General features: G+C 41.7%; 44 protein-coding genes and 1 pseudogene (1 of these 45 running past the window's edge). 11 read left to right on the top strand and 34 right to left on the bottom strand.

The genetic code is table 11. From position 1 onward, the window contains the following. Positions 1 to 888, bottom strand: partial view of a hypothetical protein gene (locus H6G97_RS19850; RefSeq protein ID WP_190942430.1) — the 5' portion only. 18 nt of this gene lie to the left of the window's left edge; 888 of the gene's 906 nt are visible here — the first part of the coding sequence; its start codon is at positions 886 to 888; its stop codon lies beyond the left edge, outside the window. A gap of 275 nt (positions 889 to 1,163) precedes the next feature. On the opposite strand from H6G97_RS19850, the gene H6G97_RS19845 reads away from it, so the two are divergent. After that, on the top strand, positions 1,164 to 1,955 hold the full coding sequence (locus tag H6G97_RS19845) for an SAM hydrolase/SAM-dependent halogenase family protein (protein WP_190942429.1): 792 nt from the start codon (positions 1,164 to 1,166) through the stop codon (positions 1,953 to 1,955). Positions 1,956 to 2,193: 238 nt separating this feature from the next. On the opposite strand, the gene H6G97_RS19840 is transcribed toward H6G97_RS19845, so the two are convergent. From H6G97_RS19840 to H6G97_RS19790, 11 genes are all read right to left on the bottom strand, one after another. After that, on the bottom strand, positions 2,194 to 2,856 hold the full coding sequence (locus H6G97_RS19840; protein ID WP_190942428.1) for a Na(+)/H(+) antiporter subunit B: 663 nt from the start codon (positions 2,854 to 2,856) through the stop codon (positions 2,194 to 2,196). 164 nt (positions 2,857 to 3,020) lie between these two features. Then, a complete protein-coding gene (gene iscB, locus H6G97_RS19835) occupies positions 3,021 to 4,304 on the bottom strand; it encodes an RNA-guided endonuclease IscB (RefSeq protein WP_190942427.1) in 1,284 nt (427 codons plus the stop codon). A gap of 237 nt (positions 4,305 to 4,541) precedes the next feature. Continuing rightward, positions 4,542 to 5,111, bottom strand: a complete 570-nt coding sequence (locus H6G97_RS19830) for a DUF4040 domain-containing protein (protein WP_190942426.1) — start codon at positions 5,109 to 5,111, stop codon at positions 4,542 to 4,544. After that, positions 5,104 to 5,382, bottom strand: coding sequence for a monovalent cation/H(+) antiporter subunit G (locus H6G97_RS19825; protein ID WP_190942425.1), 279 nt, complete (start codon positions 5,380 to 5,382; stop codon positions 5,104 to 5,106). The genes H6G97_RS19830 and H6G97_RS19825 overlap by 8 nt, the downstream gene beginning before the upstream one ends. Next, the gene (locus H6G97_RS19820) at positions 5,379 to 5,636 is read right to left on the bottom strand and encodes a hypothetical protein (RefSeq protein ID WP_190942424.1); all 258 of its coding nucleotides are present in this window, start codon (positions 5,634 to 5,636) and stop codon (positions 5,379 to 5,381) included. Before H6G97_RS19820 ends, H6G97_RS19825 begins: the two co-directional genes overlap by 4 nt. Continuing rightward, positions 5,633 to 6,022, bottom strand: coding sequence for a Na+/H+ antiporter subunit E (locus H6G97_RS19815; protein WP_190942423.1), 390 nt, complete (start codon positions 6,020 to 6,022; stop codon positions 5,633 to 5,635). The genes H6G97_RS19820 and H6G97_RS19815 overlap by 4 nt, the downstream gene beginning before the upstream one ends. Next, entirely contained in the window at positions 6,007 to 7,446 is a 1,440-nt protein-coding gene (locus tag H6G97_RS19810) for a cation:proton antiporter (protein WP_190942422.1), read from the bottom strand. The genes H6G97_RS19815 and H6G97_RS19810 overlap by 16 nt, the downstream gene beginning before the upstream one ends. After that, a complete protein-coding gene (locus H6G97_RS19805) occupies positions 7,443 to 7,778 on the bottom strand; it encodes a cation:proton antiporter subunit C (RefSeq protein ID WP_069073515.1) in 336 nt (111 codons plus the stop codon). The genes H6G97_RS19810 and H6G97_RS19805 overlap by 4 nt, the downstream gene beginning before the upstream one ends. 211 nt (positions 7,779 to 7,989) lie before the next feature. Next, on the bottom strand, positions 7,990 to 9,405 hold the full coding sequence (locus tag H6G97_RS19800) for a cation:proton antiporter (protein ID WP_190942421.1): 1,416 nt from the start codon (positions 9,403 to 9,405) through the stop codon (positions 7,990 to 7,992). Between the two features lie 82 nt (positions 9,406 to 9,487). After that, complete coding sequence (locus tag H6G97_RS19795) at positions 9,488 to 10,852, bottom strand: SulP family inorganic anion transporter (protein ID WP_190942420.1); 1,365 nt, start codon at positions 10,850 to 10,852, stop codon at positions 9,488 to 9,490. Positions 10,853 to 11,878: 1,026 nt separating this feature from the next. Beyond that, the gene (locus H6G97_RS19790) at positions 11,879 to 12,622 is read right to left on the bottom strand and encodes a response regulator transcription factor (RefSeq protein WP_118170349.1); all 744 of its coding nucleotides are present in this window, start codon (positions 12,620 to 12,622) and stop codon (positions 11,879 to 11,881) included. A gap of 155 nt (positions 12,623 to 12,777) precedes the next feature. On the opposite strand from H6G97_RS19790, the gene H6G97_RS19785 reads away from it, so the two are divergent. Beyond that, positions 12,778 to 13,842, top strand: coding sequence for a YheT family hydrolase (locus tag H6G97_RS19785; protein ID WP_190942419.1), 1,065 nt, complete (start codon positions 12,778 to 12,780; stop codon positions 13,840 to 13,842). 146 nt (positions 13,843 to 13,988) lie between these two features. Here H6G97_RS19785 and H6G97_RS19780 read toward each other — a convergent pair whose 3' ends face one another. Continuing rightward, a complete protein-coding gene (locus tag H6G97_RS19780; RefSeq protein WP_190912835.1) occupies positions 13,989 to 14,156 on the bottom strand; it encodes a hypothetical protein in 168 nt (55 codons plus the stop codon). A gap of 388 nt (positions 14,157 to 14,544) precedes the next feature. Between H6G97_RS19780 and hetI the strand changes: the two genes are divergently transcribed. Continuing rightward, positions 14,545 to 15,264, top strand: coding sequence for a 4'-phosphopantetheinyl transferase HetI (gene hetI, locus H6G97_RS19775; RefSeq protein ID WP_190942418.1), 720 nt, complete (start codon positions 14,545 to 14,547; stop codon positions 15,262 to 15,264). Positions 15,265 to 15,347: 83 nt separating this feature from the next. Here hetI and H6G97_RS19770 read toward each other — a convergent pair whose 3' ends face one another. The 7 genes and pseudogenes from H6G97_RS19770 to H6G97_RS52635 all read right to left on the bottom strand — a co-directional run bounded on the left by H6G97_RS19770 (position 15,348) and on the right by H6G97_RS52635 (position 33,263). Continuing rightward, the gene (locus H6G97_RS19770; protein WP_190942417.1) at positions 15,348 to 16,151 is read right to left on the bottom strand and encodes an SDR family NAD(P)-dependent oxidoreductase; all 804 of its coding nucleotides are present in this window, start codon (positions 16,149 to 16,151) and stop codon (positions 15,348 to 15,350) included. An 898-nt stretch (positions 16,152 to 17,049) separates the two neighbouring features. Then, positions 17,050 to 18,564, bottom strand: a complete 1,515-nt coding sequence (locus tag H6G97_RS19765; protein ID WP_190942416.1) for a thioester reductase domain-containing protein — start codon at positions 18,562 to 18,564, stop codon at positions 17,050 to 17,052. Positions 18,565 to 18,566: 2 nt separating this feature from the next. After that, positions 18,567 to 20,243 (bottom strand): PfaD family polyunsaturated fatty acid/polyketide biosynthesis protein, encoded by a 1,677-nt coding sequence (locus H6G97_RS19760; protein WP_190942415.1) that lies wholly within the window; start codon positions 20,241 to 20,243, stop codon positions 18,567 to 18,569. Positions 20,244 to 20,443: 200 nt separating this feature from the next. After that, the gene (locus H6G97_RS19755) at positions 20,444 to 25,216 is read right to left on the bottom strand and encodes a PfaB family protein (RefSeq protein ID WP_190942414.1); all 4,773 of its coding nucleotides are present in this window, start codon (positions 25,214 to 25,216) and stop codon (positions 20,444 to 20,446) included. A 231-nt stretch (positions 25,217 to 25,447) separates the two neighbouring features. Next, a complete protein-coding gene (locus H6G97_RS19750) occupies positions 25,448 to 27,175 on the bottom strand; it encodes an SDR family NAD(P)-dependent oxidoreductase (RefSeq protein WP_190942413.1) in 1,728 nt (575 codons plus the stop codon). Positions 27,176 to 27,320: 145 nt separating this feature from the next. Further along, on the bottom strand, positions 27,321 to 32,762 hold the full coding sequence (locus H6G97_RS19745; protein WP_190942412.1) for a type I polyketide synthase: 5,442 nt from the start codon (positions 32,760 to 32,762) through the stop codon (positions 27,321 to 27,323). Positions 32,763 to 32,985: 223 nt separating this feature from the next. Then, positions 32,986 to 33,263 (bottom strand): annotated as a pseudogene (locus tag H6G97_RS52635) (hypothetical protein). Between the two features lie 1,580 nt (positions 33,264 to 34,843). On the opposite strand from H6G97_RS52635, the gene H6G97_RS19740 reads away from it, so the two are divergent. The 7 genes from H6G97_RS19740 (at position 34,844) to H6G97_RS19710 (ending at position 43,357) form a co-directional block, all read left to right on the top strand. Continuing rightward, positions 34,844 to 36,052, top strand: coding sequence for an ABC exporter membrane fusion protein (locus H6G97_RS19740; protein ID WP_190942411.1), 1,209 nt, complete (start codon positions 34,844 to 34,846; stop codon positions 36,050 to 36,052). Positions 36,053 to 36,112: 60 nt separating this feature from the next. Beyond that, positions 36,113 to 37,291 carry an ABC transporter permease DevC gene (devC, locus tag H6G97_RS19735; protein WP_190942410.1) on the top strand — a complete coding sequence of 393 codons (1,179 nt, stop codon included), beginning with the start codon at positions 36,113 to 36,115 and terminating at the stop codon, positions 37,289 to 37,291. A gap of 200 nt (positions 37,292 to 37,491) precedes the next feature. Next, the gene (locus H6G97_RS19730) at positions 37,492 to 38,496 is read left to right on the top strand and encodes an NAD-dependent epimerase/dehydratase family protein (RefSeq protein ID WP_190942409.1); all 1,005 of its coding nucleotides are present in this window, start codon (positions 37,492 to 37,494) and stop codon (positions 38,494 to 38,496) included. A 231-nt stretch (positions 38,497 to 38,727) separates the two neighbouring features. Beyond that, the gene (locus H6G97_RS19725; protein ID WP_190942408.1) at positions 38,728 to 39,711 is read left to right on the top strand and encodes a glycosyltransferase family 2 protein; all 984 of its coding nucleotides are present in this window, start codon (positions 38,728 to 38,730) and stop codon (positions 39,709 to 39,711) included. A 78-nt stretch (positions 39,712 to 39,789) separates the two neighbouring features. Then, positions 39,790 to 40,257, top strand: coding sequence for a DUF2141 domain-containing protein (locus H6G97_RS19720; protein WP_190942407.1), 468 nt, complete (start codon positions 39,790 to 39,792; stop codon positions 40,255 to 40,257). 152 nt (positions 40,258 to 40,409) lie between these two features. Further along, a complete protein-coding gene (locus H6G97_RS19715; protein WP_190942406.1) occupies positions 40,410 to 41,669 on the top strand; it encodes a glycosyltransferase family 2 protein in 1,260 nt (419 codons plus the stop codon). 410 nt (positions 41,670 to 42,079) lie between these two features. Further along, positions 42,080 to 43,357, top strand: a complete 1,278-nt coding sequence (locus H6G97_RS19710) for a glycosyltransferase (protein WP_190942405.1) — start codon at positions 42,080 to 42,082, stop codon at positions 43,355 to 43,357. Here H6G97_RS19710 and H6G97_RS19705 read toward each other — a convergent pair. Next, entirely contained in the window at positions 43,297 to 43,572 is a 276-nt protein-coding gene (locus tag H6G97_RS19705) for a hypothetical protein (RefSeq protein ID WP_190942404.1), read from the bottom strand. The genes H6G97_RS19710 and H6G97_RS19705 overlap by 61 nt on opposite strands. A 110-nt stretch (positions 43,573 to 43,682) precedes the next feature. On the opposite strand from H6G97_RS19705, the gene H6G97_RS19700 reads away from it, so the two are divergent. After that, complete coding sequence (locus H6G97_RS19700) at positions 43,683 to 44,051, top strand: hypothetical protein (RefSeq protein WP_190942403.1); 369 nt, start codon at positions 43,683 to 43,685, stop codon at positions 44,049 to 44,051. A gap of 70 nt (positions 44,052 to 44,121) precedes the next feature. Here H6G97_RS19700 and H6G97_RS19695 read toward each other — a convergent pair whose 3' ends face one another. The 13 genes from H6G97_RS19695 to H6G97_RS55975 all read right to left on the bottom strand — a co-directional run. Beyond that, the gene (locus H6G97_RS19695) at positions 44,122 to 44,313 is read right to left on the bottom strand and encodes a hypothetical protein (RefSeq protein WP_242055003.1); all 192 of its coding nucleotides are present in this window, start codon (positions 44,311 to 44,313) and stop codon (positions 44,122 to 44,124) included. 33 nt (positions 44,314 to 44,346) lie between these two features. Then, positions 44,347 to 45,129, bottom strand: coding sequence for a superoxide dismutase (locus H6G97_RS19690; RefSeq protein WP_277883307.1), 783 nt, complete (start codon positions 45,127 to 45,129; stop codon positions 44,347 to 44,349). A 62-nt stretch (positions 45,130 to 45,191) separates the two neighbouring features. Beyond that, on the bottom strand, positions 45,192 to 45,545 hold the full coding sequence (locus H6G97_RS19685; RefSeq protein WP_190942402.1) for a phage holin family protein: 354 nt from the start codon (positions 45,543 to 45,545) through the stop codon (positions 45,192 to 45,194). Positions 45,546 to 45,572: 27 nt separating this feature from the next. Next, positions 45,573 to 46,004, bottom strand: a complete 432-nt coding sequence (locus H6G97_RS19680) for a hypothetical protein (RefSeq protein WP_190942401.1) — start codon at positions 46,002 to 46,004, stop codon at positions 45,573 to 45,575. A 488-nt stretch (positions 46,005 to 46,492) separates the two neighbouring features. Continuing rightward, the gene (locus H6G97_RS19675; RefSeq protein WP_190942400.1) at positions 46,493 to 47,017 is read right to left on the bottom strand and encodes a DUF2085 domain-containing protein; all 525 of its coding nucleotides are present in this window, start codon (positions 47,015 to 47,017) and stop codon (positions 46,493 to 46,495) included. Positions 47,018 to 47,085: 68 nt separating this feature from the next. Further along, positions 47,086 to 49,197, bottom strand: a complete 2,112-nt coding sequence (argZ, locus tag H6G97_RS19670) for a bifunctional arginine dihydrolase/ornithine cyclodeaminase (protein ID WP_190942399.1) — start codon at positions 49,195 to 49,197, stop codon at positions 47,086 to 47,088. A gap of 469 nt (positions 49,198 to 49,666) precedes the next feature. Then, a complete protein-coding gene (locus H6G97_RS19665) occupies positions 49,667 to 51,310 on the bottom strand; it encodes a DUF1565 domain-containing protein (protein ID WP_190942398.1) in 1,644 nt (547 codons plus the stop codon). 289 nt (positions 51,311 to 51,599) lie between these two features. Further along, positions 51,600 to 53,981: a phosphoketolase family protein gene (locus tag H6G97_RS19660; RefSeq protein WP_190942397.1), complete on the bottom strand. Its 2,382-nt coding sequence runs from the start codon at positions 53,979 to 53,981 to the stop codon at positions 51,600 to 51,602. 186 nt (positions 53,982 to 54,167) lie between these two features. Next, entirely contained in the window at positions 54,168 to 54,527 is a 360-nt protein-coding gene (locus tag H6G97_RS19655; protein ID WP_190942396.1) for a type II toxin-antitoxin system PemK/MazF family toxin, read from the bottom strand. Further along, a complete protein-coding gene (locus H6G97_RS19650) occupies positions 54,527 to 54,781 on the bottom strand; it encodes a hypothetical protein (RefSeq protein ID WP_190942395.1) in 255 nt (84 codons plus the stop codon). The genes H6G97_RS19655 and H6G97_RS19650 overlap by 1 nt, the downstream gene beginning before the upstream one ends. 119 nt (positions 54,782 to 54,900) lie before the next feature. Then, on the bottom strand, positions 54,901 to 55,629 hold the full coding sequence (gene rimM / locus H6G97_RS19645; protein ID WP_190942394.1) for a ribosome maturation factor RimM: 729 nt from the start codon (positions 55,627 to 55,629) through the stop codon (positions 54,901 to 54,903). A gap of 218 nt (positions 55,630 to 55,847) precedes the next feature. Further along, a complete protein-coding gene (locus H6G97_RS19640) occupies positions 55,848 to 57,131 on the bottom strand; it encodes a valine--pyruvate transaminase (RefSeq protein WP_190942393.1) in 1,284 nt (427 codons plus the stop codon). 185 nt (positions 57,132 to 57,316) lie between these two features. Then, positions 57,317 to 57,671 (bottom strand): transposase (locus H6G97_RS55975; RefSeq protein WP_190942392.1); only part of this gene is annotated, 355 nt, incomplete at its 5' end.

Raw genomic sequence — 57,671 nt, 5'->3', positions numbered from 1 at the left:
ATATGCTGGCTCAATTACCCTACCGCGCCGAATCAAGCGATCGCCTTTCAACAAAGCCGGAGTTAAAGTTACGTGATCTTTGGTATCGGGGTCGATACTCGGCTCAAAGTCAAAATAATTGCGATCGCTGTGCGGGTCATTTGGTCGGTAAATTTGAGCGTTAATTCCCTGAGACATTAAAATCTGTGGTAGAAGTTTTGCCAGTTCATAAGCCATTTGGGGTTTATCAAGTTTTGATGCGCCCATTAGCCTTTGCAGAAAATTCAATAACTCTGGCAGTTCTTCTATTGCTAAGTCGCCTTCATGTTTATTCCATTCTTCTACTCTAGCTACTGCTAGGTCGATAGTGTTGAGAGCATCGCCAAGATGATCTAAAAATACTTTGCTATCAACCCGAAGCAGAGGTTTAGGTAATTCCAATAGCTCTGAAGACATAGAATTTTGCTGGCTCTTTAACTCAAGTTGAAGCACAACTTCTACCCCTAGAAGTATAGAGGTTAGTAAGATAGCCATCCATGCGCCTGGGCTAGTTTTAGTTAAAGAGAACAACGAACCTAAGATGCCTATATAAATTAGCCCCTTTAGCAGTTTCAGGATTAATCTGCTGGAAAAAAGGTTTGTACTTGGGTTAGGAAATTGCTTTTGCTCTGTTGGAGCAATTTGAGAATAGTTAGCCGCAGCAAGAGCAGCGATGGACTGCCGCAGGGTATCTAGGAAAAAGGAAGCCAGACGAACTTGAGCCAAATTAAGCTTTTCAATGTAAATTCTTTCGAGATTATCAAGCCGATTCTGAACGAGTTTAACTATCTCCTCAATGTTGGTTGTGTTATCAATATCTGTCTGGAGTTGGTTGCGTTCTTCGCTAAAAAGTGACGTGATTGTTTTCATTGCGTTGACTAAAACTTTAACGTTATTAATAAAAGTTAAATGAGCAGACAACTGCTTATTTAAACCTGTAATCACATGATGACTGATGTAATTAATCTAAGTTGTGTAGTTCCAGTATTTTTAGCTGGAAAATTGCGCTCAATGTTATCTAGAAATCTTGCATATAGTTGAGATCACACGTAGACTGCTGATGAGGCTGGTTCACTAGAGCCTTTGAAGGCCAACTATTGTCTAACCATTGATTGCAAATTACACCCATTAAAAGGAGGAGCTGAATGTTTATCTGCGTTATTGCAGACTACGGTACAGGAGATCCGGCATTTACAGAAGTCACACAACGTCTGTTGATGGCTTCTCCCGATGCCCAAATTCATTTGCTTTCGGTTCCAGCATTCAGTACATTGGCAACAGGATTTTGGATTGCCCAACTAGGACTCAACCCAGGCCCTAGCGATCGCCTAATTTATCATAACTGTGCGCCTCGTCAGGATGATCCTGAAGCCCGTCGAGACAATGAAGGTGAAGGACTAACTTATGCCCTTTTATCCAATGGTGTAAAAGTAGTAGGTGTGAATGCAGGCTACACCCTCTCCTTTATCAAAGACTATACAAAGGAGTTGCGAGTGGTCAATGTTTCTCGTGGTGGTTCGCAGTTTCGCTCACGGGATGTATTTCCTCCGGCTGCGGCTGCCATTATGAATGAAGATTTTAGCGTTCTGGGAGATAGCCTGAAGAGTGAGCAAATCCCAGATGTTCCACCAGATCGAATTGCCTGGATTGATGGCTACGGTAACATCAAAACAACTATTGCGGCACATACACTTAACTTGGAACCTCAAACCAAGATCGTGATTCGGATTGGAGATGTAGTGAGTGATGCAGTGTATTCTGATGGCAGCTTCAAGGTGTCTGAAGGGACTTTAGCTTTTGCTCCTGGTAGTTCCGGTTGGTCAAGAGGCGATTCAGGAGAACCATTGCGCTTTTTAGAGCTATTTCTGAGAGGAGGGAGTGCTTGGGAACGCTTTGGTCGTCCCCGTGTGAATCAGCAAGTAACTCGAATTGCCTAATTTTGGATATAGCAGTCAAAGATAAGGTATAAAAAATAAATTCCTCTTTAACCTCTTTACTCTGTGTCCTCTGCGCCTCTGTGGTTCAAAAAATTATTTTAAACCACAGAGGTACAGAGAAGCCAGTGCGCCCTTGCGGTTCCCCGACTTGTACCCCTACGGGGAAGCAAGCTACGCTCTTAGCGTTCCCGCTCTTTAGCAACTGGCGCAGCGCTGAGAAAAAATCCTAAATTATCTTTTACAACAATCCCCGATAACGAATAAAAACCAAAATCACCGCCCACGACCCCAACGCAACTTTGACTGCAACTAGAATATTCAGCAAGGGGACAATCCCCCCACTCAAAAGTGCGCCCATTTCCCCATGCGGTAACTCCACTCCAGTCAGAGTTATAGCCGCCAGTACAATGAAAACAAGAACCGAAACCTTCTCCCATGTAGCGGCGTGATAGCGCTGGTAAATCCCTTGCATCCACTCTGGTGATGAGGTAATGGCAATCAACCCGATCGCAGTTCCACCTGCAACTCCAGCCGCAAAACCACCGCCAGGGCTGAGATGTCCCCGAATAGCTAGTTCGATACTTACCATCGCAGCAATAGTTGCTCCCAGACGCGCCAGCACAATGGATGGTTGATCTGTGAAACGATAAATCGCGCAGGATGGCTGTTCATTCGCCAGCAGAAAATTAACTCCCATGATCGCGATCGTAAATACCACCACCTCGAAGATCGTGTCATACAACCGATTCCTGAGAATGATCACTGTTACCGCATTGGGTATGCCACCATCTTTAACAATCGATTCAACGATCGAGAAATCCGGTACAACTGGCGCTGAATTCGGCAAGACGAGCATTTTTACAAACAGCGCTATCCCTGCTGCAATGTAGATCCATTTCATCTTAAACCTCCAGGAGACTCCCACCAAATCTGTACTCAGATTGGTGGCGGGAGGAATGGAGGGTTAATTGCGTTCGCGTAGCGTGCCGTAGGCAAACGTCCCTTGAATGATTTTGTGCGTTAGCTAAAACTTTGAGAGGGACAGTTGAGCAATTAATAAATCTTTTATTGTGCATAAGAGTAACCATCTTTTGCGTGAATGCGTTTACAAAACTTGTGCAAGATTCCTTGAATCAATCCGTTTTTGGTCGAGATATTGAAACTGCCTGATGAACGAATAGCTACTTTTCCAGCATAATTACCGATTTTTTTACCAGTGGCGACAGATGCTTTTACGATGTCACCTGTTTGAAAATTAAAATGTATTTTCTCTCTTGGTACATGACGGCTAGGAAAACCAAATTTGTCTGTCCGGCATGACTGTCTAGAACCATGCCCATTAGCTGTAATTAACAATGGCTTAACGGCTTTAACAATTAGTTTGGGTGTTGATTGACCAACACAAGTAGCATCTAGCCAATGAGTCTTTTCTAATTTCTGTTGACAGCGATTAAACTTTGTTAGACCTCCTGAGCCTGTTTCTACAGGTAGTTCTGTTTCTTTTAAAGCCCTAAATAATGCCCAACGAGTTGTATTTACTGCGGCGGCATCTGCCAAGGGTCTTTTAGCTTGCGCCAAGATTTTTGTTAATTTGGATGGGTCTTTTTTTAGGAAATCTTTAATATCTTTAGTTCCTTTTTTGGTGTTGCACTTTTCGCAACTTAAGGTGAGATTAGTAATTGAATTACTGCCTCCTCTGGCTCTTGGGTGAATGTGTTCTATCTGTAGTTGAACGTCTTTTATACCACAGTAAGCGCATTGTCTCCCCCATTTTTCTAATAAATATTCTCTGGTTTCGTAACCAGCTAAAGTTCCCTGTTGATATTCTTTTCCTTGAATTTTTGGGTTACGTATTAACTGCATATCAAAGCGTACTAATTCTTGGCTCATAGCCTCAATCGGTGCTAGTTTACGCAGTTTCTCAACCCAAGTTTTTATGTTATCAACCCGACTCTGTAAGCTTGGCGCTAACCATCCTTCTGGACGTGTTCTATTTAAAAATCTAGCTTGTCTGTAACGAGTTTTTCTAGCACGTCTACCACGTCTTAATTGTCGCCTAGATGTTAAAGCTTCTCTAATAGCAAAGCCGCGATGCTTTAATTCTGCTGCAAATACAACTACTCCAGTTGAATCGTTGACTAATGCAATTCCAGTTGTTTTGGCACCTGGGTCAAGCTTTAATCGTAGTGGCATTACTACTGAATCTGGGTACACTTCTTTGAGAATAATGGTAAACGGGAAGCGCCTATAAATCGCTGCTTTTTTGTTCCTTAATAACTGTCTAGCTTGTGCTGAGTGGATTGGGATCAATGGTCTTTTTTCGGTGTCTAAAACAAATACTTTGGACATTCCTGTCCCTCCTTTCGGGTAATGTTAGCCTGGACAATGATTTAAAGGCTTTTTATGCTAACAGCACTGACTCAAACCCAATGACTCTGTTTAACTGTTAACCTTAGAGCTACAAACTGGCTGCGTATTTGTAGGTAAGATGACCTAAAAATCGGAGTGATTTAACACGCTTTTCGGGTAAACTCTGGGCTTTTAAAGTCCCCACCATATTGCTCTTAGCAATTGGTGGTGGGTAGTTTACTTATGCTTCTCCCCTTCAGCTGGTGTACTTACATAACTCAGGATTGTCGCTGGTGATGTAAGTTCAGTTTGCATAATCTCATAGATGCGTTTCACCCTAATGGCGGTGTGATAAAACTGTTTTTCGTCCTCACTAGTTGCGTGGTTTTGTTCTCGTCTGACACAAGTTGCATGGACTTCTTTATCCATCAGCGCCCGTTCCAAAGCTTGGGTATTTGGGTAGGGAACCAGTTCTAGACGCATCTGGCGTTTACGAAAAATTGTGCGTAAGTCATCCATCAGTTGCCCAAAATGCTGTTCGTCATCTGCCTCGTCTTTGACTAAGCCAAGACGCATCACCAGGGATGAACGCACTGCCACCGCGTAAAGGGTAATTGCCAGCATAGTACCCACCAAGGCTTCGGTCAAGGCAACATCTGGCGCTCCTAAAACCGCATATACCAGTGCCGACACTGCTCCTAATATTCCACGGATGACCAGCGCATGGTAGGGATTGACCTGAAATACCACCATACACCCAGCCAACGGCAATAGGGCAATGATGATATAGAGATAGCTATCATTCATAGTTTCCCTCGCTACTAGAACAGTAAGCCAATACATACCCCAGCACTGTATTCCAGATGGCTAAGGAGATGAGAGCGAGGATGAGCAGCGGCCATTCACTGGGTATCTTTAAGAGCAGCCCGATGATGATACTCATCGAGCCAAGGGTGTCTGCAACCGAAAGACTATGGAGTTTGAATAATAGCGATCGCTTGCCCAGCAGAGGAAAGGTTCCCCAAAACCAGAAGAAAAATCCTAAGCCTATGCATATATAACTGAAAAAGTCAATCATACTTCATTCATTCGTTTGATAACATGAGCCAGCAACATTAAGCCAGCATTTCCTACACTTAGGATGATGACCCCGACAACACCAATCATCCAATCATCACGCAAGACGGATACCACCAGAATCATGATTGAAGTTTTGGTGGCAGCACTGGCAAATGCGAGCATTTTTTGCCAAATATCATCATCTTGCCATGCCTCATACATGGGGATGAGCATTGCTAGAATCATTGCAATCAATACCAGATTCAGGATCATACTTTTCTCCTCCGTCGCACCCAATGTACTTCGTACCAGCCTGCTTCGTGGTATTTCAAAACAATGGTTTTTGGCGTAAAGGTAATTAGGAATATATCTAGGAATACAAGCCCTGGTGTACGTCCTGGTTTAACTTGTTCCATCGTTATCTCTTCGTATTTATGTGGGCGGAGGATGATTTGAAATGCCTCCATATACGCCTGCGGAATCGCCACTATAATTTCACCCAGTACACGCAGCCAATCTTTTAATGATTCCCTTGCTGTTTTACCACCCGGCAATAGAAGTGCGATGCTGATGCCAATGATGATATTCGCCACACTGAAATCGGCAGTGAGCAAAAACCAGATAGTCAGTCGCAATATTAGATTTAAATACCCAACCATGCAAATCCCTTCCAGAACAATAGGATTAAAATCAGACTCATGACACCGATCAAATGGTCAAATTGTTCAAGGACACGCGGCAGCTTGAGTACTGAATGTTTAAAAATTAGTAAATATGCCAACCATCCAATGCCGATGGTTGCGAGAGGTTTAATAATATTCGCAACGGTGTACGCTTCGTAATACGCAATGTTAGCTAGGAACAGCCCACCGACTAACAGAATTATGGCTGCCCAGAAACCAGGCTTTACCTCTGCTTTTCCCCCACGCGGTAGAAATATGAATTTGGCAAAGGATATTGCTGTTCCAAGGGCGGCAATATTCATAGCGATCGCTTGCCAAGGCAGCAAATTCTTCGTTGTCAACACCTTCGCCCCAAAGCCGGACAATAAGGGAAAACCAGATATCGAGAAGCTGGCTATAACTAAGGCGATCCAGATTGGGGTAGCGATCGCTTGATGTTGTAGTTCCTTGAAATTGCGACTCGGTAAAGCCCCGGCAATTAGAAAAAGCGCCGATTTAACCAGTCCGTGCGTCAGTGCATAAAAACCACCCACGGACGGCGCAGCGAGAATAAAGCCCAACTGCGAAATCGTGTGAAACGCTAGCATCCGCTTGGTATCTTTTTCAAAGACTGCATAGAAAACTCCCAAAAGCGCTGTCCCAACTCCAAAGGTTCTTACTATCGGATCAACCTCTGCTACCATCAGCGCACACCGCACTAATGGATAGACACCAGCTTTTACCACAACTCCCGACAGCATCGCCGACACTGGCGTTTCCGATTCGGAGTGAGTCAATGGCAACCATAATCCTGATACAAAAACTCCTCCTTTTGTCAAGAGTCCCAAAAAAATCAGGGCAAGGGCTTCTGGAGGTGCTACGCGCAAACCTTCAAAACTAAAGGAATGATGCGCCTGATATACCAACACCGCGCCAACCAGATAAAAAAGCATTGCCACGTTGCTGATAAACAGATAGCGTAAGCCAACCCAAATCGAGCGGTCAGTTCGGGGATAGGCAATCAACAGAAACGCAGCAATACCACTCACCTCTAACGCCACGTATAAACTGATCAAATCCGAACAGACAAACGCGGCATTGACACTGCCATGCAAAATGATCAGTTGTGCATAAAAAAAAGCTGTCTTATTGCTGTGCCAACAGTAGAGGATGACTGCTGCCGTCACCAGCGCATTAGTTAATATAAAGTAGCCGCTTAATTGATCGACTGTTAAAATAACGCCAAAATTATCTAGTAACTGTAGTGTCAGTGGCGACTGAGTGACAAATAGCTGCAAGGCATATCCTGCTGAAGCAAAAGCCACGCACAGAGCGAGATATTTGTCAACTTTTGGGAGCAGATAAATGACAAAGCCCAAAAAAAACGGTAGTGCAACCCATGCGATGGTAATGCTATTCATGGCGTGTTATTCTTCTCGATTTCGTTGCTTTCCAAAGTCGGATTATCTCGTGCCAACTTCATAACGCCGACCAGCATTAACGCCTGAATCGAAAATCCGATCACAATCGCCGTCAATATAACCGCCTGGGGAACCGGGTCGGCGTATCTGATATTTTTGACGTTGGAAATAATTGGTGTGAACAAGCCATTTCGTGATGCAATCAGCACGTAATAGGCGATAACCCCGGTACTCATGACATCCATAGAGATGATCTTCATAACGAGGTTCTTTTTAAGGATGATGCCGAAAAATCCGCAAAATATTGTTGCGAATATGCACGCTTCTAACACGGAAATTGCCTGTTGGATAAGGATTGAAAAAGAGGAAAAGGGGCAGGGAGCAGGGAGCAGGGGGGATAGAACAGAATTGGGATTTGAAATTTCGGCTGCGCTCAGTGACCACTTCACCTGTAGCTTGCTTCCCCGCAGGGGTAATAGAACCACTAGTAGAGAAGGAGTTATTTCCCCCTGCTCCCTGCTCCCTGCCTCTTTATTTGCGGCGCTAGCCTATTACATTGGCTTTCTCTAAAGATTCTTTTTCTTCTGGTGATTGTTTGAATGCAAACCGCAATAAAGGCGGTGCTAAGAAGGTTGTCAAAATCACCATAATAATGATCGCAGCTTGCAATGGTTTATCAAGGGTACCACTAGCTGCACCAATGGCGGCAAACACTAACCCAACTTCGCCACGCGGAATCATCCCCACACCAACTGCTAACCGATTAATTCCAGGTTGACCAAAAACCGCCCAACCTGTGACAACTTTACCGATAATTGCGATCGCAATTAAGAAGGTAGCAATAATTAATCCTTCTCGATTTCCTGGAACTAAAGGATTAAGAACGCTTAAATCAACTTTCGCGCCAACTGTCACAAAGAAAACTGGTACTAGGATATCAGCAATCGGTTTAACCTGCTCATCTAGCTCTTTGCGTTTATCGGTTTCATCCAAAACTAAGCCAGCCGCAAATGCGCCTAAGATAGCTTCTAAATGAATGGCGCTACCCAGAAAAGCCATGAAAAAGGCAAAGATAAATGCTGGGATAATTAAGTTGCCTCGCGTTTGCAATTTCTCAGCAATGGCAACAAAACTCTGATTGAAATATTTACCGAGGAGAATCGAGCCAATAAGAAAAACTGTAGCACTGACAATCAGATAAATGACGTTGAAAATATCAACCTCACCAGTTTTGGCAAGACTCGCCACTACTGCCAACACGATGATACCTAAAATGTCATCAATGACGGCTGCACCGACAATAATTTGACCTTCACGAGATTTTAACTGTCCAATTTCTGACAAAACTTTTGAGGTAATCCCAATACTCGTAGCGGTGAGGGCTGCACCTGCAAAAATCGCTGGAATTACTGGTGCATGAAACAATAAAATCAGCCCCGCCGTACCAGCTGCAAAAGGAACAGCTACCCCAACACAAGCAACAATTGTTGCTTGATAACCGACTTTCTGTAATTCTTTTAAGTCTGATTCTAAACCTATTTCAAATAACAGAATGATCACACCTAGTTCGGCAAGCACAGAAACAACTTCGCTCTGGCTTTGAAAAATTGATGTGACGGCATCAGGACTGAGGTTATTAATGAATTGCAGGATAGTCATGATAATGGAGTCGCTACCAGCCGCTCCACTGTCGGGAAACACTACCAAATGGAGAGCAGAAGCACCCACAAGCACCCCACCAACTAATTCTCCTAATACAGGGGGCAAGTCCATCATTCTAAATAATTCGCCACCAATTTTACTAGCCAGATAAATGACTACTAAACTTAGCAATACTCCAGTCAGCACAATAGGAGCATATTCTGCCTCGTTAGTTGTTGCTAGTAAAGGAGACTGGAAACCTACGGTGAGGAAATTTAACCCGGTAAATGAATTAACTATTGGTTCTGAAAAAATCATGTTTTTGCTTGTGTTTCTGATTCATTTTGGAGCCAATTAAAAAATGTAATTCGTAATTCATAATCTAATTACGAATTACAAATTACGAATAGGTGTCAGTGTAGTTACTAACGCCAGAAGTATTAGCATCAGTTGCATGAGGATTAACTAAAGCAACCGCTTGTTTGAGCGCATCTACACGATCTACAAACATATAATGCTCTGGTACAAACCTCGAAATGCCAAACTTGTCTAAACGCTTTTTGACTTTGCTAGTTGCACCAACAACTAACACATGACGACCTTGTTCACTAGCATCTTTGATAGCGTTTTCAATTGCCAAAGAAGCAGTCACTTTCAGCGACACTTTATGAGCGCGTTTTAGGAAGCTCCAGTCAAGAATGTCAATCCCCACTTTCAGAGCAATACCAGCCAATACCGCCATTGGGATAGGTTGAGTAACACGCGCAGCCCACAAAACTACAATTAACAAAATTAACGCACGAGTTAAACCAGATACTGCTGTACTAGCACCAGTTTGGATATTGACTACCGTTCCCATCGTGGCACCAGCACCAGGTAGCCCACCACACAAACCAGATACCAAGTTACCGATACCTTGACCAATCAATTCTTTGTCAGATTTGTGTTCAGTACGAGTCAAACTATCTGCAATTACAGCCGTCAATAAAGTATCAATACAACCCAACATCCCCAACATTGCTCCATCAACAATCATCACTGTGATTTGAGATGCACTAAAGGTAGGGATTTGTAATGTGGGCAGTCCTACGGGAATTTCACCGATTCGTCTGATATCTACACCGCCGAAGATGGTTAGAGAAACTATAGTTCCGACAATTAAAGCGACGAGTTGCGGGGGAATAATGCGCTTGATTTTGGATGGCATGAAGAAAATAATTGCCAGCGTTAGCAAGCCCAAAGCTGTTTCGGCAGGATTAATCTTAGTTAATAACAGAGGCAGATTTTGTACCATCCCCAGTACGCCACCTTTAGGATTTGCCTGTCCGACAAAAGGAGCAATCTGCAAAATAATCAGGATTACCCCAATCCCAGACATAAAGCCAGAAATCACACTGTAAGGCATGAGGGTAATGTATTTACCCAACTTAAATATCCCAAAGAAAATTTGGAATACTCCCGCTAGCATGACTACGGTAAATGACATTGCCAAGCCGTTTTCGGGGTTGGCTGCTGTCATGGAACCGACAATTGCAGTCATGACTACGGTCATTGGGCCGGTTGGCTCAGAAATGAGGGTTGGTGTCCCACCAAATAAGGCTGCGAAAAAGCCAACGCAAACTGCACCATAAAGCCCAGCTACAGGCCCAGCACCGGAAGCGACACCGAATGCCAGCGCTAAAGGTAACGAAACGATCGCAGCAGTTACACCACCCAATAAATCGCCTCGTAAGTTTCTAAAGTTGATCGTATTAGTCAATGACATACTGGGGCTTTGGTTACAAAAAATACAAAATAAATTTGGGTTTCTCAAAATTGCCAGCTACCTCCAGTAAGTTTTAAGTTTTATTGCCATGAAAAATTAGACAAAGAAAACTTTAATCCTTTGCAAAGCAGCTGGCTATAATGCCTTTTTAAATGGCGAGTCGCTAAATACGAATCTCCAATACGGAAGGCTTAGGCCAAAGACGGTTCAAAAATTTGAGTAGAAAATCTTACAAAAATTGCAAGTTTTGTTTATCGCCAATTTTTATTGGGATCAATAATAGCTTACAGCTTTATATGTCAATCTTGCTTATTCACAAGCCTCAATATTAAATAAATATTAAATTGCTTTCATAGATAAAAGGCTATGCTCGTTGACTAATTTTTGATTGCACTAATCAATACGATATGTAAAGTTTATATTAATTATTATTGCAAAAGTTTTTTGACCAAAAATCAAACGCAGAGCAAATGACTTCAGGCATGGGGATACGTTGATTTGCACTTTTAAGCATTCTCAATATCGCTTAATGGGACTAGTTAAAGCTGTTCGCAAACGGCATAGGGATAATGCCAAAAGGTCACTTGACATTTGGGAACCAGCCTTAACTTGACACCTATGGCAAGATGCCCACCCCACAAGAGATTCATTTTTTTGAGGATGCAAATTACAAAGATTCTTAGCTTATCAGCGCTCAGGCTTAAAGAATAGTTGAATAGTTGGTTTGAATGTGTAGAGTGTTTTTGCCAGAACCGTTTATTGAAAGTTCCTTCGTGGACTTCTTGAAAATCATTAGCATAACGGTATGAGGAGTATGAAAACTGGTGCAAATATCGCAGTTTTGATAAACCCTATTAAAACCGTTAAAATAATTTACCTGTCAATTACATTTGTAGAGACGTTGCATTACAACATCTCTACACAGTAGTAAATTCCACCAATAACCTTAACTAAGCGGTAAAGAACAAGAGTTTCTGAGAGTTCTTGCCTAAGTAATGGCAAAGTTTAAAGAAATTTAGCATGATTTCATTCAACGACTGTTACTGAAGCTCCTTCATTTGCTGGAGGTACACCGGGTAATTCCAGACAGTATCCAGCACCATATACTGTCTTTATATAGCGGGGGTGGCGGGGATCTGGTTCTAGCTTGGTTCTCAAGTGGCGGATATGGACTCGAATCGTTTCTATGTCATCATCAGGATCGTAGCCCCAAACTTCTCTGAGGATTTCGCTAGGAGAAACCGTTTGACCGTGGCGTTGCAATAAGCAGTGAAGTAACTCAAATTCCAAGTGAGTCAATTTCACCGTCTCATTAAACCATATCGCCTCAAATCTTTCGGGAACGAGGGTGAGTGAGCCATAGTTGAGAATTTCACTATGCTTTGCGGCTTGGGGAATGCGGTCAGTCCGCCGCAAAAGTGCCCGCACCCGCGCTAGCAGTTCTTCAACTTCAAAAGGCTTGGTGAGGTAGTCATCTGCGCCAGCATTGAAGCCTTCCACCTTGTCCTGAGTTTGGCTCAAAGCCGTCAACATTAACACGGGAATCTCAGAGGTGCGATCGTCGCGGCGCAGCCGTTGGCAAACGGTAAACCCATCTACTCTGGGCAACATTAAATCGAGCATGATCAAGTCTGGTTGCAGCTGGAGAGCCAGCGCTTGACCTTTGATGCCGTCTTCAGCTTGACTAACATCGTAGCCAGCCATTTCCAAGTTGACGGCAACTAGTTCTGAAATCGCTGGGTCATCGTCTATGACAAGAATCCTCGGCATTCTTAAAAATTATTACTACTTATTAAGGATAATTAACAACCTTTGATAGATACAAAGATTTTTGAATCAATTCTAAAAAAGCTTTAAATCTTACATAAATATTAAGATTAAATGACTGTGAAATCAAGACTCAATTACATGAAATCTTATAGTCTATGATGTGTTATACTCCGCCCTACAATCCGTCTTGGTTTTTACAAAACGGTCTAATGATGACTGTATACACTGCTTTGTGGGGAAAACGTCACTGGCAAAGTACTACTAAAGACCCAGAACCGTCTTATCACGAGAAAATCTTTGTTGGTGGCCAAGGTGTGCCAATTTTTGGCTTGGTTGCCATCCCGGAAAATGCTCATAGCACGATTATCGGTACTTATGGCATTACTGGAGAGCTAGAGACGGAATGGTTTTTGAGAGTGCTAGGACGTAAGGCTTACGCTCAAGGATACGCGATAGTGTTATTTGATTGGCGGGCCCACGGCAAAACGGCCGAATTGTCGCCAACTCTAACTTCTGATGGTTTGTATGAGGGGGAGGATTTTGTTCGCATCGCTGCTGCTGCTAAGGCAATGGGATGTCCTGGAAAATTTTGGTTTACAGGGTATTCTTTAGGAGGGCAATTGGCACTCTGGGCCGTGAAGGTAGCTGGTGAGGTGATTAGGGAGTATGAAGATTTAGGATTAGAAGATAGCGATATTGGCGGTAGTATGGTGATTTGTCCGAGTTTGGATTCGGAGCGATCGCTATCTTATCTAGTTACAAAACCCTTCGGCAGATATTTGGAAGCGGGGATTGCCCAGAATTTAAAAAAACTGGCATGGCGAATCCATGATGCTCATCCGGGAAGCATTGATCCAGCAGCCATTGAACGAGCGAACAGTATTTGGGGTTTTGACAATGAACTAGTAATTAACCGACTAGGTTTTTCTTCTGTAGAGGCATATTACCAAGCTAGTAGTGCTTTACAAATCTTGCCGCAAATCTCAAAACCGACTTTGATTTTATATGCTGCCGATGACCCACTTTTTGACCCGGCTATCATACCAGAATTAGAAGAAGCGTGCGATCGCAATTCTGCAATAGATTTGTTTCTTACTCAGTACGGCGGTCATGTTGGCTACTTGAGTAGTAAAAAGTGCCAACGCCAAATACAAGACCCTGACCCTTGGTGGGCATGGAATCGGGTTTTACAATGGTTAGAGGAAAAGCGAAGAGAGTAGTAGACGAGACAATATTTTAGCTGCTAGGTTACTCAACGGATGCAATCGTCTTGTTTGGAAGCCTAAAAGAGTGAACAAACTAGCTTGTTTTCACTACTTTTCCTAAATAAACTATTGCAATAGAGAGGATGGCATTGACCCAGAAGCTACCACAATATTATTGGTAAACCAGCGATAACAGAAGCAACACCTGTCCAGAGTGTAAAGCGCTCAACATCTACTTCATCTAAAGCAACGCTCATTTCCTTAATTGCTAATAGCAGCGCTGTCAGTAGCAGCACAAAGAAGGCAAGGTACTCCAAATTAATAATCATTCATTCTCACTATGCTTTGCAAAAAAGTAGTTCTAATAGATTTTTAACAAGCTTTGGCAAGATTTTTTTGTTTCAGATTTAACAATTTGCCAAAAAAAATACACTTGCAGACATTCCTCGTAATTACTTGGGTAAAACTGTATAGCTAATGTTTTAGCCAAAATAAAATTTCCTGTTCTCTACCAAAGGTTTTAATATATTCTCTTTCACAGGATTTAAACTTGAGTTAATAATCGTACATCTAAAGTAATAAAAATGGCACGTATATCACGTATATGTAGAGTAATAAATCAGCATATTAGCCAGGAAAAGCAATCTTTTAACTTTTGACTTTTGACTTCCGCCTTGCGGTACTAGTAGAGTAAAACTCCCTTGACTTTTTGACTCAATGACCGCTTCTAATCATATTTGGCTACCTGCACCAACAGATTTAACTTCGCTACCGGATGAGATTCATGTCTGGCGCATAGACCTTGACCAACCAGAACCACAACTGCAAAACTTAGCAGCAACCCTTTCTGGCGACGAAATGGCTCGTGCTGAACGATTCTATTTTCAGGAACATCGGCAGCGTTTCATCGCTGGCCGCGGTATTCTCCGAACTATATTAGGCCGCTATTTGGATATCCAGCCCTTACAAGTGCAGTTTAATTATCAACACCGTGGTAAACCAGTATTAGCAGATACATTTGCCGATACTGGACTGGCGTTTAACTTGTCTCACTCCCAAGGGTTGGGTTTGTGTGCGGTGAATTGCACTAGGGAAATTGGTGTAGACCTAGAATATATTCGTCCGATGTCTGATTTAGAAGCTCTTGCCAAACGGTTCTTTTTACCGGGAGAATATGAGATGTTGCGATCGCTATCTCACAACCAACAGCAAGAAGTATTTTTCCGTTACTGGACTTGTAAGGAAGCTTATTTAAAAGCAACTGGAGACGGACTAGCTCAGTTAGAGCAAATTGAAGTGTCGCTCACTCCCACAGAACCAGCCAAGTTACAGATAACTGAAGACTGGAGTCTTTTTGAACTAGTACCTGCTAACAATTATGTTGCTGCTGTTGCTATAGCAAATTGTGGCTGGAACTTAAAATGCTGGCAGTACTGATGTTGACTAAGCTCATCTCCTGGGTGAAACAAGAGAGATATTGCGGACAAATGACCAATGACAAATGACTAATGACAACCAGCTTACTTATCTTCCTGCATATTTCTCACAATTCTTGTCACCAGCTTTCTAGGTACAAATCTGACGCTTTTTGCCAGTAGTTTATTCATAAAACCAGGAATGACAATGGTTTTGCCCTTCATTAAGCCGTGAAAACCAATTTCGGCTACTGTTTGTGCATCCATCATCCTCTTACCCTTGAGCAACTTAGAGTCAGCCATCCCAGTTCTTTCATGAAAGCCAGATTCTGTTGAACCTGGACAAAGAACTGTCACAGTGACACCTGTACCTTCTAATTCATTAGCGATCGCTTCTGAAAAAGATAAGATATAAGCTTTGGTAGCAAAATAAACCGCCATCAAAGGGCCTGGTTGAAAAGCAGCAGCCGAGGCAACATTTAATATTTTACCTTCACCTTGCTTTACCATGTGCTTCACGAATAGCTTAGTTAAATGGGTGAGACACACCAAATTTACTTGTAGCATTTCCAGTTCAGTAGCTAGGTCTGTTTCGTGAAATAATCCATAGATACCAAATCCAGCATTATTTACTAGCACATCAACATTAATATTGGCGAGTTGCAACTCCGTGAAAATTTCTTCAGGAGCAGTTGATATAGATAAATCCTTAACAATAGTTTTGACAAAAATTCCAAATTTTTTTTGGAATTTAGCTGCAATTTCTACTAGCTTTGGACCGTTTCTGTCTACTAAGACCAGATTGTAATCATGAGCAGCAAAAATACGTGCTAATTCGTAGCCAATTCCACCAGCTGCCCCAGTAATAAGAGCAGTTTGTTTGCTCTGATCTTGATGTGTTGTGTTCATGTAAGAATATTGGTGAATTCAACTTGATGAAGCTGTATTGCATTTACAGTGGTTCTCGTTCTACAATTAAGTACGCGTAATATCTGAACCGACAAGAAATGTCTTGAGTTATTACCCTTTCAAATGCTTGTATGATGCATTGGATAGATGTAGCAGTCCAAACGTAAATTTAGGACTTATGCATCGAACTAGTTGGGCATTAAAGAAGTTCGGTTATTTCAGACTGCTAGCGCTAGTTTTTGATTACTTACAAAAGCAAGCGGGTAAAATTAAAGTTTTATGCCCGATAGTAACCATTCTATCCTCGATTGCTTTTGTCAAGAGATGAATACTAAAAATCTACATGATTGAGCATACACCAACAGGGCAATTATATTGCCGCTATTGGTGTATGAGTTGTTGGCTGGCATCTTAAATATTGGCTGTTCAGTAGTACTGAGTCCTAAAGAACATAAACTAAACAAAATTGTTTTGTAGTGTGTTAGGGCTTCTGTAACGTAGTGAAAATATCTGGAATGGTGCGTTACGTTAGTTATGTTACTAACGCTTAGAGATCCTCCTAAATCCCCCTTATTTAAGGGTGACTTTGAGTTTCTTCCTTATACCCCCCTTTTAAGAGCAGGGCTGTTTGATTCCCTAAAGAGCTTTAAAAATCAAGGGTTCTAGCAATTAAAAATTGGTTATTTTGTTACCAGCGTGCCGATAAAATAAACTATTTTACTGATATTTAAGTGATTAAATGTTCATCTCATCGTCACGCTTACTTACAATTTTCTCGCTAACCGTCTTGACAAATCGTGTTTGAGAATGAAACAGCCCTGTTTTTTAAGGGGGAATCAATAAGTATCTAAAATCACAGCTAAACACTTTTCAGACATCTTACGCTAGCTGTAAATTACTAAGCGAGATTTAAGAAACCACTTTGAATTAAGTAGGCGGTATAAGTCATAAACAATTGAGAATCAATTGGAGGACAAGCGATAGAACTACCTGCCAATGCATGAAGAGTATCTTGGCAGCTAATATGGGGTCTTCTAGCTTGTAAATACAAATCAGGAATAGTCAATTGTTCATCAGACCAACGTTCCAACAAAAATGGTCGCAGAGTGTACAAAGGATTATCCGCAGAAGTCACATTATTGATTAACTCAGATTGCCATTTTTCATAAGGAATCATTTCAACTGAATAACCAAAAGAGCGTATCCACTCAACTAGCATTTTCAAAGCAGCAGGTTGGGGATGTTGTAAATTGAAAGCCTTACCTATGGATTCTTTCTGGCGTGATAGATAAACGATCGCTTTACTTACATAGTCTACAGGTGACATATCCAACATATAATCTACATCAGGGAAATATCCCATTTGTAGACAGCCCTTGGTCATCAAGTTGATAAAGTCATGTGTGTTACAAATGCCTGTTTTGCTATCACCAGAAATCAGTGGCGGTCTGTGGATAGTTACAGGAAGTCCACGGTCACGAGCAATTTTTACTAACTTTTCAGCTACCCATTTTGTTTGAGAGTAACCAAGATAAATACCTTCCCAATGATTGAATTCATCCTGTTCTTTAACAACCTTACCAGCATAAGCCGTGGATTCAAAAACAGCAACGCTAGAAACGTAATGTACAGGCTTGACTTTAATTTGACAAGCCAATCTCAAAATTTCTTGAGTGCCTAAAACATTGGCTGCTTTCAATGCTGAGTATGGAAAAACATAATTCAACAAAGCACCACTATGATATATAGTATCAATATTGGTAGCTAAAGTTTGAAACTGTTCAGAGCCAACACCTAACAATGGCAAAGATAAATCGCCGACAATCGGAATAATTCTGGAGTTAAATTCTTCCTGCCAAATTGCATACTGTTCCAGATTCTTTTGGAGTTTGCTTTTGCCTTCTTCGGCATTAGTAGCACGCACTAAGCAATAGATATCCGCATTAGTTTCTTGTAGCAATTCCCGGATGATAAAAGCTCCTAAAAAGCCTGTTCCTCCAGTTAAAAAGATGTTCTTGGGCTCACCCACAAGCACATTAGATGCAGCACCGGGATGGATTGTGGGGTCAAGAACAGCCTCAGCACCTAAATCTAGAACAGAGGGTGCAGCATTGGCATTAGAGGCTACTACCTTTGTATCTTGAACTGGCGAACCTTCTTGCACTTCTTCAGCTAAACGCTGTGAAAGAGCTTCAATATTTGGGTAATGCCACAGAAGCAATGGAGATGGTTGAAATCCTAGCAACTTTTCTAAGTTACTTACTAGAATCATTGCTTGGGCTGAATCCAACCCATAGTTTTCTAAATGTTCTTTGACATCTATTTCATCAGTTGCTACTCCTAGCAATTTAGCTAAGTTAGATACCAAAAATATTTGAATATCGTCTGCTGTGAAAGACTGTTTTATAGTCATTTTTAAATCTCCAACAATGATGTAGAACGAACAGGGTGATACTGACTGTAATAATCGGAAGCTTGCAGCCCTTGAATTTTCAAATTTTGGACACGGTACAAAAAGGCTGCACCAGTCATAATTTGATTAGCAACATCAACTACACCACGATTATTTGGTTCAGACAGGTAAGAACCACGTACCCAGTCATTGAAACCGCCCATTGCCGGGCCACACCAAATTTGATAATCGACTTCTCTACCTTTTTCACCAGAACTAGACCAGCGAGAAGATAATCCTAGATACCAACGGAAAATCAATGCCATTTTCAGTTTAGGATTATTAACTGCTTTCCCAAGTTTCTCAGGATTCTTTTGAGACAAATAAGCCGCAGTTCCTTCCCATACTTCGGCAATAGTTTTGCGAAAAACTTGTTTTTCTAATTTCTCTCTTTCTGCCAAAGGAATCTCTTCAATGGAATCATAAGCGCGATAGAGTTCAAATAATTTCTGCGCTCGCATGGGGAACATTGTACCCCGTTTGAGAACTTGCAATTTGACTCCCATTTCAAACATATCTGCTGCTGGGGCCATAATCATATCAGCCATTTCAGCTTGAGCTAGTAACTTTTTGGTATGTTCACAAGCCCCAGATTCAACACATGATTGATTAATGGAACCGGTCATTACATAAGCAGCGCCCATCATAAAGGCTGCTAATGCTGATTGTGGTGTCCCAATTCCCCCTGCAACGCCAATTCTAATGGGTGTTTGGTAATGATATTTTGCTTGAATTTCATCCCGTAAGGCAATAATAGAAGGTAACACACAAACTAAGGGACGGTTATCTGTATGACCTCCAGAATCAGCTTCGACGGTAATATCATCAGCCATCGGAACTTTGGCTGCAAGGGTTGCTTGTAACTCAGTAATTAATCCTTGCTCAAGGAGTTCTTTGACTATTCTGGCTGGTGCTGGTTGCAGAAATTTAGTCGCAACTTCTCGGCGAGAAATTTTGGCAATGATTTTATTTTTGATTTTAATTTGATTGGCGCTATTCAATCCCAATCCAGCAACACGGTAATAAACAATGTTGGGAGTCAAGTCGAGAAATGCAGATGCTTCTACTGTTCTCACTTGATATTTGAGGTATAAATCCACAGCCCGGCGTTCAATCGCAGGTTCATTAGGGCTATGAATTAAATTAAATGCATAAGGCCCTTGAGGTAAAACTTCTTGAATGCGATTTATGGCTGCTTCCAAACGTTCTGGAGTTAAGCCACCTGCACCAAAGGAACTCAAAATTTGCTCTTTTCCGAGTGCAATGACCATTTCTTCGGAAGCAATTCCGCCAGCCATTGCGCCGGTAACGTAGGCATATTTCACTCCATAAGAGGAGAGGAAATTGGGATCTCCAAATTGTTGAATGCGGATTGGGGCTGCAAATGTTAGCAGTTCTACTTGTGCTGTTGTGCCATTATCACCAGGGGATAAATAACCCTCATTAGTGACACAGATTTTTCCGGCAACTTTCACGATGTAGCAGGGTTTATCTAATACCATCAATTTATCTTTGATGGTTTCTTTCTCGAAAGATACAGTTTCTAAAGAACCTTTCCAAACCTGGTTTTTGTTATAAGACCAGGAGGAGAAGTTAAGGCCATTATCGTGTTTACTTAGTACCGTATCTACGGTTGTCACGGTAGTTATCCCTCGGATTACAAACAATGGATGATATGAAGGGTGTGGACTCTGTTAACGAACCGCAGAGGCGCAGAGGGCACAGAGTAAGAGAGTAATACCAATTCTCTGGGAGATGCACGTAATAATTTTTAAACGAACCGCGAAGGACGCAAAGGGCGCGAAGGAAGAGAAAGTTTAGAGAGAATTGGTATGAGATATTAAGATTCGTCGTTAAGCAAGTTTTGGGCGCAAGCTAGTTGCAATTGAATGATTTCGCTCATTTGCTGACTGTAATCTTGTCTAGCTTGTAAGAAGGCTGTGTGTGCTTTAGTTATCTTTGAATTATTAGCATTGAGCTTTTGATACTGGGTCTTATTTAAATCGAACATACTGATGATGCTACTAATTTTTTGAGTTCTGACGGGTGGAAAAGAAACAGGAATTGGCTGTCTAATCGCGCTTGACTCAGAAGATTGTAATTGTTCTCTCGGTTCAAAAACGTTATCAATGATATTTTTCGGTTTTACTTCTTCTGGCTGAGGCAAGATGTTAGAGGAATAATTTTCTTCTTGGGTTATGTGGTTGGAAGTGTTAAGAAAATCTGTGATTTCAGATTTTTGGAGATTAGGTATGTTTGGATGCTGTATTTTGAAGCGTTCGCCCTTGGCGTTGGCGAAGCGATCGCTCCTAAGATCCCCAGCGAAATCTTCAACAAGTTTGCGATTTTCATCACTCAAAATTGTAGCTGCGATCGCTTTCCCACCCAAGGTAACTGTTCTCAATGTTACTTTACTTGAATTAGCGGTTTCTTGGGCTTTGCTGTACAACGGTGATAAATCCACGTTCACCTGATGACTGAGTAGTTTTGCTAATGCTTTGACCATTGAAGCATGGTCATCCATTCCCCTACGATTTAGAGAGACTGTGATATGTTCTTTGTTTCCGAGGATTTTATCAATCCATCGTGAACAAACACTACCTGCGCCTGCTTCTAGGAATATTTTCACACCATCATTGTAGACACGATTAACTAACTGCGGAAAATCAAGTTCTTGGCACAATCCTTTGGCAATGTTGTGAGCAATGGTATCTCTTTCGAGTGCAACTGGTTGATAATCGGCGGCAGAATAAAACACAATCCCAGGAAGATTTTGTGATGGTAAGCTGTTTACCTTCTTGATTTCCTCGAACTGCGATCGCATCGCTTCACAATGTATCACATGGTCGAAGGGAGCGGGGAAAGAGTTGCAACCTAGAGTTTTAATCACTCGCTTACACGCTGCATCTTCACCAGCAATTAATACTTCTTCTGGTGTGTTGATTTGAGTTAAGTAGACGCGATTTTCATGTTTTAGGCATTCTCTAACTTGCGATGGAGTAGCCATGAGAACATAAGTATTCCAAAAATTGTTGTTTGGTGAATCTGTTAATCCCCAATATTCACGCACAGCATTTTTCGGCCCAGATAACTTATCGCCAAATAAAGGTGATGAGTTTAAGGTATTACTTCCACCCTCAAAATCACTCCAAACCCCTTGGGCAACCATCATGCTAGTTTCACCCAAGCTATACCCAAAAACGCATTGCGGCTTGACTTGAAAATCATCTCGAAAAATTGCTGTCATGTATCTAGCAAAGGCAATTTCACTTTCAAACATTGCTAGCGAATCATCTAACAACTGCTTTTCGAGTGTTTCTAGTTGCCTGGTTGTCAATTTAGGTAAGCTTCTGGGATAAACTAGCTTTTCAACATCGGCAGCCCGGTTGTAAAGATTGTTACTTTTTAAATCCTCGAATACTTTCGGAAATAACCGGAATACGGTACGACCAATGCCGATATAAGAATTGACTGCTGCGGGATAAACATAAGCAACTGCTCCAGTTTTACCCAATGGTTTTGCTGTGAAATAACTACCTATTGGTGTTTGCCAATCTGTGCCTTTCTCAAAAGCATTATTTACACCTTTACGAGCAGATTCAATTTCTTTGAGTAGTTCTTTGGTGTTACGTCCTGCAATTGATAAGACGTATTTTGCATCAGATTGCTGCTCAAAGGTAGCAAATGTTTGGCTGGCGGTAGCTGATAAAGAAGAACTAGCTTCAATGGATTTTTGAAGATGGTTTAGGATATCGGGTATAGTGGAGCGATCGCTAACTGCGAGGGGAAACAGATGAAAAGGCATTTGCAGCAAATATCTATTATCACGCTCCTCTTGGCTGGGTTCCTCCGATAAGATTAAATGGGCGTAACTGCCATCTATACCCATGCTATTAATTGCTGCTATTCTGCGTGTGCCGCCTTTATCGACAAACCAAGGTCTTGATTCCATTGCCACATAGAAGGGACTACCTTCCCATACTTGCGGTGTTTTGACACCAGACCATTTTGGTGTGGCGGGAATATACCTGTAATAAAGACAGAGAGCGGTTTTGATTAAGCTAGCAATTCCCGATGCTGTATAGGTGTGACCGATATTAGCTTTGACGCTGCCTAATGCACAATGCAAACCATTGCCCACTTTCGGATAAGCTTGCAGTAAACCTGTGATTTCGGCTTCATCCTCCTGGGGAATGCCACTACCGAAGACTTCCACATAGTTAACTTCTGTGGGTTGAATCTCCGCCATCTCGAAAGCTTGTTTGCAGACATTGCTGATAGCTGAAGCATCAGGTTTTACCAAAGCGTCACTCAAAGTAGAATTACCTTGTGCAAAACTCATGGCATCAATTACTGCATAGATGCGTTCATTGTCTTCTTTAGCAGCTTCGTAGCGCTTGAGGACGACAGCACCAGCGCCTTCGCCAACCGTCCAGCCATTAGCTTGTTGGTCATAACCCAACGTATTGACACCTGTATTAATCGGTGCAAATTGGCTACGGAATAAGACATTTTCCACACCACCTGCTAAATCTACTGCACCAACAACCACCGCGTCTACTTCTCCGGTAGCGAGTAGCATTTGGGCAACTTCCAACGCCTTGAGGGCAGAATTTTCGCCAGCGCTGACGGTGAATGCAGGGCCAGTAAAATTCCACAAAGCCGAAATCCGACTCGCCATGATGTTGGCGATGTGACTCACATATTCGCCGATTTCTACTGGTTGATGAATACTATCTTTAACAATGGTTTCCAGTTGGGAAAGCTGTTCGGCAGGTAGAGAAATTCCTTGGTTGAGTAAGCCATCCTTAACTTGCCAAGACAAATTCCATCTTTGCTGTAGCTGATGCACAGAGAATTCTGTCTCGGCGGCAACAATTACAGCCACATTGCTACCCTCCTGTAGTTTCGCATCTTTCACGGCGCGATCGCTAACCTTCAGAAGCAACAATTGTTGTGGGTTTAGCTTCTCGATTTCATTTGGTGGGATTTTGCACGATAAAGTATCGATTTCAAAATCCCTGATATATGCCCCTACTGGTGCTTTACCATCTGTTAAACCGTACTCTTTCAGGACACTTTCTTGATTTTCTATACCGTGCCATCTTTGAGGCGGTAGAGAAGTAAAATGCTGTGTTCCATCATAAATGCTGCGTTCAAAAGCATCTAAACCATTGCAATTACCAAAAAAGGCATCCATGCCAACAATGGCAACTTTGGTAGGTGGAACAGGTGGAGTTGATTCAACTGATTCTGCTGTAGTTCCTTGTTCTAAAATCAGATGAGAATTAGTGCCACCAAAACCGAAAGCGCTAATAGCTGCCCGTTTGATTGATGCGTTATTATTAGGCCATGCCGTAGCTGTTCTAACAATTTTATCGGCGGAAATTGTACCTTTTTCTGACGTTAAAGGTTCAGAAACGTTCATGGTTGCTGGAATTACACCATGAGACATACTCAAAATCACTTTAGTCAAGCCAACCATGCCAGCAGCAGTTAACAAGTGGCCAGTATTTGCCTTTGCAGAACCAACCAGAGGCGCAGCTTGATTTTGACCAAAGAATGTTTCGATAGAATTGAATTCGGTTGTATCTCCTAGTAATGTGCCGGTGGCGTGACACTCTAGATAATCGATAGTTTTGGGACTAACTTTTGCCTCGTTATAGGCTCGTTCAAAAGCTAGGACTTGTCCTTTCGGATTTGGACTGAGTAAATGTTTACCTTTGCCATCATTTGAGAGTCCATTACCGCAGATAGTAGCGAGAATATTGTCGCCATCTCTGAGAGCATCATAATATCTTTTCAGCATCACCATCCCAACACCATCGGCGGGGATTAGCCCTCTAGAGGATTTATCTAAGGGGCGGCTAATGCCGTTTTCTGCATACCCTTGAACACCGGAAAATAACATCCGCACAAATAGCGAATCTGCACAACTGATGGCTCCAGCTAACATGACATCAGCTTTGTGTGACCATAAGTAATGAGATGCTAATTTAATTGCATAAAATGATGAGGAGCAAGCAGCATCCAGACATAAATTAATCTGGGATAGAGATAAAGCTTGAGCTACGATAGATGCTGGTAAACCAGATATCATTGCATTGTATAAAGACGCTTTGGTCGCACTTGGGACAGCTAAATCAAAGCTTTCATATTGCAAAAGTTCTCTGACAGCAGGATTAATAGCTTGCTGGTAAATTGGAGAGAATAATTGATTAGATAATTTTGTTGGGAATGACAAATTACCTAAAATTACGCCGCATTTTGCCAGAACAGTTTGATTACCCCAATAACCACTTTGTTCAATTGCTTGTTTAGCGGCATACAATGACCATTTGAAGGTGTTATCTAAACCAGCAACAAATTCTGATGGTAGATTGTATTCAGATGGATTAAACTGGAAGTTGCGGATATACCCGCCTTTAAGGGAATAAGTTTTGTCTGGTGTACCTTTAACTGGATTGTGAAAGATTGTCGGATCTACTCCGATTTCTTCGACGGTTGCAGAGGATGTCGAATCTTTTTGATTAACGATGTTTTGCCAGTATTCTTCAGGATTCTTTGCATCGGGGAATAGGCATGATAATGCGATGATGGCTATTTTTTCCACGATTTATATGCTCCGAGTTTGGGTATTTAGCAAGAGATAATTAAAAGGCAGGATTTACGCTGTTCCCCAAACTTTGAACGAGGCAAGTTATAGCAATCCTATCTGAGTTGTGAAAATTACTTTTTTTAATCGAACCACAGAGGCGCAGAGAGCGCAGAGAGAAGAATAAAGAGAGATTTTTACAACTGATTTAGGACTGCTATATGGATGTTGATTGGTAAAGGAAGATTATTAGCTTCTGAGCATTTTCATTGACCAAATAATGGCATGAGCGCCAAGCATTCGTGAATAGATTTTTCCCTGACGGTCGTGTATGATGAAGTTTGCGATCGCACTACTTGGTGTCTTAGATAGTACTTCACACGAAACGTAAAAAGTTTCCTTATGTGGTATCATCGCAAATTGTTCAAATTTTTCTACTTTTCCAGGTAAACAACCTTCTTCATGAAAGTGTTGTGTCCAAACCCATAAGGCGTGCATACTCAAGTCTGTTGTATAAGGATTGACCCATTGCACGGGGAATTGTCCTTGTTGTTGGGGGCTGAGTTCTGGCCACAGACATTCTGTAGTGATTTTTTCAGGACTGATGTTTAAAACTCTTTTAATTTCTTGAAAACCGGGGCCGTGAAATAATGTAGCCCCACCATTTTGGTAAAAAGCTTTTCCTGTAGCGGTGATGATATTATCTTCTTCGAGATTGAGAGATTCATAAGTGGGTAAATCTGGGATTTGTCGCTGGAGATTGAGTTGAGCGCTAAAATGAAAATGGATTCTTCCTTCTGGGTTTTTACTTGAAATTCTGGCTTTAAGTTCGATTCTTTCAAGATTAACTTTAGAAATCTCTTCTATTTCTAAAATATGTTCTTTTGCTAATGTTTCATTGAAAGTAATCCCCTTTAAAACTTTAAAATCTTGGTAATTAAACAATCTGTAACCGGGATATAATTGTTCACAAGCATTAATAATCCAGGTCATTGCACAAGTTGCTGGTAAAACTGGAGAACCAGCAATAGTATGATCGTGCAAAAATGGATTAGCCTCTAATGTCATTTGGCGACGAATACGATAAGTTCGTAATTCTGAATCTAACTCCGCCGCCAGTGGAACTAGTGGACTACCAATAACAACTTGTGAGGTTGCATGATTGGTATTATCCATTTCTTTAACGAGCATTTGTGCCCCGACTGCAATCGGAATTATATCAATTTTTCGCTCTTGAAAAATCTTCTTTAATTCTGCTGTTACCATTCCACTATCCCAAGCGCCCCAGTTGATAGCGACTACATGACATGAGGGATAACTTTGCTTAAATATATGCGCTGATTTGTTCAGAATTTCATTTGCGATCGCATAATCAGATTGTCCGGGATTTCCGTAAAAGCCTGTTACGGAAGAAAACAAAACTAAATGCTGAAGTTGATTAGGGTTGACGCAAGTTAGCAGGTTTTCTAAACCTTGAACTTTAGCGGTGTAAACTTTTTCAAAATCCTCTTCTGTTTTCTTTTCAATTAACTTATCAGCTAAGTTTCCAGCGCCGTGGATGATTCCGGTAATTGGGCCGAGATGTTGCACAGCAGTGGCAAGTTTTTCTTGTAAAGCTTGCGTATCCGTGACATCGATGCTGATATATTCTGCTTTAGCTCCGGTTTTTTCAATTGCTGCTAGAGTCTTTTTAATTTCGCGGCTGGAGGTAATTTTGTTATATATTTTTTGCACATTCATGGGTGTGGGCTTCTCTCCTTGAGAAAGAAGATTTTCCATGATACATTTTTTCAATGCGGAGTCATCAGAATTTTGAGCATAATCTGGCTCCGTTTCTAATAGTTCGGAGCGACCGAGGAGGATGAATTTGCAGGGTTGCTGTTGAGCTAATCTGATAGTACACTCAGCCGTAATCCCTTTTGCACCGCCGCTCACGACAAAGACAGATGATGGACTAAGCTGGGCTGTTTGTGTCATAAATCCTCTGATATTAATTCGTAATTCGTAATTCGTAATTCGTAATTAAGACAAGTTGTTTTCTATCTCTTTCTCTGTGTCCTCTGCGCCTCTGCGGTTTTTTTTTAACGAACCACGGAGACGCGGAGAGCGCAGAGGGAGGAGATTAATCGGCGATAATGGTGACTCGTCCTTGTGAGCCGTAGCCAACTTCACTTATATAAAGGTTGGGGTCGTGAAGTTCGGCGATGATGTTTTGTACTGACTGTTTAGCGTCAAGTCTGGGGCTTAGGTCGATCGCACGAGTAAATACTTTTGGCCATTCCCATCTCAGAGTTTTGCTTAATCCAAATAAACCAGCGCCGATCGCACCAAAGTTAACTTTGTACTCTAAGCCGAAGGCTCCATCAAGATGAGCAACTGTGCAGAAACAACTACGTCCATGTTTTGCAGCTTCGTTGAGGGAGGGTTTGAGGTGTTTCGCCATCAAAAATACGTGCTTGACGATCGCCTTTTCTGATTCGTTATAAGAAATACTTCCGGTGTGATTTCCTACAAACATTGGATGTAGATGGATGAAAGCCCCAATCGTTCCGCAGTGAGATGCGATCGCTTGCAATTGTTGTTGCAGATGTTCTTCACTCAAGTTTGCTAAGGTGACGCGGGTTATTCCTGTGGGTAAGGGCGCTTGTTGGGCAATAAGCGATTGGGGGAAGCTAATAACTACTACTTTCCAGCCTTTCTCGATTAGGGATTCAGTTAATTTATAAGTGGTGAGGGAACCATCATCGGTGATTAAACCGATGTGTCCCTCTGGTAAGGTGAAATCCAAATAATCGGGCTGTGGTAAGCTTCTGAGTTTGACCGGATGGCGCTGGATAGTATGCTCTAATTCCGGTGGTTGTTGGACAAACTCAGGTTCAGACTTTTTTTTTTCACCTCCAGCCAACTGCTGTAGGTAATCAACTATTTGACTGATGGTGCGGAGGTCGCCGAGTTCTTCGATATTTGGCTTGGGTAAGTTGGGGTACATTTCTTGCATCGCCCCTAAGATTTCTACCCGTTTAATCGAGTCAATCCCTAAGTCGGCTTCCATGTCCATTTCCAGTTCCAGCATCTCGACTGGATAACCGGTTTTATCACTGGTGATGGCTAACAGGGTTTCACCTAAGTTTGCAAATTCATCACTTGTAGAGGGAGCAGCTTCTGGTTCTGGGTTGAATGCGACAACTACACTTGGTTCCGGTGCAATGACTACCTCAACTACTGGTGCAGTCTCTACTGGAATCTCGGTTGCTTGTTGTATTTCGTGAACTGCAATTTCTACAGAAACACTTCTGGAAGCGTGAGATTGCAGATACTCTACAACTTGACCGATGGTGCGTTTTTCTGACAGTTCTTCTAAATTGGGCTTGGGTAGGTTGGGGTACATCTCTTGTAGCGCCCCTAAGATTTCCACCCGTTTGATGGAATCAATTCCTAAATCAGCCTCCATGTCCATGTCCATTTCCAGCATTTCGACTGGGTAGCCGGTCTTGTCGCTGGTGATGGCTAAGAGGTTTTTATCCAAGTCAACAATATCGATGGTTGCGCCAGATACAGGTGCAGCAGTTGTGGGTGCTGGTTCTGGGGTGAATGCAACAACTTCCTCGACTGGAGGTGAGCTAATTTTGACTACAACTTCAGGTTGGGGTTCTACTACTGGGATAGGTGGCGCGACTACAGGCTCTACTGTCTCGACAGTGGCGAAATGGGGAGTAGGAAGTGGGGAATAGGAAGTTTCAACTACAGGCTCTACCACTTGGGGAGTGGGCGGGAGAAGTTCTTGGGTAACATTTAAGCCGTTTTTAGCTACAGGCTCAGTTACAGGCAAAGGTTGGCTTTCTACTATCTTGGTAGTAGGAGGTACTGGTGCGTCAGTAACAGTTGTTTCTGTTGTGAATGGAGTGAAATTGCTGAGTTTCTCTGTTAGTTGGGTTGCTCCCTCACCAGAGATGATTTGAGAATATTCTTGCTGTATGAGTTGGAAAAAGCTCTTAGTATATTCCAGTTGCTCTTGAAGATATTGCTCATGGATGCGTAGGGTTTCACCTTGTTGGGAATGAAACTGCATCATGCTGCGTTCTAAGCTTTCCATGACAACTAGCTTCATTTTGGCAGTTTCGGCTGTTGATTTACTTTCACTCAACAAGGAATTCTGCTGCTGCATCAGTTGGAAAAACGCTTTGGCGTATTCCATTTGATGGTTGAGATAAGTACCGTGAACTTGTAAATTCTCGGCTTGATTTTCCTGGAACTGTGTCAGGAGATATTCTAAACTTGCTAAAAGTTGTTCGTAATTTGTAAGTTTTTCTGGTGTTGGTTGCATCTTAGATTCCTGGACTGGTTGTGACAGGGTAACAGGATTCATCTGTTGCTCTGGCTGGGTGATGATATTAGCGGTCACACCGTTCATTGCTGGGGTAAGTTTTTTATGTCCGTTAGTCTCTATCACTGCTACAGGTGGAGTTACACCAGGGCTGCTAAATAAAGGAGCCGCAGTTTCAGAAGATTCGGGAGTTGGTAATGTGACTTTATGTCCATCCTGCAAAGCTAAAGCGAAGGCATTTTTCGTTTTTTCGGATCTGTAGTTTATGCCGTTTAAACGGACATTTAATGTCTTCTTCGTCTCAATTGGGGGGATAGTTTGGGGAAGTTGGTAAGGATCGAGGTTATTCAAAGCCAAACCAATTACCCGCAACTGCACAACTGCTTCCCGCAAAGAGCGATCGCTATTCTTTTGAGTGCTGGGGTTCAAAGATACGGTGATGTGTGGGCGATCGCCAAGGATATCTTTGACTAAGTTGGTGAGAATTCTCCTTGGGCCAAATTCCACAAAGCAAGTACCACCCGCCGCATAGATATTTTCAATTTCCTGCTTGAACAGCACTGAGTTAGAAAGGTGGCTTTCGAGGATTTTTTGAATACCTTGGGCTTCTTTGGGATACTGCTTACTGGTAACGTTGCTGTATACAGGGATTTTGGGACTTTGGAATTTGACAGACTTGGTGGCGATCGCAAAGGATTTCTGAGCAAAGGCAATTAGCGGTGTATGGAAAGCTGCTGATACAGGTAACAATACAGCTGTATATCCTTTCTCGTGTAAAGCGTCTTTGATTCTCGCTATTTCTGCGGTAGGCCCAGCCAAGACAAATTGAGTCGGAGAATTTTGATTAGCGATCGCAACTTGGGGAAAATGTCTCAGCACTGCTTCCACTTTGCTGATGTCTTCTTTGACAGCCAACATACTTCCCGCATCATGATCTGGATCTTCGGGTGCAGCCATTGCTTGACCTCTAGCTTTCACTAAGAACAAGTAATCTTCTGTACTCAAAACCCCCGCAGCCCATAGTGCTGTTAATTCACCAAAGCTGTGACCGGCAACAAAATCTGACTTAAATCCAGCTTGTTGCAGGATGCTGTACATCCCTGCACTCAACACCCCGATGGCTGGTTGAGCGTATTCTGTACGTTGCAAGGCAGCAATTTGGACATTTTTTTCTGCCTCTCCAAACACAGGATGAGGAAAAACGATTTCTGACAACGGCTGCAAATTATCTTTGAGCAACAGGCTATCCATATAGCCATGAAGACGACGCATCAAAGGAAAATTCATCACCAGTTCGCGTCCCATCTCCAGGTATTGCGAACCTTGACCAGAAAATAGAGAGACAACTTTTCCGCCCAACTCCATACCAGAGGAGCGGTAATAAATCCCTTGGGGATGCTCCCAAGATGCTGCTGTTCCTTTGTGTTTCAGCCATTCAATGCTAGTTTGTAATAGCTTACAAGCTTCTTCCAGATTCTCAGCTACAAACCCAAATCTGGCAGCAGAGAGGGGAATTTGTTGTGATTTGCACTCATTGACTAATTGTGCATAGTGTGTGTTTGCTTCAGGCGATACTCCTCCGGAGTCACTTCGTGAACGCAACTTACCTAAAATCTCTTCCGACTTGCTCAACAATTGGTCTACTGTAGGAGCAAACAACAGCACTTCACTAGCATCAGTGTGTAATCGGTAAGCGGCGTTTTGGTCGGCTTCATATTCTTCCAAGACAACGTGATAGTTAGTGCCACCAAAGCCGAAAGAACTTACACCTGCGCGTCTTGGTGCTTCCCCTTCTGGACGAATCCAAGGTCTGGTTTGAGTATTCAAATAAAAGGATGAATTTTTAATGTTGAGTTTGGGGTTTGGCTCGGTAATGTTAATTGTGGGCGGTAATACTTTGTGATGTAAAGCCAAAGCAGTCTTAATCAAACTCGCCGCACCCGCAGCCGCTTTTGTGTGTCCGATTTGTGATTTCACACTACCCAAAGCGATGTGCTGCTTTTTGTCATCATGTACATCAAAGAAGTCTTTTAAAGAACCGAATTCTGTCGGATCTCCAGCCATTGTCCCAGTGCCATGTGCTTCCATCAAACCAACAGTAGCGGGAGAGAAGCCGGCATCTTCATAAGCGCGTTCTAAGGCTTTAACTTGACCTTCTTTGCGGGGAGCATAAATGCTCTTGTAACGCCCATCGCTGGAAGTACCAATACCTTTAATTACGGCATATATTTTATCGTTGTCCCGTTCAGCATCTTCCAACCGTTTAAGAACAAGCATGGCGATACCTTCACCCAACATCATCCCATCAGATTTAGCATCGAAAGGTTTGACATTTTCGCTAGGAGTAACCGCCGGTGTTTTGCTGAACGAGATGTAAGCCATGATGGTGTTATCGGTATCAACACCACCAGTCAGCATCATGTCAGAACGATGCTCAACTAGTTCGCTAATTGCCATTTTTAAAGCACCAAAGGAACTAGCGCAAGCGGCATCAACTACGCAATTCATTCCGCCAAAATTTAGACGATTGGCAATTCTACCCGCGACGACGTTAGCTAACATTCCAGGGAAAGCGTTCTCATCCCACTTCACGTAAGCGCTTTTGATTTTATCAACGATTTTTTGGGTATCTTCGTCAGATAAACCACTGCTTTTGAGAACTTTTTCCCAAATTGGATATTCCAATCTGGCAGAAAGTGGCATTCCTAACTGCTTGGCCATAGCCACGCCTAAGATTACCCCAACCATCTCGCGGTTAAACTCACGTTTCTCGCCATAGCCAGCATCTTCCATCGCCTCTTTCGCAACTAATAAACTTAATAGTTGCGATACATCTGTGACTTCCAAAATGCTGGGTGGTATGCCGAATTCCATCGGGTTAAAATCTACTTCTGGAAGAAACCCACCTCTTTTACAATAGGTTTTATCTTCAGTCGTTCTGGGATTCGGATCGTAATAATCCTCGACGCTCCAGTGAGTGGAAGGAACATCAGTAATACAGTCAATTTTATTTACTATATTTTGCCAGTATTCCCGCAGATTTCTGGCTTGAGGCAATAGAGAAGCCATCCCAACGATGGCGATAGGATTGTGTTGTAATTGTCTGTTAATTCTGTTGATTGACACTGATTTATCTGATTTCATTTTTTTTCCTTCGATAGACTTAATTACAGCCTGTTCACAATTATTTATCAGGCTCTCTAACTCCGTTAATGCAGTATCAATTGAATAAGCAGACATAGGGCATAGTGAGTACTGTGGATTGTGTAGTTACAGTAATTTCTGTTGCCTACTAATAATCAAAAACTCTTGTTTTGTAAGCAGTTAGCTATTTTATCTTTGCTAAATGCTTGTTTCCAAATCGACACCACACGATACATACTGCCAGGATAAAGCTTTATGTTTCCAGGCGACTTTGGCACACTGCGTAGGCGTAGCCCGTCGTAGACATCGCGAAAAAATCTTATCCAACGCTAGACTCTTTAAATTGTGGCAATAGGTCAATGACGTTGTTAAAACTGGTAAAATAGTCTTGGAGTGTAATAGCTGCTTGACCAGTAAATTTAATCCATTCGTAATGGTAAAGATTTTGAGTAATGGTATCCTACTGGAGCGATGGAAGCTGAGGAGTAGCTAAGAGAACAGAAACGTTTTTTCATCCGAAATTGTTTGATTACCTAGTCTAACCACAGCATCATAAATGTTGTTAATGACAACGTTCTGTATCTTGATCAATGCCATAGCCAATTTCAGCATCCGGGATAATATATTTTATGGGATCTAACCCAGTCAAGTTGACAAGTTCGTTACAGAAAACACACCACCTTTAATCCGACTTTATGTAATTTTTGCAATTAATTAAACGATCAAAAGGTGATGTGTGAGCAGTTATTTTTAGTTAGTTTTAATTTTAAAATTTAAACTAAATAACTAGTTTGCTTAACTGCTTTTAAGCATTGAATTAATAAAAACAATAACATACTTTATATAAACTAAATCATTTCTTTAAAGTTATTTTATAAAGAAACCTCCACGATTGCTGATGTGAATTTTGAATAGAATTCAGCCTAATAGTATAATTTGTGACCATATAAATGTGTGATATATTTTGTTATCTACGGGTTAGCCAAAAACTTGTGCTGAATTAAGTTAACAATGTAAATCTGTTGTCTAGTAAGTAACAATTCAATGAATACAAAGATTAATTTGAATAACCATAAGTATGTTTTCTTATAGAAGCATGATAATTAAGCCAAAGTTGTTGCTCATTTTTAAATATAAATCGAGTTGAAAATCAAAGCAGTTATTTATAAAGCAAATGTTAATTTTTAGAATGTTGCTTAATAAACATAATCATCATTGCATTAGTGGTTATAACCCTCAAATACACAGGCAAAACCTATCAGACTAGGTTCAACAAGGGGCTTAAAACTAGGTAAATAGGTAAATTTCTGTCAAAAGAGGAAAAGGGGCAGGGAGCAGGGGGGGAATCCCCATAAATAAATTCAGTTGCTCTGAAACCCTTATGGTATAGGAATTATGAATCCTCTCTCTGCCTCTTCGGTCACACTCGTGTATTTTTAGATGTGTATTAGACTTCTTGCATAAGTCGGGAAAAGGTTCTGTATTGTCCCCTTCCCCTTTAACCTTTTCCCCCCTCTTGCAAAAAGCACTTTTGCAAGAGATCTATTGTCATAACCCACCAAAGGTATCGCTTCATGCCTTTAATTAGTAGGAGCAAAACAGATAATAATGTCTAATAGTACACAACCTTGCTAGCAATAATCTGTTAGTAATAACAAATCTACTTAATAACGAACTATCTCTTGGTATTCAATTAGCAGATAAAGGATTAGTGATAATAAAATTTCTTCCTATCTCTAATCTTAAAATGATGAAATATTTTAGTGAGAGAATCAGAATTTATGGAAAGAAACCTACTTGACAAATTACAATTTGATTGTCATACTCGATAACAAGTTTATCCAAATTTTGAATTCATTTTAACTAGCGCTTCCTTGTTATTGAGAGTTAAGTTTTCTGGTTAGCGCTATTGTATTTTACGCTACGGGATTAAATGTCAAAATAGGATATAACTTAGGAAGCTTTGAAGTAACACCACCATTGATTTTCACGCCACAATAGTGAGTTTGGGCGGCAAAAGCGTACAACAATTCATATAAAACCAATTTAGATGCATCCACTTTATTTAGGTAAAAATCCTAGAGTAAAAGTCCTCTTGGGAATTTGCGGATGAGTCTATTCTAATCTACTAAATATAACCAGGCTATCCCGTAAAAAAGCAGAATTGGAATGGAAATATGGCAGTAAATAAAGAAAGTCGATTATTCACAAAACCCGTAAGGCGATCGCAAGTAATTTTAGCAGCTTCTCTAACTTTAGCGGCTGGATTAATCACTTTCTATAGTTTGGCCCCGTTTTGGTCTAAACCAAAAGTTGTGACATCGACAGCAACTCCTCCAAAAGCTGCTGCTCCTGCAAAAGTTGCTGTAACTGCCTTGGGACGTTTGGAGCCAGAAGGTGAAGTCACTTCTTTGACTGCTCCCGCTTCTAATAATGGGGTGCGGGTAGAAAGACTGTTAGTGAAAGAAGGAGATGCGGTTAAAGCAGGACAAGTACTGGCGTATCTAGAAAACTATGGTCGTTCTAGAACCTCATTGCAACAGGCTTTAGACCAGTTGCAAGTTGCCAAAGCTAAACTAGCGCAGGTTAAATCTGGAGCTAAAACCGGAGATATCGAAGCTCAAAAGGCAGCGATCGCCCGTTTAGAACCACAATATAAAGGAGATATTGCCACACAACAGGCGGCAATTGACCGTATCCAGGCGGAAGTAGACAATGCTCAAGCTGAAAATAATCGCTATCAGCAATTATATAGACAAGGTGCGATCGCGGCTTCTGTAGCAGATACCAAAGCTTTGCAACTCAAGACTACACAACAGCAGCTAACAGAAGCTCAAGCCACCCTCAAGCGAACTCAAGACACATTCCAAGAACAACTCAAGCAAGCACAAGCACAACTCACCAGTATTAGCGAAGTGCGTAGTGTAGATGTTCAGGTTGCTCAAACCGAAGTCAACAGTGCCACAACTTCTGTTCAACAAGCAAAAGCCGATTTGGATTTAAGTTATATAAAATCTCCCATAAATGGCAAAATTTTAAAAAGTCACGCCAAAACTGGAGAAGTAATTAGCACCAATAGAGGATTTGCTGAAATAGGTAAGACATCTCAAATGTATGTGATTGCAGAGGTGTATCAAACCGATGTTCAAAAAGTGCGTGTAGGACAAAAAGCCACAATTAACAGCCCTGCATTTACTGGAACATTAAAAGGAATTGTGAAAGAGATTGGTTGGCAAGTTGATAAACAAAGCATCTTCAGCATTAACCCTGGTTCAGATACAGACCGCAGAATAATTGAAGTAAAAATCTCTATAGATAATCCCGCAGATAGTGAGCGGGTAGCTCGTTTAACTAACTTACAAGTGGATGTCGCCATTCAGATTTAGTCATTAGTCATTAGTCATTCATAAATGACAAATGACAAATAACAACTAATAAATAAATCCATGAATTTCAAAATTCCTTTAGGATGGCTACAGCTAGCCCAGCAAAAAGTTCGTTTACTAGTAGCTGTAGCCGGGATTGGTTTTATTGTGCTGCTAATGTTTGTGCAACTTGGTTTCCAAGATGCCCTCTATTCCAGTGCAACTGCCGTGCATCAGAATCTCAAAGGAGATTTATTTTTAGTTAGTTCGCAATATAAATCTTTGACCTCAAATCAAAGTTTTTCGCGGACTCGTTTGTACCAGTCTTTGGGGTTTGATGGTGTAGAGTCAGTTAGCCCCATGTATTTGCAATTTGCCAAACTTAAAAATCCGGCAACTGGTGAGAAATATTCAATATACGTTATTGGTTTCGATCCAGGTAGACCTGTGATGAACATCCCAGAAGTTGAGAAAAATATAGATAAACTCAAAACTCCTGATGTGATGCTTTTTGACCGGGGTTCTCGCCCAGAGTTTGGCCCAATAGCTGAAAAATTTAATGCGGGGGAGACTGCACAGACAATTGAAATATTTCCTTTCAATTCATTAATTGGTTATAGAGTTAGAATCGGTGGCTTATTCACATTAGGGCCTTCCTTTGGGGTAGACGGAAATTTACTTGTTAGTGACTCAACTTTTTTGAGGATAAACCCCAATACTCGCCCGGCAGATATGATAGATATTGGTTTGATATCCCTAAAACCTGGTATTAATCCAGAAATAGTACTAAAGAATTTACAAGCAAGTTTGCCTAATGATGTGCAAATTTTTACACGCCAAGGCTTCATTGATTTTGAAAAAAAATATTGGGCTGTTAGAACACCCATTGGTTTTATTCTTAACTTGATGTTGACAATGGCTGCGGTTGTTGGTGTAGTAATTGTTTATCAGATTCTTTACAGCAATATTGCTACACAGTTTGTTGCTTACGCCACGTTAAAAGCCATAGGTTATGCCAACAGCTATTTGTTAAATGTCGTATTTCAGCAAGCTTTGATTTTGGCACTTTTAGGTTATATCCCCGGATTTATTACTTCTGTTTTGTTATATAGTTTTGCAGCAGAAGCAACTAAACTACCAATAGTTATGACCAATAACAACGCACTCATTGTCTTAACTTCAACAGTCTTAATGTGTATAACTTCAGGAGCGCTTGCTATCAATAAACTCCGCTCCGCAGATCCAGGAGATATTTTCTAAGTAAGGCAATTTGCTCATATTACTTGTTAAAAATAGGCAAATTTTCGCCACACAATATTAGTCTGTCAACTTGAAATTGATAGATAACCAAGTCCATAGTAAAGATTTCAGTGATTATTTTGTAGTCACTAAATTCCTTACTACCAATTATCAAAACTAGCACTTTTGTTTTAATCCAATATTGGTACAACCCTTAATATATGAACCTCACCAACAAAACTCTCCTAATTACCGGCATTAATGAATTTGTCGGTTTGCGTACAGCCGAGTTAGCAATAGCGCAAGGAATGAAGGTTCGTGGACTACAAAGTTCTACAGTCCAGAACAAACAATTACAGAATTTAGGTGTTGAGGTAATTATTGGTAGTATTACCGATTCTACTATTGCTCAAAAAGCTTGTCAGGGAGTAGATATCGTCTTACATACAGAGCAAATTGCCGAAGAAGCTGGTGCAATTAAAAATTTTCGTGATATTAATGTTGGCGGCACTGTCAGCATGGCTAAAGCTGCTAAACAAGCTGGTGTCAAAACATTTGTGCATCTATCCAGTGTGATGGTTTACGGTTTTAACTATCCTGATGGTGTTATAGAATCTGGGCAACTTTCTGGCGAAAATAATCCCTACTGTCAAACGAAAATAGAAGCCGAAACAGCAGTTTTAGAACTAAATAATCCCTCAGATTTTGGCATTATCGTCATTAGGGCTGGAGATGTTTACGGGCCAGGAAGCATCCCCTGGGTAGTCAGACCAATTCTGATGATGCGTCAAAAATTATTTGCTTGTGCTAACGATGCTAAAGGAGTGATCAATCATGTATATATAGATAACCTGATTGATGGCATCTTTCTTGCGATAGAAAAAGAAACCTACGGTGAAATATTTAATATCACCGACGGACAAGAAACTTCGTGGAAAGAGTATTTTATGCGTTTAGCAGCAATGGAAGGTTTACAAGCACCCCTTTCATTATCTAAAGATGAAATCAAGTTGTTTCTAAAGCTACGTGTTCAAGGGCAAAAACTTTTTCGGCAAAAAGTTGATATTTTACCAGAGTCTATAGATTTTATGACTCGTCCCTATGCTTGTTCCATTGTCAAAGCCCAAAATCTGTTAAATTATAAACCAAAAATTGACCTCGAATCAGGAATGCAGCGAACACATGAATGGCTGCAAAAAACAGATATTCAAAGCTTGGTGAAATAGGTTATAAATTTTTGGGAATTCAGGAAGCAGAATTCAGAATGGGCTAAACGCCCCGCTACCGCTAACAGAATAGTTACAAAATGAAGAAGTTATAGCATGCTTGATTTTATTTAAATTATTAAGCTTGGTATAAAAGTATTCTGAATTCTGAGCTATTACGTTGCATCTACCTAACAATTATCTGCAACTAAGCATAAAAGAATCCACCGATTTTCTAAATACTTGTTTTCTATGAGTAGCAATCAGCCACGATTGAGCATCGGATTACCTGTATACAATGGTGAAAAATTTATCAAAGAAGCCATAGATTCACTCTTGGCTCAGACTTTTGAAGATTTTGAGCTAATTATTTCAGATAATGCATCTACAGATAAAACTGAAGAAATCTGTAGAGCTTATGCCGAGAAAGATCAGCGTATTTGTTACTACCGCAATGACAAGAATATCGGTTGTGCTGGTAACTTTAATCGCGTCTTTAAATTGTCTTCGGGTGAGTACTTTAAATGGGCAGCCTGTGATGATTTACATTCTCCAGATTTTATCAAGAAGTGTGTTGAAGTGCTTGACCAAGATCCTACCATAATCTTGTGTCACTCCCAGGCATATTTCATTGATGAACAGGGGAATTTTCTCCAAAATTACGATATCAAACTCAAGGCAGATGCACTAAAACCACACGAGCGTTTCCACGAATTGCTGATCAAGCATTTATGTTATCAATGTTATGGGGTAATTCGCGCCAGTGCCCTGAGAATGATTCCGCCTATGGGTGGTTACGGTTATGCAGATGGAGTTTTGCTGTTAAGACTTGGTATTCTTGGTAGGTTTTATGAAATTCCTGAATACCTGTTTTTTCCCAGAAGTCATCCGCAACAATCAATGAGTATGTTTTTTCCCAATTACTTGTTGTTAGCAAACAAAAATCAAAAATCATTTTTGAATATGCTGCCTGATTTTTATGGGTTTGCAGTGTGGTTTGATCCAGCAAAGAAAGGACAGATTTTATTGCCACATTGGAGAATAATGTGGGAGTATATATTCTCTATATGGCGTAGTCCCCTGAGTTTGCATGAGCGGCTGTGTTGTCATAGAAGTCTATATCAGCAGTTAAAAGGGACAGAATATCTTTTACTGAAAGATTTGCTAATAGCGCTGCAAGTATTTTGGAAAGGTTTGCAACCAATATCAATTAAAGATAAGCAAGCCATACTTTGAAAAAATCAGTTCACACATAAAAGCTGGCAAATACAGTTTTATATCAGCCCCAAAATCACCTATTCTGGCTACAAAACTATGCTGAAACTATCTCAACTATCTCATGTTTTGCTTGCTACTTTAATGAGCGTCAGCTTTGCTAAAACTGTGAATGCAGAGCCAACTGCAACACTAAGTGTTGTGGTAAACGGAGTACATCATCAAAAAGGTGAGATTTGCTTTCGAGTTTACGCTAGTGAACAAGGTTTTCCGATGAGTAATTCTAGTGAATCTCAAAGTGGCTGTACTAAGATTACTGGCACTTCTGTAAAAAAAGAATTCTCTGGTTTAAAGCCTGGAACTTATGCTGTCGCTGTAGTTGATGATCAGAATGGCGATCGCAAACTCAATAAAGACTTTTTTGGTATTCCTAAAGAAGGTTTTGGGATTTCCAAAAATCCAACTGTGTCCATACAAACAGGCACACCAAAGTTTCGTGATGCCAGTTTTGTTGTAAACAAAAATACAACAGTCAACATCATGATGAAATATTCGCTGGATTCGTAAAAGCGACTAGGGAGTAGGAAAGAAGCAGGGGAGCAGGGGGCAGGGGGCAGGGGGAGAATAAAAATTACCTCTTTCCCCTCTGCTCCCCGCTCCCTGCCCCTTGTCCTCTTTCCAATGTCCAATCCCTCATTCTGTCGGAGACTAAAAATTTAATGGAAGATTTGGCGATATTTCTATTTAAGTCTTTGACGGGTTGGCTGGTTATTCAGGTGTGTTTCACGCTTGTCTTTATATGGTATCTGCGCTCATCTAAAAAATACTTATTACCAGATGATCAGTTACCCAAAACCGCAGTAATTCTTTGTCTACGCGGTGCTGATCCGTTTTTGCCTAGATGTTTGCGATCGCTCCTAAATCAAAACTATCCACAGTATGATTTAAAGTTGATCGTTGATAGTCACGAAGATCCCGCTTGGAAAATTGCTAGTGAAACTATTACTGAGCAAGAAGCGGCTAATGTTCAAATCAGCTCTTTAAGAATAGTACGCAACAATTGTAGTCTCAAATGCAGTTCTTTAATCCAAGCTATCCGTGAGTTGGATGACTCCTATAAGGTGGTTGCTTTAGTAGATGCTGATACGATAGTCCATGTGAATTGGCTGCGAGAGTTAGTCAGTCCTCTAGCCGATGCCAAAGTCGGGGCAACAACAGGTAATCGTTGGTACGTACCTACAGGTAGGTATTGGGGTTCTTTAGTTCGCTACGTCGGCAATGTATCCACTGTGGTGCAAATGTTTATCTTCCAAATTCCTTGGGGTGGAACTTTGGCTGTGAAAACAGAAGTACTTCGCCAAACAGAACTGCTAGATAAGTGGGGACAAGCTTTGGGCGAAGATTTTATGATGCACGACATCTTGAAAAAACATGGTTTTCAGATAAAATTTGTGCCTTCACTGTTAATAGTCAATCGTGAAGAAACTGATTTATTCAACTTAATAGACTATCTCAAGCGCCTCATCCTTTATTCTCGACTGTATCACCCACGTTGGTTGGCTCTTGTTAGTGAAGCTGTTTCTAGCATTTTGTTTCCGACTCTACTCATCATTTTAGTTCTAGAGTCGTTGTTAGAGGCAAAATGGGAAGTTGCGGCTCTCTTGTTAGGCTGCTATGGTGTCTATACTGCCGGATTACTCTTGATAATGCTTGTGCTGGAATTAGAGATACAGCGAGTGGTTCGCTCTAATGACCAGGCGATCGCCAAATTATCAGCTGCTACAATCATCAGAATGTTGATTGGGATTCCCTTGACACAATGGGTTTATGGGTTAGCGATGCTGTCATCGCTGTGGATTTCAACAGTCACCTGGCGCGGTGTCAGCTATCGCGTTCAAGGGCCTTGGAATGTCCGGCTAGTTGAATATCGTCCTTATCAATGGTTAGATCAGCCTATTGATAGCAAGGTTTCTCTCTGAAATTAATCGCTAGATATGAACTAGGGTATGAAAGTTCTTACACTAAACATTCCCTAGTATTCAAATTATATTATCTTATATTTAGTAGAACTATATTAGCTATAACCCTTGTCAAAATACACGCTTTTGCTTGTTGATTAACAAAACGTATTTACATTAATGCAAAGGGTTTAGATCAATATATGAAGGGAAATTTCGACTTAGTATTTTGGAAGTTTTGATAGTTTCTAAACTTCAGTTAGAAACATCTTCTTCACCATCGAAAATTTCTGCTATCTGAAAGTGCGTAAATCCTTAGTTTAAGTGTATTAGTGGGAATTTTGAAACTAAATAATCATGATTTTCATGAAACATTTGCTGCGTAAATCCTAAGTTAAAAACCAGCAATTTAGTGAAAATTCTCCTTTTCTATGACTAAGCAAAAACTTCGTATTGCACTATTTACAGGATTGTATGCTCCTTTTTTGACTGGTGTTTCCGTTGCAGTTCACCAACGAGTTCGTTGGTTGCTAGAGCAGGGACATGAGGTTTTTCTAATCCATCCGCAAATCAACGATCGCTACCCCAAAAATGTCGGCGATCGCCCCATGCCAGGTTTAGAGGAAATTCAGTCTTTCCCCAATTTCTCTGCTTACGCATTCCCCACAGAGCCACTGCTATTCTATAAATCTCTTCCTCAACCGTTGAACTATCGGCATTGGAGCGATACCAAGTTGCTGGAGAAATTCAAGCCCGATATTATTGTGGTTGAAGAAGCAGCACAAATGAGAGGTTTATACTCATTTTTCTTGCAAGGTTATGGTCGTCCTATCGGCACTCAATACGCAAAACGAACAGGCACGCCAATAATATCACTCTTTCATACAGATATTGTTGCGTATATCAAATATTACTTTGGCGACCGATTTTTCAATTTGGTTCGTCCGATCGTTCCCGTTTTAGTCAAGCAATTTAGTGAGTTTTATGACTTCAATTACTTCTCTTCTAAAGAACAACTGACTAAATACGAAGAACTGAAATGCCAACGTGCTGAATACGTCCCTTATCAAGGCATCGATTGCGAAAAATTCCACCCGCGAAACATTTGTTACAACCCAATTCCTGATGATAACCGACCGACTATTTTGTTTGTCGGACGCATCACACCCGAAAAGAATGTCAACCAATTGCTTGATATATTTCCAGTCATAGCTGCCAAAATTCCTGATGTCCATCTGGTAATTGTTGGTAGTGGCCCGCTAGATGAAGAGATCCGTCAGCGTGCTAAAAAGTTTGGATCGGGTGTTACTGTATGGGGTGAGTCTCATGGTACAGAACTTTTGGGTTGGTTTGCCAGAGCAGATATTTTTGTTAACCCCTCCGTCACCGAGAACTTCTGCACTACAAATAACGAGGCGTTAGCGTCTGGAACCCCTCTGGTTGCTGTTGTTGCACCGTCAACTTCAGAACAGGTATTTCCTGGTCGTAACGGCTTCCTTGCCCAGCCTAACAACCCTACAGATTTTGCTCAAAAGGTGATTGCGATTCTGGAAAATCCCGATTTAAAAGCAGATATGACTAGGCACGCTCGTCCCTCTATACTCGAGTTTGATTGGTCAGCATGTATGCAAAAATTTGAACACAAACTTTACCAAATCGTTGAAGGAGCGCAGAAGGGTGAGGTAAGTACAGCCAGTATAAAACCATAGCGATAACAATTGGCGATCGCTAGTACATTATTAGCGATCGCTTGCACCTTTGTTGCATCGACCTGCACCTTTGTTGCATCGACCTGCACCTTTGTTGCATCGGCTTGCACCTTTGTTGCATCGACCTGCACCTTTGTTGCATCGGCTTGCACCTTTGTTGCATCGACCTGCACCTTTGTTGCATCGGCTTGCACCTTTGTTGCATTGACCTGCAAAAATGAGCTTACCCTCTGCTTAACTTGTTTTATCTAAAAATCTCGCCTTACCGTTAGTTTAAAGGTTTTAATGGGCACATTATATATATAAATTACAACAGTATACTGATATGCCTACCCAAGATACAACACGCCGTTTGCGCCCTCAATTAATTAGTGAAGATGTTACTTCATGGCACGGTTTTCAAACGATCGCCACTTATGAAACAACCCGTGCTGATGCCTCTGCTACTAACTTACAGCAAGCTTATCAAGCTATGTTAGCCCAGCAACAAGCCGAAACCGAGAAACTAACTTTATACCGTGCTGCTGCTGATGCTGCGCGATTAGCAGAATGGGAATTTCACAATGCGGTATTGGCGATGAAAGAAGTTGTGCGCGGACAATATGGATTAGATAGCGATCAAGCTCAAGCGGTAGGATTGAAGAAAAAATCAGAGTACAAGCGTCCTAGCCGCAAAAAGTTAATCGCATCATGAGCTTGTTAAATTAACACATTCTAGATGTGCGATCGCTAGTATCTACAGTACTAGCGATCGCTATGACATATTATAAGAATTGTAATGCCATCATCGCCAAAGCAATAAAACCCAATGCAACTGAAAAATCAATCCAAAATCCTCTTCCAGACAGTGGAGGATAAATGAGCAAAATTAGCAAAGGTAATAGGGTGATGAATATATAAACCCCAATCCAGCCAAATGCGATCGCAACTGGACTATGCATTAATAGACTTTTCATCAGCCACCTCCTCTAAGTTTGTTGGCGTGAGGCTTAGGAGCGTCTATTCACTTCCGACCAGTTGACTACATTCCACCAGTTATTTAAATAATCGGCACGGCGATTTTGATATCTCAGGTAATAAGCGTGTTCCCAGACATCATTACCCATAATGGGATACAAGCCTTCTGTAATTGGGCTATCTTGATTTGGCGTACTGGTAATTTGCAACTGCCCTTGGGGATTACGCACTAACCAAACCCAACCACTACCAAAGCGATCGCCTCCTGCTTCATTAAATTGTTTTTTAAAAGCATCAAAACTGCCAAAGTTTTGGTTGATTTCTTGAGCGATTTCTCCTGTTGGTTGTCCGCCACCTTGAGGACTCATAATTTGCCAAAAAATCGTATGGTTAAGATGACCGCCACCATTGTTACGTACTGTCGTCCGAATCTCTTCAGAGATACCATTCAAATCTCGTAGCAAAGTTTCTACACTGCTATTTTGCAGTTGCGGATATTTTTTTAAGGCATCGTTGAGGTTATTAACATAAGCTGCATGATGCTGATCATGATGCAGTTTCATTGTTTCTGCATCAATAGCTTTTTCTAAAGCGTTATAAGCGTAAGGTAATGGTGGCAACTGAGCGGGTGTGCTTAGTTGGCGATCAACATAAGCTACAGGGCGTGTATTTGTTACAGGCGCAGTCGTTTGTATAGGAGTTGCTGTAGTAGTTGGGGGTGATACAACCTCTTGAGATTGACAAGCAAATAGAGTAGATACTAGAAAAATCCCCATGCAAAACCACATGACTGGTTGCCTAAAAAATGATTTCATGGCTAAGTCCTCCTACTGGTTATTAAATAAGCAAAAAAATGTTAAGCCTGTTGTCTTTTTTTTCAGGTAAGAGGAGCCAAAATTCTTAATAGAATTGAGTTAATGATTGCTAAAGTAATGGAACCTAGCAAAGCGCTCCAAAAACCATAACGTAATCTAAAACCTGGGACAATTAAAGCCGACAATCCAAAGATGATGGCATTTAAGATAACGAAAAATAATCCCAAGGTAAGGATAATGAATGGAAAAGTGAAAAAGGTAAGGACAGGTAGCAAAACAGCATTTAAAATACCAAAGACTATAGCGGAGATTGCTGCTTTAGCAAAACTATCTACTTCTATTCCCAAAAATGGGATTCTAGCAATAATCAAAAAGCTAATAGCGGTGACTAACCAAGTTACGATTAAACCTATCATAATCAATCCTCTCTTTTTTAATGATTTTTACTTATGTTCTGAAGTTTTGAAACTACGATTTTTCTTGCTTTTTAACGGATGATAATCATGACAATTAGTTGCTGCTTTTGTAAAAACAGCAGAAGGATTTACGGCACACTTGAGATGCTTGCTTTGGTTAAAAAAGTGACAGTTTCTACAGGGAAATGGCTCTAAATTATTTAGCTTGTTATTTTGCTCGGACAGCTTTAATTTATGAAAAATAACTACCGTGCTCATTGCTAACAAGACAATAGGAGCTAAAAGCACAGACGGTTCTGGAGTTGTTGCAGCACTTGTATTATCTCCACGCAGCTTTTCGCTATCACGCTTTTCTGTACTTAAGCTTACTGTAGATAAATTTGTTTGGCTGAAGTTTAAGAAATGAGGATTTAACTGCTCTGGTATCTGTTGTCTTGAAATTGTATCTACTAATATCATTTACCTCTTATACAATTTACTTGCTCCTATTTTGTTGGCTATTGATATGAAGGTGAAGGTCATGGGAAGGTAGCTTAGTAGGTAAACATACTAATTTATTTATGAAAACCCACTAAAAATTTGATTTATATTCAATTTATAAAAAGAATGTGAACAGAAAGTGACAGCATAGCTGGAAATATTAGCACCTACTTGCTTAGTAAGTAAGTCAGCATAATAAAACCAAACTGTGTAAAGAAAAGTAAACAAGGCTCAAACTCTCTTTCCCCCAGCAAGAACTGCCTTATCCTAACGATAATTATTTACGCCGACATTAGGTGCATTAACTTTTGGAGCATTAAGTGTAGGCTTACGGCAAAAACGTAAACACAAATCAGCCCTCAGTTTTGTAAATCAATACGGTGCAGTTAAGGCTTGATCCCCCAACCCATTAAAAAAAGGGAAACTATACTAATACTGTTCAGTAGAGACATTGCAATGCAACGTCTCTACAATTCATGCAAACTAGTTTTAGCACCCTGCCAACCATGCAGGATTGGCATAGTAAACAATCCCCACGCCAAACCCGTAATCAATCCAAAAGGCGTAACCAAGTAATTATTGAAACTCCATAAACCAAAAATCTGTGCTGCTAATTCCAAAGGATAAGCCATCATCAGCACACTTGCGATCGCCACACCACTCCAGCCATACTGACTTAACCAGTAAAATCCTTTACCACCAGTCACCCCATACAGCAAACGAGTAATTAGCAAACCCGTGACAGTGCCGTAGCAGCGCATACACACAGCCATAATAAACGGTGGAGCCAAATCTAACCCCATATCTGGTTGCGGACATACATGATTACCCATGAAATAAATGATGTCCGCAATTCCAGGAAGCAAAGACACTCCAGACGCAGCCAAAAAGGGAGCGATAGGCGGGCCAAAAACCATCCCTACCAACAAGAAATCAGCAATCAAACTGACCCAATTAACCTGCAATTCTTCACTGAAAGCTACTCTTGTCATCTCCCTTTCTCTGCGCCCTCTGCGCCTCTGCGGTACCCTGCGGGAAGCCGTTTCCCGTCTACGTCTTCTTAACCTACCTTATTTACATAAGGACTTGTCAACTTATCCAACTGCTGAATCAACAGACTGAGGAATAATCCCACATCTGTCACCACACCCACCGATTCTACAGAACCGCGATCGCTTAATTTAGTCACCACAGCTGGATTAATATCCACACACACCATTTTCACACCAGCCGGGGTCATATTCCCCACGCCAATCGAGTGCAGCATCGATGACAGCATCAAAATCATCTCCGCACCTTCTAAGTGTTTGGCATATTCCTCCTGTGCTTGAATCAAATCCATTACGGTATCAGGCAAAGGCCCGTCATCCCGAATCGATCCCGCAAGCACAAAAGGTACATTATTGCGGACACATTCATACATCACGCCACTTTTAATTGCTCCCGCCTCCACAGCTTTGGGAATGCTACCATAACGGCGGATACTATTAATTACCTTGAGGTGATGGCGGTGTCCCCCACGGACGGCGATACCCCGCTTCATGTCCACACCTAGGGAAGTGCCCATGATATTTTGCTCGATGTCGTGAACTGCGATCGCATTCCCACCCAGCAACGCCTGTACATATCCTTCCCGAACCAGTTGCGCCAAGTGTTCGCCGCCACCAGTGTGAATTACCACAGGCCCAGCCGTGACAACTACTTTACCACCAGCATCGCGGATTTTCCGCAATTCCCAAGCCACTTGCTCAACAACCAATTCCACGCGCCGTTCGCTGGAAACTCCCGCCGACATAAAGCTGAATTCTTGGGTGCTGCGGACTTCGCGCGATTCAGTTTTGCGGATGGTGCGGATACCTAACACATCTACAATTACCTGTTCGCCAACTTTTAAATCGCGTAGTATTTTACACCGGGCGACAAAGCCATTGGCACTTTGAGTAATGGCGATCGCGCCATCCATTCGTTGATTTTCTACTTTCACCCACTGACCATTAATTCGCACTTCAGTGGGATAAATTGTACTGACGTAGAAATCATCAGGTGCAACACCATCTTGGATTACCGGCTCCAAGATAGCATCTCGCTCATCATGGGGTAAATTTACTGCACCTAAATCAATCAACATTGAGATGATTTCTTCCATCACCTCATGAGATGGTGCTGATACCTTCACCTCTGCGGCTGAGGTACTTTGCCGTTGTTCTCCCAAGTTGAAATTTAGAACTTGGAAACTTCCACCGGCATCTATAATCAAATCCAAAGCGCGGTTAATTAAGCCAGCATCTAGCAAATGTCCTTCCATGCGAATGACGCGGCTTTCTACCGAGACATTGGCATGAATTTCATCTCTAACTGGTTCTGTTACTCGCAGAGTTAAGCATTTAGCCGCGCCACCAGCTTTGAGAAATTCCGTCAGAGGTGTTTCCAGCACTTGGAAACCTACATCTGCAAGGCGGGTTTTTAAAGCTTCACTTGCCTTGTTCATGATGACGATGTTATCCACATTCACCGTATTACAAGCGAAGTTGACAGCATCGGCTTCAGCAATTGCGATTCGCTTTTCTGGGGCGACTCGCATTTCAATCAAGCGGTTGGAGTAAGAATCAAAAGCGCCGGGATAGTACAGCAAATAGCCATTTGTTAGAGGACAAAAGCAGGTATCCAAGTGATAGAAACGTTCGTCTATTAATCGTAGAGATAGCACCTCAATATCCAGCCATTTAGCTAGATAAGGGTGAGAATCTAATTCCGAGCGGAAACCGTATCCCGCCCATAACCAGCGCCCTTCTCGATCCAGCAGTGCGTCTCCTGCTCCCTCAAAGGGCAAATCTTTAGGAAGTTCATTGACTGTATAACCATTTGCCTCAAACCATTGCTTGAAAAAAGGCTCCTCTCCCTGACGTTCTTTGTGCAAAAAGCGGCTGAGGACGACATTATTGCCTAGTACCAAGCCAGCGTTAGCGGTAAAAACCAAATCAGGCCAGCCTTTTTCAGGTGGTACTAAATCTACAATGGCGTGTTCTTTCAGGATGTGGTGTAGTCCCTGCCACTGTTCCACGGCGCGATCGCGCGATGACTTGTGAATATTCCCTTCCATCCAAGGATTAATCACATAGTCCACATCATAGTGGTCAGGAGGGCACATTAAAAAGCGAATCCGGGAAGTCATAAAAATCTTACAAGCGTTTTATATGCTACAAGCTTACTTTGAATACAGACTTTTGTTTTTTTACAGTTAAAATCTGCGACTAAAGCTTCATCTTTTGATGTTTGAAGACTTTACAAAGGCTTCGTTATTAATTCTATTACTCGAAGATGGTAATAATACCAATTCAAAATTCAAAATTCAAAATTAATAAAGCCTGCTCTAATCTAGGTTTACAGTAAAGTGGGGCAAGTGAAAATACGATTAAAAGCAGTAAATATTAGTGGCGATCGCTCAATACCCTTGGGTTAGCGTCAAAAACCTTAAGCTGTGTAGGGTTTTGTTGGGTTGCGCTTTGCTTAACCCAACCTACAATTTTTCACAAAACCAAGTATATTAAGCGATCGCTCTCTTCTTCCTTATCCTTTATGGGGTAAGAGGTGGGGGAGACAAGTTTTTCCTTTGTCCCCTTCGATTCTTCCCAATCCCCAGTTCAAGCAGTCACTATATAAGGCGAGTTGATCGCTGCTACACGACCGGCATCTACCAAAGCTTGATATACTATCGCTGCTACCTCACCGCGTGTAGCATCGCGGGTAGGATTGAGTTGTTTCAAATTCGGGTGATTGACAATAATTTCTTTGTCTATAGCTTTTACTACCTCATCCTTGGCATATTCAGGAATCTTGGCTTGGTCATCAAAAACTTTGAGAGTTGCCGTACCATCACTAGATAAACCCAGTCCATTCACTAGAGAGACAATCACTTGCACACGCTGGATATTTTTGTTGGGGCCAAAGGTATTGTCGGGAAAACCAGAGAGAAATAAACCTCGATATGCTTGCTGAATTACCTTGGATGCCCAGAAGTCATCCGGTACATCTTTGAATTTGATCGCGGAGCGGTTTGGCGATGGGTTGAAAGCTTTTACTAGTAATGCCGCATATTGTGCCCGTGTCATGGTTGCATCGGGTTTGAATGTGCGATCAGGGAAACCGTTAATTATCCCCAATTTCACTAATTCCCGAATAAACCCACCAGCCCAATGATTAGCAATATCGGTTAATTGGATAGTAGGCGTGGGTGTTGTAGGTGTTGGTGTTGTAGGTGTTGGTGTTGTAGGCGTGGGTGTTGTAGGTGTCGGTGTCGTAGGTGTCGGTGTCGTAGGTGTTGGTGTCGTAGGTGTTGGTGTTGTAGGTGTTGGTGTTGTAGGTGTCGGTGTCGTAGGTGTCGGTGTCGTAGGTGTTGGCGTTGTAGGTGTTGGAACCGGACTATCTGCAAACTCTATGTTTCCGGCGACTTTAGACGCATCTATTTTATTTCCTAGAGAAACCAGCTTGTTGGAACTGGCATTTTGCAAATCAAATTTACCGTTATTGCGTAGAGTATTGCCGCCTGGATTATTGTTACTACCGATATCCGGTAGAGCAGTTCCAATAACTGTGATACCATCTTCAGCGTTATTTTCACTGACATTATTACGTAATACGGGACGAGCGCTACCAGAAATGACAATCCCAGAACGGTTTTCATAAATTCTGTTATCTCGAAGGATAGGTGATGCAGTATCACTAATAGCAATGCCAAAACCTGTTTTGAAGTAGGTATTATTTTCAATTTGGCCTTTAGAATTTTTAGCGATCGCAATTCCATTAGCTGCATTCTCACTGAACACATTACCTAGAACAACTGGATTAGCATCGCCTGTAGCAAATACTCCCTCCCGCTTATTATTGATGAAGGTGCTATTAGCAACAGTAGGGGCAGTTGATTCAATCCAGACACCACTACCACGGCTAGCCAGATTTGTTACAGTTACTCCTCGCAATTCGGCTTTATCCAGCAACACAAATGTTACATTCTGACCAGCAAAAGTACGGCTCTGATAGTTACCACTCCCCTCAATCAAAATGCCATTGCCTTTGTTGGTTTCATTACCCACCACTGTCACGCCAGATGGAACCGTTAGCGGAAAGACTTCACCACTAGCAGCATTATAATTCCCATTTGTTAGTTGAATCTTAGTATCAGCAGTCGCTGCCTTGAGAGCTTGTGTAATAGTTTTGAACGGGGCTTGTTGACTACCAGAGTTAGTATTGCTGCCTGATACTGGATTTACGTAAAAAGTTTGAGCCATATTTATACTTTAATAAAATACATAGCTATCCTAGCGCTAACCATGAAACTGGGTAGCGTTTGATGCATTAAGTAACTTAAAGTACTTCTCACTACAAAGTTAAAAGATTATGCAAATGCTTTTGGGTTTCTCTAGTACTCGAAGCATATTCAGAATCAGTTCTTTCAAGGTGACTCATAAAACCTTTTGTTTTTTTCAGCGTTCTCTGCGCCTCTGCGGTTAAAATAATTCGTAATTCGTAATTGAATTTTTCATCACTACGAATTACGAATTACGAATTAGTAATTACTTAATACGGCCACTTCCAATCACGAATTTCTGGCATATCATCGCCGTACTTCTCAATGTAATGTTTGTGTTCGATCAGCTTATCTTGCAACTGCTGTTTGACATAAGCTGCCCTATATCCTAGTTTTGGTACACGATCAATTACGTCCATTACTAAATGGAAGCGATCTAGCTCGTTAAGCACAACCATATCAAAGGGAGTGGTGGTAGTTCCTTCTTCCTTGTAGCCACGCACATGCAACTGATTGTGATTGGTGTGGCGATAGGTTAAGCGATGAATCAGCCAAGGATAGCCATGAAATGCAAAGATAATGTGTTTATCGGTGGTGAAAATCGTGTCAAAGTCTTTTTCGCTCAAACCGTGCGGGTGTTCACTTTTTGGCTGTAGTGTCATCAAATCGACTACGTTCACTACCCGCACCTTTAACTCAGGGAAATGCTGACGCAGAATGTCCACAGCCGCTAAAGTTTCTAAGGTGGGAATATCCCCAGCACAAGCCATCACTACATCTGGTTCGCCGTCTTTGTCGTTACTTGCCCATTCCCAAATACCGATGCCTTTGGTGCAGTGCTTAATAGCAGCATCCATATTTAGGTATTGCAATGCTGGTTGCTTTCCGGCAACGATGACGTTGACATAGTTGCGGCTTCTTAAACAATGGTCAGTTACCGATAGCAGAGTGTTGGCATCGGGGGGCAAATACACGCGGACGATTTCGGCTTTTTTGTTGATTACATGGTCAATAAAACCGGGGTCTTGGTGGGAGAAACCGTTGTGGTCTTGCCGCCAAACGTGTGAAGTGAGTAGATAGTTGAGGGAAGCAATTGGTTTACGCCAGGGAATATCTCTAGTCGTTTTCAACCATTTGGCATGTTGGTTGAACATCGAGTCAATGATGTGGATAAATGCCTCGTAGCAGGAAAAGAACCCGTGTCGTCCGGTGAGAAGGTAGCCTTCTAACCATCCTTGACAATTAGTTTCGCTGAGAATTTCCATCACTCGACCGTCGGGTGAAAGATGGTCATCTTCCGGGAGGATTTGGGCTGTCCAGTCCCGATTTGTGACTTCTAGCACAGCGCCTAAGCGATTTGATACCGTTTCGTCGGGGCCGAGGATGCGGAAGTTGCGGCTTTCTTGGTTAAGTTGCATGATATCCCGCAGAAAAGTTCCTGCAACTTGGGTAGCTTCTGCGATCGCTTGCCCTGGTTTGAGAACATCTACGGCATACTTTTGAAAATCGGGCATCTTTAGATCGTGCAGCAAAAGACCACCGTTAGCGTGGGGATTGTCACCCATGCGTCGATGCCCTTTGGGAGCCAATTCTGCTAGTTCGGGAATCAGTGTGCCGTTAGCATCGAAGAGTTCTTCTGGTTTGTAACTCTTCATCCAATCTTCTAGGAGTTGCAGATGTTCTGGCTGTTTGGCTATGTTGCTTAAGGGAACTTGGTGCGATCGCCAAGAACCTTCTGTTTTTTTCCCATCCACTTCCTTTGGCCCTGTCCAACCTTTGGGGGTTCTCAAGACAATCATTGGCCACTGGGGACGTTCGGTGAAACCGTGTACGCGGGCTTCTCTCTGAATACTTTGAATTTCAGCGATCGCTATATCTAGAGTCGCCGCCATCTGCTGGTGGACATCTGCGGGATCGTCACCTTCGACAAAATAGGGCTTGTAGCCGTAGCCTATAAATAAGCTTTCCAATTCCTCATGGCTGATCCGTGCCAGTACTGTTGGATTAGCAATTTTATATCCATTCAGGTGCAGAATCGGCAGTACAGCCCCATCATGTACAGGGTTAAGAAACTTGTTGGAATGCCAACTAGTTGCTAAAGCACCTGTTTCCGCTTCGCCATCTCCGACAACAGCAGCAACAATTAAGTCAGGGTTATCAAAGGCAGCACCGAAAGCATGAACGAGGGCATAACCTAGTTCCCCGCCCTCGTGGATCGAACCAGGGGTTTCTGGTGCAACGTGGCTAGGAATACCACCAGGGAAAGAAAATTGTTTGAAGAGTTTCTGGATTCCTTCAGCATCCTGGGAGATGTTGTGGTAATACTTAGTGTAAGTACCTTCTAAGTAAGTGTTGGCTACTAGTCCAGGGCCTCCATGACCGGGGCCAGCAATGTAGATTGTGTTTAGATCATATTTTTTGATGACCCGATTCAGGTGAACATAGATAAAGTTCAGCCCTGGTGTTGTTCCCCAGTGACCTAAAAGTCTGGGTTTTACGTGTTCCAGCTTTAGGGGTTCTCTGAGTAGCGGATTGTCCAGTAGATATATTTGCCCAACGGAAAGATAGTTGGCTGCACGCCAATAGGCGTTGATATTCCGTAATTCTTCATCTGTTAAAGGCTTTGTTTGTGGAGTTGTAGCTAATGTCATTTCGACACTCCATTACAAAAGGTTTTTGATGGATTCATCAGTAAGCAATTGTACCTGTTTTCCAGATGATGGCCATCTAACCTATGATGAATTTTTTTAGACTTTGTGACTAAATTCTTTGGCTTTGGGCAAAGGATGGAGAGCAATGTCTAGAATGAGCTACCCTTATGCTACTAATTAATACTATTAATCAGCATTGTCTTCGTTATAATTATCTAGTTGTAAAGTGTAATCTAATGCCACTTTTAGCATTAATAAATAATTAAGAGAAAGAGTTCCTAATTTTCGGATTAATCGCTGCCTATCGATAACAACTATTTGATAAGAAAGTACCACTGACTCTTGCGTTAAACCGCCTTCACCTGAAGGTATGACAATTGTACCTGGTATAATAGCGCGTCGCAGATTAGTGGTTAAAGGAACTACTACTGATGTTGTTGTAAACTGAGCTATTCTATCTCGTTGAACAATAATAACTGGTCGGATACCTGCTTGCTCTGAACCTCGACTCGGATTCAAATCAGCCAAATAAACATCTCCTCGCATCAAACTGCGTCCTCTTGCTGAAGCTGGGAAAGATAATTAGTTAAAACGGATTCTGCAAAAGCTAAATCTTCATCAGCAAACTCAGCTTTTAATGCAGCTGCCTCTGTATCAGAAATAGCATCCCAATGCTGAGTTAGTTTTTTTTTCTGGAGAGAAATAGCAAAATTTAATACTTCTTCTTGACTAGACTTAGGCAATTGGGACAAAATTTCCAGTAGTTGTCTGTGAATAGTTGTTGTTGGTTTTTCTGGCATTGCCACATTTCCTAGATTAATAGATAGAGATGTGCTCTAATTTTCTCATGCTTCAAGCTTTGCTTTCTGTTGAACTATCCAGTACAACAAAACTAGCTAGAGGCAGAGCAAGGAATAACCTAATTATTGATTTCCAATAATCCAGGCGGTGGCGTGATTTCAATGCAACCAGATTTCAAATCTACTACTGGTGCGATCGCTTCCACAAATGGAATCAAAACAGTCTTTTGTTTTTTGTCATTTGTCATTTGTCCTTTGTCAGTACCAAATGATTCATGCAACTTGACTTCTAACAAATCATTGCCAGCCGGGATGATGTCTACCACCGTACCTACGAGTTCGCCAGATGCTTGCATGAATACTTCCAAACCAATCAAATCGAGGACATGATATTCATCTTCGCTTAATTGGGGGCGATCGCTTGCTGGCACCATTAATGTACAGCCGCGCAACGCCTCCGCCTGATCGCAGTTTTCCACGCCAGCTAATTTGATCACATACAAGTTTTTGTTACTGATGTAACGTCCTGTCAATAATTCGATTGGTTGTGGTTCTGTGTCACCTGAACGCAACAACCAACGTTTTCCTGGCACCTCAAATCTTTCGGGAAAGTCCGATACAGGATAAACCCGTAATTCTCCAGACAATCCTTGAGGAGATACAATTTTACCAATTTCTAGCCAATTATCGAGATTGGGGGCTGGGGCTTGGCTATTGGGAACTACAGGCTGGGTATTAGGGGCTGGTGATTGGACATTTTGAATTTTTGAATTTCCCCTTACTCTTTTGCCCCTCTGCCTCTCTACCCTTCTGCCTCCAATTTCTTTATTAGCTTCTTCGTGTTTCATTTCCATTTTTCCTACTAGTACAACACGGCGGAAATAAACCACCCCTGACGCTCGAAGACTCGTTAACGGGTGACGCTCACAGGCTCGCTAACGCTGCGCTAACGGCAGTTCCTCATGGGGGGAACCCTCAAGACCGGACTGCCTCACCATTCCAAATCAATGAAATACTTACGCTGTATTCATTTCTAATTTTTAATTTTTAATTCCGCCTTGCGGTACTAGGCAGTTACTGCCGCACCTTTATAAGCTTCTTCAGCCACTTTTGCTAAACGTTGCATAGCAGTGGTTATCTCTTCATCCGTACCTGTAAGACTGATGCGGAAGCATTGATGCTTGTGCGCCCATTCTTCGTCTAAACCGGGGAAGAAGCTACTTCCTGGGACAATAATCACACCTACTTGCTTAAGTTGCTGGTAAAATTCCCAATCACTGATGGGTAAATCTTGTAACCACAACCAAGCAAAAATTGCCCCTTCACCGCGATGGAGGAACCAAGGTAAATCCTTGGGCATCGCTTGTTCTAAACTGGTTTCTAAAACAGTAAATTTATTTTGGTAAAAGGGGCGGATAACAGTATGAGAAATATCTACTAAAGCACCAGAATTGATTGCATAAGCTGCGATCGCTTGGCCGTAACGTGAAGAATGGAGACTAATATTTGCCTGAAAGCACTCCAGCACTTCAATCCACTTTTCATCCCCAATGGCAATACCAATTCTTTCTCCTGGTAATCCCGCTTTCGATAAACTCATGCAGTGGAGAATATTATCACCAAACACTGGTGTCATTTCAGTAAAGTTTAATGCTGGGAAAGGAGGCGCATAAGCCGAGTCAATTAACACGGGTAGATTGTAAGGCGCAGCTAGGGCGGCAATCTTTTTCACCTCATCATCCGTGAGGACGTTACCAGTAGGATTACAGGGGCGAGAGAAGAGAACACAACCCGTATTTTCTGTAATCGTAAGTTTGCTGAAGTCGGGACGATATTTAAATCGGTGGGCAGCTGCATCAATATCGAGAGTTGGTTTGTAGGCAGTTAAGGCTTTTGGCACTAAGCAGATACCGCCGTAACCTGTGTAGTCAGGACTCAGGGGCAAAACAATTTGTTTTAACTTGCCGCTAGGGGTGTAGCCACCGAAGGTATTAGCAGCGTAGAAGTAGAGAGTTTGACTGCCGGGGGTGATAAGGATATTGCGTTCGGTTAAGTTTAACCCGTAGCGTTTGTTAAAGTCGTTAGCGATCGCTTCAACAAATGGTGCATAGCCCTGACTTGAACCGTAGCGACAAACTACCTCACCATATTCTGGGCTAGCAAGAAGCTGTGCAGTACAATCCCGCCATAATTGCTCTACTTCTGGCAAAATCAACGGATTACCAGCACTCAAATTAATAAACTGCTGCCCTGCACCCCCTCGTAATGTTTCGATAATATCTTTCATAATTGCTCTGACGCCAGTCAGGTTGGACATTTGAGCGCCAATTTGAGTTAGGGCAGGGTTCATAAGCTGTAACAAAATGTATTAATCAAGGAGTGGACAAATTATTTGGGGATTGCTGCTGACATCCAGTTTACATAGTTGTCAAAACAGCTGTTGCCGCCTTTAACCAATCTAGCTAGAGAATGATATTTTGACAAAGGTAATAATATTTATCGTTATAGTGGCGATCGCGCTTACTATAGCGGTTCTCAGTTGGGTGCAATATAGTAACAGCAGTGGGTGAACCATCCAATAATGTCTTTTTTAGTGACTGCATCTAGGGCAGTTGTAATAGCTTCATCTAACTCAAGATAAGTTCTAGCAGCTTGCGATGCCTGCGGCGGGCTACGCCTACGCAAAAACTCTTTGACTTTTGACCAACAGTTTTCAATTGGTGAAAAATCAGGAGAATAAGGTGATAAATATACTAATCTGGCTCCAACTGCTTCAATAGCTTCTCGGATACCTGTTACTTTATGAGAACTAAAGTTATCCATGACTACACTTGCGCCGGGCCAAAGAGTTGGAACCAAAACTTGAGTAACATAGGTTTCAAATGCAGAC

Origin of the sequence: Nostoc flagelliforme FACHB-838 (assembly GCF_014698065.1) — a bacterium.
In the GTDB taxonomy this organism is placed as follows: domain Bacteria; phylum Cyanobacteriota; class Cyanobacteriia; order Cyanobacteriales; family Nostocaceae; genus Nostoc; species Nostoc flagelliforme_B.
This window is presented reverse-complemented; position numbering and strand designations above follow the sequence as displayed.

Bases quoted from the DNA above. Each gene is read 5' to 3' on its own strand.
- H6G97_RS19845 (WP_190942429.1), top strand. From the start codon at position 1,164: ATGTTTATCTGCGTTATTGCAGACTACGGTACAGGAGATCCGGCATTT.
- H6G97_RS19840 (WP_190942428.1), bottom strand. From the start codon at position 2,856: ATGAAATGGATCTACATTGCAGCAGGGATAGCGCTGTTTGTAAAAATG.
- iscB (WP_190942427.1), bottom strand. From the start codon at position 4,304: ATGTCCAAAGTATTTGTTTTAGACACCGAAAAAAGACCATTGATCCCA.
- H6G97_RS19830 (WP_190942426.1), bottom strand. From the start codon at position 5,111: ATGAATGATAGCTATCTCTATATCATCATTGCCCTATTGCCGTTGGCT.
- H6G97_RS19825 (WP_190942425.1), bottom strand. From the start codon at position 5,382: ATGATTGACTTTTTCAGTTATATATGCATAGGCTTAGGATTTTTCTTC.
- H6G97_RS19820 (WP_190942424.1), bottom strand. From the start codon at position 5,636: ATGATCCTGAATCTGGTATTGATTGCAATGATTCTAGCAATGCTCATC.
- H6G97_RS19815 (WP_190942423.1), bottom strand. From the start codon at position 6,022: ATGGTTGGGTATTTAAATCTAATATTGCGACTGACTATCTGGTTTTTG.
- H6G97_RS19810 (WP_190942422.1), bottom strand. From the start codon at position 7,446: ATGAATAGCATTACCATCGCATGGGTTGCACTACCGTTTTTTTTGGGC.
- H6G97_RS19800 (WP_190942421.1), bottom strand. From the start codon at position 9,405: ATGATTTTTTCAGAACCAATAGTTAATTCATTTACCGGGTTAAATTTC.
- H6G97_RS19795 (WP_190942420.1), bottom strand. From the start codon at position 10,852: ATGTCATTGACTAATACGATCAACTTTAGAAACTTACGAGGCGATTTA.
- H6G97_RS19790 (WP_118170349.1), bottom strand. From the start codon at position 12,622: ATGCCGAGGATTCTTGTCATAGACGATGACCCAGCGATTTCAGAACTA.
- H6G97_RS19785 (WP_190942419.1), top strand. From the start codon at position 12,778: ATGATGTGTTATACTCCGCCCTACAATCCGTCTTGGTTTTTACAAAAC.
- H6G97_RS19780 (WP_190912835.1), bottom strand. From the start codon at position 14,156: ATGATTATTAATTTGGAGTACCTTGCCTTCTTTGTGCTGCTACTGACA.
- hetI (WP_190942418.1), top strand. From the start codon at position 14,545: ATGACCGCTTCTAATCATATTTGGCTACCTGCACCAACAGATTTAACT.
- H6G97_RS19770 (WP_190942417.1), bottom strand. From the start codon at position 16,151: ATGAACACAACACATCAAGATCAGAGCAAACAAACTGCTCTTATTACT.
- H6G97_RS19765 (WP_190942416.1), bottom strand. From the start codon at position 18,564: ATGACTATAAAACAGTCTTTCACAGCAGACGATATTCAAATATTTTTG.
- H6G97_RS19750 (WP_190942413.1), bottom strand. From the start codon at position 27,175: ATGACACAAACAGCCCAGCTTAGTCCATCATCTGTCTTTGTCGTGAGC.
- H6G97_RS19745 (WP_190942412.1), bottom strand. From the start codon at position 32,762: ATGTCTGCTTATTCAATTGATACTGCATTAACGGAGTTAGAGAGCCTG.
- H6G97_RS19740 (WP_190942411.1), top strand. From the start codon at position 34,844: ATGGCAGTAAATAAAGAAAGTCGATTATTCACAAAACCCGTAAGGCGA.
- devC (WP_190942410.1), top strand. From the start codon at position 36,113: ATGAATTTCAAAATTCCTTTAGGATGGCTACAGCTAGCCCAGCAAAAA.
- H6G97_RS19730 (WP_190942409.1), top strand. From the start codon at position 37,492: ATGAACCTCACCAACAAAACTCTCCTAATTACCGGCATTAATGAATTT.
- H6G97_RS19725 (WP_190942408.1), top strand. From the start codon at position 38,728: ATGAGTAGCAATCAGCCACGATTGAGCATCGGATTACCTGTATACAAT.
- H6G97_RS19720 (WP_190942407.1), top strand. From the start codon at position 39,790: ATGCTGAAACTATCTCAACTATCTCATGTTTTGCTTGCTACTTTAATG.
- H6G97_RS19715 (WP_190942406.1), top strand. From the start codon at position 40,410: ATGGAAGATTTGGCGATATTTCTATTTAAGTCTTTGACGGGTTGGCTG.
- H6G97_RS19710 (WP_190942405.1), top strand. From the start codon at position 42,080: ATGACTAAGCAAAAACTTCGTATTGCACTATTTACAGGATTGTATGCT.
- H6G97_RS19700 (WP_190942403.1), top strand. From the start codon at position 43,683: ATGCCTACCCAAGATACAACACGCCGTTTGCGCCCTCAATTAATTAGT.
- H6G97_RS19695 (WP_242055003.1), bottom strand. From the start codon at position 44,313: ATGAAAAGTCTATTAATGCATAGTCCAGTTGCGATCGCATTTGGCTGG.
- H6G97_RS19690 (WP_277883307.1), bottom strand. From the start codon at position 45,129: ATGAAATCATTTTTTAGGCAACCAGTCATGTGGTTTTGCATGGGGATT.
- H6G97_RS19685 (WP_190942402.1), bottom strand. From the start codon at position 45,545: ATGATAGGTTTAATCGTAACTTGGTTAGTCACCGCTATTAGCTTTTTG.
- H6G97_RS19680 (WP_190942401.1), bottom strand. From the start codon at position 46,004: ATGATATTAGTAGATACAATTTCAAGACAACAGATACCAGAGCAGTTA.
- H6G97_RS19675 (WP_190942400.1), bottom strand. From the start codon at position 47,017: ATGACAAGAGTAGCTTTCAGTGAAGAATTGCAGGTTAATTGGGTCAGT.
- argZ (WP_190942399.1), bottom strand. From the start codon at position 49,197: ATGACTTCCCGGATTCGCTTTTTAATGTGCCCTCCTGACCACTATGAT.
- H6G97_RS19665 (WP_190942398.1), bottom strand. From the start codon at position 51,310: ATGGCTCAAACTTTTTACGTAAATCCAGTATCAGGCAGCAATACTAAC.
- H6G97_RS19660 (WP_190942397.1), bottom strand. From the start codon at position 53,981: ATGACATTAGCTACAACTCCACAAACAAAGCCTTTAACAGATGAAGAA.
- H6G97_RS19655 (WP_190942396.1), bottom strand. From the start codon at position 54,527: ATGCGAGGAGATGTTTATTTGGCTGATTTGAATCCGAGTCGAGGTTCA.
- H6G97_RS19650 (WP_190942395.1), bottom strand. From the start codon at position 54,781: ATGCCAGAAAAACCAACAACAACTATTCACAGACAACTACTGGAAATT.
- rimM (WP_190942394.1), bottom strand. From the start codon at position 55,629: ATGAAACACGAAGAAGCTAATAAAGAAATTGGAGGCAGAAGGGTAGAG.
- H6G97_RS19640 (WP_190942393.1), bottom strand. From the start codon at position 57,131: ATGAACCCTGCCCTAACTCAAATTGGCGCTCAAATGTCCAACCTGACT.